Origin of the sequence: Arenibacter echinorum, from assembly GCF_003259375.1 — a bacterium.
Classification (GTDB): domain Bacteria; phylum Bacteroidota; class Bacteroidia; order Flavobacteriales; family Flavobacteriaceae; genus Arenibacter; species Arenibacter echinorum.
This window is the reverse complement of sequence record NZ_QLLN01000005.1, coordinates 230687-288357: the sequence shown is the minus strand read 5'-3', so window position 1 is coordinate 288357 and position 57671 is coordinate 230687. Positions and strand designations below refer to the sequence as shown.

At 39.9% G+C, this 57671-nt stretch carries 44 protein-coding genes and 1 riboswitch (1 of these 45 cut by a window edge); of the genes, 27 read left to right on the top strand and 17 right to left on the bottom strand.

What is annotated here, in order from left to right; all coding sequences use genetic code 11:
• Nucleotides 1–118 precede the first annotated feature (118 nt).
• Nucleotides 119–2968: an aminomethyl-transferring glycine dehydrogenase gene (gene gcvP / locus LV92_RS14530; protein WP_111624358.1), complete on the bottom strand. Its 2850-nt coding sequence runs from the start codon at nucleotides 2966–2968 to the stop codon at nucleotides 119–121.
• Nucleotides 2969–3109: 141 nt separating this feature from the next.
• Between gcvP and LV92_RS14525 the strand changes: the two genes are divergently transcribed.
• Entirely contained in the window at nucleotides 3110–3940 is an 831-nt protein-coding gene (locus tag LV92_RS14525) for a UbiA prenyltransferase family protein (RefSeq protein WP_111624357.1), read from the top strand.
• Between the two features lie 212 nt (nucleotides 3941–4152).
• Here the strand turns inward: LV92_RS14525 and LV92_RS14515 are convergent, their stop codons facing one another.
• A complete protein-coding gene (locus LV92_RS14515; protein ID WP_111624355.1) occupies nucleotides 4153–4713 on the bottom strand; it encodes a sigma-70 family RNA polymerase sigma factor in 561 nt (186 codons plus the stop codon).
• A 74-nt stretch (nucleotides 4714–4787) separates the two neighbouring features.
• Between LV92_RS14515 and LV92_RS14510 the strand changes: the two genes are divergently transcribed.
• Nucleotides 4788–5147, top strand: a complete 360-nt coding sequence (locus LV92_RS14510; RefSeq protein ID WP_111624354.1) for a rhodanese-like domain-containing protein — start codon at nucleotides 4788–4790, stop codon at nucleotides 5145–5147.
• Nucleotides 5148–5219: 72 nt separating this feature from the next.
• Nucleotides 5220–5630, top strand: a complete 411-nt coding sequence (locus LV92_RS14505; RefSeq protein ID WP_170126332.1) for a PH domain-containing protein — start codon at nucleotides 5220–5222, stop codon at nucleotides 5628–5630.
• 390 nt (nucleotides 5631–6020) lie between these two features.
• Here the strand turns inward: LV92_RS14505 and LV92_RS14500 are convergent, their stop codons facing one another.
• The 3 genes from LV92_RS14500 to LV92_RS14490 form a co-directional block, all read right to left on the bottom strand.
• Nucleotides 6021–8051 carry a M3 family metallopeptidase gene (locus LV92_RS14500; RefSeq protein ID WP_111624352.1) on the bottom strand — a complete coding sequence of 677 codons (2031 nt, stop codon included), beginning with the start codon at nucleotides 8049–8051 and terminating at the stop codon, nucleotides 6021–6023.
• A gap of 72 nt (nucleotides 8052–8123) precedes the next feature.
• The gene (gene purE / locus LV92_RS14495; protein ID WP_111624351.1) at nucleotides 8124–8624 is read right to left on the bottom strand and encodes a 5-(carboxyamino)imidazole ribonucleotide mutase; all 501 of its coding nucleotides are present in this window, start codon (nucleotides 8622–8624) and stop codon (nucleotides 8124–8126) included.
• Nucleotides 8625–8638: 14 nt separating this feature from the next.
• Nucleotides 8639–9793 carry a 5-(carboxyamino)imidazole ribonucleotide synthase gene (locus LV92_RS14490; RefSeq protein ID WP_111624350.1) on the bottom strand — a complete coding sequence of 385 codons (1155 nt, stop codon included), beginning with the start codon at nucleotides 9791–9793 and terminating at the stop codon, nucleotides 8639–8641.
• Nucleotides 9794–9937: 144 nt separating this feature from the next.
• Here LV92_RS14490 and LV92_RS14485 point away from each other — a divergent pair, with 144 nt between their 5' ends.
• The 3 genes from LV92_RS14485 (at nucleotide 9938) to LV92_RS14475 (ending at nucleotide 12919) form a co-directional block, all read left to right on the top strand.
• On the top strand, nucleotides 9938–11053 hold the full coding sequence (locus tag LV92_RS14485) for an adenylate kinase (protein ID WP_111624349.1): 1116 nt from the start codon (nucleotides 9938–9940) through the stop codon (nucleotides 11051–11053).
• Between the two features lie 164 nt (nucleotides 11054–11217).
• Nucleotides 11218–12219 (top strand): GTPase ObgE, encoded by a 1002-nt coding sequence (obgE, locus tag LV92_RS14480; protein ID WP_111624348.1) that lies wholly within the window; start codon nucleotides 11218–11220, stop codon nucleotides 12217–12219.
• Nucleotides 12220–12391: 172 nt separating this feature from the next.
• A complete protein-coding gene (locus tag LV92_RS14475) occupies nucleotides 12392–12919 on the top strand; it encodes a DUF4136 domain-containing protein (protein ID WP_111624347.1) in 528 nt (175 codons plus the stop codon).
• Between the two features lie 113 nt (nucleotides 12920–13032).
• On the opposite strand, the gene LV92_RS14470 is transcribed toward LV92_RS14475, so the two are convergent.
• From LV92_RS14470 to LV92_RS14455, 4 genes are all read right to left on the bottom strand, one after another.
• Nucleotides 13033–13407, bottom strand: a complete 375-nt coding sequence (locus tag LV92_RS14470; RefSeq protein ID WP_111624346.1) for a DoxX family membrane protein — start codon at nucleotides 13405–13407, stop codon at nucleotides 13033–13035.
• Between the two features lie 77 nt (nucleotides 13408–13484).
• Entirely contained in the window at nucleotides 13485–19565 is a 6081-nt protein-coding gene (locus LV92_RS14465; protein WP_111624345.1) for an alpha-2-macroglobulin family protein, read from the bottom strand.
• 210 nt (nucleotides 19566–19775) lie between these two features.
• Nucleotides 19776–20561, bottom strand: coding sequence for an SDR family oxidoreductase (locus LV92_RS14460; protein ID WP_111624521.1), 786 nt, complete (start codon nucleotides 20559–20561; stop codon nucleotides 19776–19778).
• A gap of 45 nt (nucleotides 20562–20606) precedes the next feature.
• Entirely contained in the window at nucleotides 20607–20924 is a 318-nt protein-coding gene (locus tag LV92_RS14455; protein ID WP_111624344.1) for a cupin domain-containing protein, read from the bottom strand.
• Between the two features lie 159 nt (nucleotides 20925–21083).
• On the opposite strand from LV92_RS14455, the gene LV92_RS14450 reads away from it, so the two are divergent.
• Complete coding sequence (locus LV92_RS14450; protein ID WP_111624343.1) at nucleotides 21084–22445, top strand: UDP-N-acetylmuramate--L-alanine ligase; 1362 nt, start codon at nucleotides 21084–21086, stop codon at nucleotides 22443–22445.
• Between the two features lie 137 nt (nucleotides 22446–22582).
• Nucleotides 22583–23374 (top strand): glutamate racemase, encoded by a 792-nt coding sequence (gene murI, locus LV92_RS14445; RefSeq protein WP_111624342.1) that lies wholly within the window; start codon nucleotides 22583–22585, stop codon nucleotides 23372–23374.
• A 28-nt stretch (nucleotides 23375–23402) separates the two neighbouring features.
• Here the strand turns inward: murI and LV92_RS14440 are convergent, their stop codons facing one another.
• Together LV92_RS14440 and LV92_RS14435 are read right to left on the bottom strand one after the other, a co-directional pair.
• Nucleotides 23403–23900: a dihydrofolate reductase gene (locus tag LV92_RS14440; protein WP_111624341.1), complete on the bottom strand. Its 498-nt coding sequence runs from the start codon at nucleotides 23898–23900 to the stop codon at nucleotides 23403–23405.
• Nucleotides 23897–24286: a 2TM domain-containing protein gene (locus tag LV92_RS14435; protein ID WP_111624340.1), complete on the bottom strand. Its 390-nt coding sequence runs from the start codon at nucleotides 24284–24286 to the stop codon at nucleotides 23897–23899. The genes LV92_RS14440 and LV92_RS14435 overlap by 4 nt, the downstream gene beginning before the upstream one ends.
• 56 nt (nucleotides 24287–24342) lie before the next feature.
• Here LV92_RS14435 and LV92_RS14430 point away from each other — a divergent pair, with 56 nt between their 5' ends.
• Together LV92_RS14430 and LV92_RS14425 are read left to right on the top strand one after the other, a co-directional pair.
• Nucleotides 24343–25425, top strand: a complete 1083-nt coding sequence (locus LV92_RS14430) for an aminotransferase class V-fold PLP-dependent enzyme (protein WP_111624339.1) — start codon at nucleotides 24343–24345, stop codon at nucleotides 25423–25425.
• A 154-nt stretch (nucleotides 25426–25579) separates the two neighbouring features.
• Nucleotides 25580–25876 carry an isoamylase early set domain-containing protein gene (locus LV92_RS14425; RefSeq protein ID WP_111624338.1) on the top strand — a complete coding sequence of 99 codons (297 nt, stop codon included), beginning with the start codon at nucleotides 25580–25582 and terminating at the stop codon, nucleotides 25874–25876.
• Nucleotides 25877–26073: 197 nt separating this feature from the next.
• Here LV92_RS14425 and LV92_RS14420 read toward each other — a convergent pair whose 3' ends face one another.
• From LV92_RS14420 to LV92_RS14400, 5 genes are all read right to left on the bottom strand, one after another.
• The gene (locus tag LV92_RS14420) at nucleotides 26074–26898 is read right to left on the bottom strand and encodes a thymidylate synthase (protein ID WP_111624337.1); all 825 of its coding nucleotides are present in this window, start codon (nucleotides 26896–26898) and stop codon (nucleotides 26074–26076) included.
• Between the two features lie 195 nt (nucleotides 26899–27093).
• Nucleotides 27094–28554, bottom strand: a complete 1461-nt coding sequence (locus tag LV92_RS14415; protein ID WP_111624336.1) for a NupC/NupG family nucleoside CNT transporter — start codon at nucleotides 28552–28554, stop codon at nucleotides 27094–27096.
• A 24-nt stretch (nucleotides 28555–28578) separates the two neighbouring features.
• Nucleotides 28579–29208, bottom strand: coding sequence for a bifunctional nuclease family protein (locus LV92_RS14410; protein ID WP_103440764.1), 630 nt, complete (start codon nucleotides 29206–29208; stop codon nucleotides 28579–28581).
• 90 nt (nucleotides 29209–29298) lie between these two features.
• Nucleotides 29299–30267, bottom strand: coding sequence for an electron transfer flavoprotein subunit alpha/FixB family protein (locus LV92_RS14405; RefSeq protein WP_111624335.1), 969 nt, complete (start codon nucleotides 30265–30267; stop codon nucleotides 29299–29301).
• A gap of 127 nt (nucleotides 30268–30394) precedes the next feature.
• Nucleotides 30395–31141, bottom strand: a complete 747-nt coding sequence (locus tag LV92_RS14400) for an electron transfer flavoprotein subunit beta/FixA family protein (protein WP_111624334.1) — start codon at nucleotides 31139–31141, stop codon at nucleotides 30395–30397.
• 186 nt (nucleotides 31142–31327) lie between these two features.
• Here LV92_RS14400 and LV92_RS14395 point away from each other — a divergent pair, with 186 nt between their 5' ends.
• From LV92_RS14395 to LV92_RS14375, 5 genes are all read left to right on the top strand, one after another.
• On the top strand, nucleotides 31328–32308 hold the full coding sequence (locus LV92_RS14395; RefSeq protein WP_111624333.1) for a pyruvate dehydrogenase complex E1 component subunit beta: 981 nt from the start codon (nucleotides 31328–31330) through the stop codon (nucleotides 32306–32308).
• Between the two features lie 169 nt (nucleotides 32309–32477).
• Nucleotides 32478–34973 (top strand): DUF5686 family protein, encoded by a 2496-nt coding sequence (locus LV92_RS14390; RefSeq protein WP_111624332.1) that lies wholly within the window; start codon nucleotides 32478–32480, stop codon nucleotides 34971–34973.
• A 69-nt stretch (nucleotides 34974–35042) separates the two neighbouring features.
• Complete coding sequence (locus LV92_RS14385; protein WP_111624331.1) at nucleotides 35043–35573, top strand: inorganic diphosphatase; 531 nt, start codon at nucleotides 35043–35045, stop codon at nucleotides 35571–35573.
• A gap of 114 nt (nucleotides 35574–35687) precedes the next feature.
• Nucleotides 35688–38102 carry a sodium-translocating pyrophosphatase gene (locus LV92_RS14380; RefSeq protein ID WP_111624330.1) on the top strand — a complete coding sequence of 805 codons (2415 nt, stop codon included), beginning with the start codon at nucleotides 35688–35690 and terminating at the stop codon, nucleotides 38100–38102.
• A gap of 86 nt (nucleotides 38103–38188) precedes the next feature.
• On the top strand, nucleotides 38189–39454 hold the full coding sequence (locus LV92_RS14375) for an MgtC/SapB family protein (protein WP_111624329.1): 1266 nt from the start codon (nucleotides 38189–38191) through the stop codon (nucleotides 39452–39454).
• Nucleotides 39455–39560: 106 nt separating this feature from the next.
• On the opposite strand, the gene LV92_RS14370 is transcribed toward LV92_RS14375, so the two are convergent.
• On the bottom strand, nucleotides 39561–40175 hold the full coding sequence (locus LV92_RS14370; protein ID WP_111624520.1) for a deoxynucleoside kinase: 615 nt from the start codon (nucleotides 40173–40175) through the stop codon (nucleotides 39561–39563).
• 197 nt (nucleotides 40176–40372) lie between these two features.
• Here LV92_RS14370 and LV92_RS14365 point away from each other — a divergent pair, with 197 nt between their 5' ends.
• The 12 genes from LV92_RS14365 to LV92_RS14310 all read left to right on the top strand — a co-directional run.
• Nucleotides 40373–41215: a GLPGLI family protein gene (locus LV92_RS14365; protein ID WP_111624328.1), complete on the top strand. Its 843-nt coding sequence runs from the start codon at nucleotides 40373–40375 to the stop codon at nucleotides 41213–41215.
• A 54-nt stretch (nucleotides 41216–41269) separates the two neighbouring features.
• Nucleotides 41270–43957 carry a TonB-dependent receptor gene (locus LV92_RS14360; RefSeq protein WP_111624327.1) on the top strand — a complete coding sequence of 896 codons (2688 nt, stop codon included), beginning with the start codon at nucleotides 41270–41272 and terminating at the stop codon, nucleotides 43955–43957.
• Between the two features lie 245 nt (nucleotides 43958–44202).
• Nucleotides 44203–45459 (top strand): methionine adenosyltransferase, encoded by a 1257-nt coding sequence (gene metK / locus LV92_RS14355; protein ID WP_111624326.1) that lies wholly within the window; start codon nucleotides 44203–44205, stop codon nucleotides 45457–45459.
• A gap of 75 nt (nucleotides 45460–45534) precedes the next feature.
• Nucleotides 45535–45643, top strand: a riboswitch (SAM riboswitch).
• Between the two features lie 157 nt (nucleotides 45644–45800).
• Entirely contained in the window at nucleotides 45801–47093 is a 1293-nt protein-coding gene (locus LV92_RS14350; protein WP_111624519.1) for an O-acetylhomoserine aminocarboxypropyltransferase/cysteine synthase family protein, read from the top strand.
• Between the two features lie 142 nt (nucleotides 47094–47235).
• Nucleotides 47236–50622 carry a bifunctional aspartate kinase/homoserine dehydrogenase I gene (thrA, locus tag LV92_RS14345; RefSeq protein WP_111624325.1) on the top strand — a complete coding sequence of 1129 codons (3387 nt, stop codon included), beginning with the start codon at nucleotides 47236–47238 and terminating at the stop codon, nucleotides 50620–50622.
• Nucleotides 50623–50845: 223 nt separating this feature from the next.
• Complete coding sequence (locus tag LV92_RS14340; RefSeq protein WP_111624324.1) at nucleotides 50846–52015, top strand: trans-sulfuration enzyme family protein; 1170 nt, start codon at nucleotides 50846–50848, stop codon at nucleotides 52013–52015.
• 95 nt (nucleotides 52016–52110) lie between these two features.
• Nucleotides 52111–52521 (top strand): RrF2 family transcriptional regulator, encoded by a 411-nt coding sequence (locus LV92_RS14335; RefSeq protein ID WP_111624323.1) that lies wholly within the window; start codon nucleotides 52111–52113, stop codon nucleotides 52519–52521.
• Nucleotides 52522–52724: 203 nt separating this feature from the next.
• The gene (locus LV92_RS14330) at nucleotides 52725–52994 is read left to right on the top strand and encodes a DUF2061 domain-containing protein (RefSeq protein ID WP_111624322.1); all 270 of its coding nucleotides are present in this window, start codon (nucleotides 52725–52727) and stop codon (nucleotides 52992–52994) included.
• A 37-nt stretch (nucleotides 52995–53031) separates the two neighbouring features.
• Nucleotides 53032–53655, top strand: coding sequence for a phosphoadenosine phosphosulfate reductase domain-containing protein (locus tag LV92_RS14325; RefSeq protein WP_111624518.1), 624 nt, complete (start codon nucleotides 53032–53034; stop codon nucleotides 53653–53655).
• A gap of 121 nt (nucleotides 53656–53776) precedes the next feature.
• On the top strand, nucleotides 53777–54676 hold the full coding sequence (cysD, locus tag LV92_RS14320; protein ID WP_111624517.1) for a sulfate adenylyltransferase subunit CysD: 900 nt from the start codon (nucleotides 53777–53779) through the stop codon (nucleotides 54674–54676).
• A 76-nt stretch (nucleotides 54677–54752) separates the two neighbouring features.
• Nucleotides 54753–56000 (top strand): sulfate adenylyltransferase subunit 1, encoded by a 1248-nt coding sequence (locus LV92_RS14315; protein WP_111624516.1) that lies wholly within the window; start codon nucleotides 54753–54755, stop codon nucleotides 55998–56000.
• 113 nt (nucleotides 56001–56113) lie between these two features.
• Nucleotides 56114–57671: the 5' portion of a HEPN domain-containing protein gene (locus LV92_RS14310; RefSeq protein WP_111624321.1), read on the top strand. 533 nt of this gene lie beyond the right edge of the window; only the first 1558 of its 2091 coding nucleotides appear in the window; the start codon lies at nucleotides 56114–56116; the stop codon falls past the right edge of the window.

The following is a 57671-nucleotide window of genomic DNA, read 5'->3' as shown; positions in this document are numbered from 1 at the left end:
ATTTATGTCCTTTGGATTTGATATGATGTTCAAGATAATTCCGCTTTTGTATTTACCAATAAAAAAGCCTTTCACAATTAAAGGAAAGGCTTTAAAAGGCTTGATTTTGTTGAAGTTATTAGGCCTCTACATAAGCTTCGATAGGAGCGCAGGTACATATTAAATTACGGTCTCCATATGTGTCGTCCACGCGTCTTACGCTAGGCCAAAACTTGTTTTCCAATATATATGGCAATGGGAAGGCCGCCTGTTGTCTACTGTATGGAAATTCCCATTTGTCAGTGGTAATCATTTCCAGGGTGTGTGGTGCATTTTTCAGAGCATTGTTGTTGTCCTCAACAGATGCGGCATCAATTTCTTCACGAATAGATAACATAGCGCTACAGAATCGGTCCAATTCTGCCAAGCTTTCGCTCTCCGTAGGCTCTATCATAAGGGTTCCGGCAACTGGGAAGGAAACCGTAGGTGCATGAAATCCATAATCCATTAATCTTTTTGCGATATCCGTAACTTCTATTCCATTTTCTTTAAAAGGCCTACAGTCTATAATCATTTCATGGGCAGCCCTTCCTCTTTCTCCAGTATAGAGCACATCAAATTTTCCACTAAGCTTATTTTTAATGTAGTTGGCATTTAGGATAGCGGTCTTTGTAGACTGGGTCAATCCGTTTTCCCCCAACATTTTTATATATCCATAAGAAATTAAACATACCAACGAGCTTCCCCAAGGTGCTGCCGATATGGCCGTAATAGCCTTGTCTCCACCCGTTTTAATTACAGGGTTTCCTGGTAGAAATGGCACCAATTGTTCCGCTACGCAAATAGGTCCAACTCCAGGGCCACCACCACCGTGGGGGATGGCGAATGTTTTATGTAGGTTTAGATGGCAGACATCGGCCCCAATGGTAGCTGGATTGGTCAATCCTACCTGTGCATTCATATTGGCCCCGTCCATATAAACTTGACCCCCATTGTCATGGATTAATTTTGTGATTTCTTTTATGGAAGATTCGAATACACCATGGGTAGATGGGTAGGTCACCATTAAGGCCGACAGATTGTCTTTGTACAACTCGGCCTTTTCAGCGAGGTCGGCCACATCTATGTTCCCGTTATCGTCGGTTTTGGTAACTACTACCTTCATGCCGGCCATAACTGCTGAAGCAGGGTTGGTGCCATGTGCAGAGGCAGGTATTAAACAAATATTTCTATGACCTTCCCCTCGGGATTCGTGATATGCCCTTATGACCATTAGGCCGGCAAATTCTCCTTGAGCCCCGGAATTTGGTTGTAAAGACGTTCCTGAAAATCCAGTGATGATATTAAGATCTTTTTCCAATTCCTTAAGGATGATCTGATAGCCTTCCGCTTGGTCAATAGGCACAAAGGGATGTATATTTCCCCAACGCGCCATACTCAATGGCAACATTTCGGAGGCAGCGTTCAATTTCATGGTACATGAGCCCAAGGAAATCATGGAGTGGTTCAAAGCCAAATCTTTTCGTTCCAATTTTTTTATATAACGCATCAATTCGGTTTCTGAGTGATAGGAATTGAATACGCTATTCTCCAAAAAGGTTGAAGTACGCACAAGCTTGTTTTCAAGAAGGGATTGTGGTAAAAGGCCATTGATTAGTATAGGTTTTTTCCCTATGGCTTCGGCGAAAATATTTACTATTAATTGTAGATCTTTCAGGGAAGTGGCTTCGTTTAATGCAATCGATATTGTCTCTGCATCAACGTATAGGAAATTAACCTCATGTTTTTCGGCAATGGGCCGCACTTTTGAGGAATCCGCCTTTATGCTTATGGTGTCAAAATAAGAAGTGTTGGTTTGATACAACCCTAATTTTTCAAGACTATCCACAAGGGTAACCGCTGTGGAATGAACCTTGTTTGCAATATATTTTAATCCTTTTGGGCCGTGATAAACAGCGTACATTCCCGCCATTACGGCCAATAGAACCTGAGCTGTACAGATGTTGGAGGTAGCTTTGTCACGTTTTATGTGTTGCTCCCTCGTCTGTAACGCCATCCTTAAGGCAGGCTTGCCATCGGTATCCTTTGTAACTCCGATTATTCTGCCTGGAATACTTCTTTTGTACTCTTCTTTTGTGGCAAAAAAGGCGGCATGAGGTCCACCGTAGCCCAAGGGAATTCCAAATCGTTGGGTGGTTCCAACCACCACATCGGCTCCAAATTCACCCGGAGGGGTCAATAATGCCAAACTTAAGATATCTGCAGCAACGGCAACTTTTATATTTTTTTCAACTGCTTTGGCCACGAATGGGGCATAATCATGTACTTGGCCATGCTTTCCTGGATATTGCAGTAAGGCACCAAAATAATCATCTCCAAATTCAAAGCTTTCATGGTTGCCGACAATAAGTTCTATTTCCAATGGGGTCGACCTTGTTTTTAGCAGGGACAATGTTTGTGGTAGTATATCTTCGGAAACAAAGAATTTTAAAACGTTGTTTTTCTTTTGATCCCTACTCCTCACATCAAATAGCATGGTCATGGCTTCAGCGGCGGCAGTACTCTCGTCCAAAAGGGAGGCATTGGCCAATTCCATTCCAGTGAGTTCCGCTATTACGGTCTGGAAGTTCAATAAGGCCTCTAGGCGCCCTTGGGCAATTTCAGCTTGGTATGGGGTGTAGGCCGTATACCATCCTGCATTTTCCAAAATATTCCTTTTTATCACTGAAGGGGTTATACTTTCATGATAACCTAGACCGATATAGGACTTAAAAACTTTATTCTTCTCGGATAAAACTTGAATATGGGACAAATACTCGTGCTCACTCATCGGCGTCTCCAAGGCCAAGGGTTTTGCAAGACGAATATCGTCCGGAATAGTTTCATTTATCAACTGGTCAACAGAGTTGACATTGATGGTTCGTAGCATCTGTGGAAGGTCTTCTTCTCTAATGCCGATATGGCGCAAGGCAAATAAGTCTGTCCTCATAAATTCAAGCAATTTTAATCTAAAATATAGGTGAGCAAAATTACTCATTATTTATGTTTAATTTGCAGCTTTTACCTTCAACTCCTTTCAAAGTTTTTAACTAAAATAAGAGGTTATGAACACTTTGGCTATTTTTGATTTATGAACTGGCGTAGTTACTTATTTCATTTTTACTTGGATGCCAGTATACATGTAGCATTATCGGTGTTTGCATTAATTGAAATTTCCTGCGTTTTTTTCGGTCTGTCCAGGGACAATCATATCTCGTATCTTGTTTTTTTCGGTACAATTGCGTGCTACAATTTTGTGAAATATGGGGTGGAGGCAAAGAAGTATTTTTTAGTGGCCAATACTTACCATAAGAATATTCAGGTCGTAAGTTTTATTGCAGGGGCCTTTGCTCTGTACCATTCTTTTTTTGTGTCCTATGAAGCTTGGATCGGCCTTGCTGTTTTGTCGGTTCTGACTAGTTTATATGCTGTTCCGTTGTTGCCCAACGCAAAAAATCTTAGAAGTTTGGGGGGGCTCAAGATTTTTATAGTGGCTTTGGTGTGGGCAGGTACAACGGTAGTATTGCCCATTGTAGCTGCAGATAGGGTTATGGATTGGGATGTTACGGTGGAGTTGGCACAACGATTTCTATTGGTCCTGATCCTAATGTTGCCTTTCGAAATAAGGGATTTGGATTATGATGATCCGGAACTAAGAACTTTGCCCCAAAGATATGGTTACCTAAAAACAAAGTTTTTGGGAGCTGCCGGAGCGATTGTTTTTTTCTTTTTGACTTTTATGAAAGATCACTTGACGTGTTTTGAGGTATTGAGCAAGGGTCTGGCCTTTCTAGTTCTAGGAGTGCTAATGGGGGTGACCAGAAGAAATCAATCCAAATATTTCTCTTCATTTTGGGTCGAGGCCATTCCAATTTTTTGGTGGGCCTGTATTTTGGTATTGGATGCCTTTTTAATTCCTTGATTTTAACTTCGTTTTCATCTTCTCCTTCTCTTCAATAGGAAGCGTCTTAATGTTGGCTTGTGAACAGAGAGAGGTTAATTCGGTGTTTTTTTTAGAAAATGTTTTACAGGTTTTGCAAAACAATACGTGAAGTTTAATCTTGATTTTCTCCAGGAAAGAGGCCTCCTTATACTGAACTTTAGTACAAATTATTTCAACGTCCTTACAGCTTTTCATATCTTGAACCAATTGTTGTTTAGGCAATCCATGAGAACAGTTCTTGCTCTATGGAGAATAACCCAAAGATTAGACGGATTGATATCCAGCTCCTTACATACCTCCTCGGTACTGAGTCCGTTTATAGTCTTTAGAGTAAATGCCAAAGCGTGTTTTTTTGGAAGCTTGGCTATACATTCCTGAATTGCCATGCCCAATTCTTCGTTTTCTATCTGGCTGTTTTCCAATAGGCTCATTGGGTCCGCGACCTGTTCTTCCAAAAAGTTGCTATTGGCCTCACTATTTTGGTTTTGGGTGATGCGGACCATAGATTTCGCCTTTTTGGAATTTATTTTGCGATAATGATCAATCACTTTTCTTTTTAGGATAGAGATCAGCCAAGTGCGTTCAGCAGCTTCCCCTTTAAAATTTTTCGCAGATTTTAATCCGGCAAAAAAAGTCTCCTGTACCAAATCTTTGGCAATTTCAGAATCGCTTACTCGGCTTACCGCATAGTTGAATAGGTAATCGGAATAATTATCGACCCAAATGTCCGGATTTAATTCTTGTTTTGTCATACCTGTTTGTCGTTTCAAAAATAAGTGATTTTTTTCTGAAGAAGAATTCTTATTTTTGATAAAGCAATTAAGTTATGAGAACAATATTTCTTTTTTTGGTAGTACTAGTATTGCAAACGGGCTGTTCCCAAGAAAAAAAGGACAAAATGCCGATAGGCGACTTTAAGCAGGAATTATTGGATAACGCTATTTTGGTAGATGTTAGGACCCCTGAAGAATTTGGTGCCGGGCACTTGGAGAATGCCGATAATATAAATTGGTATGATGCTGATTTCTCGGAACAATTTAAAACAGTGGACAAAAATAAAACCATTTACCTCTATTGTAAGATGGGCGGACGCAGTGCGAAGGCCCAGGAAAAATTAGAATCTTTGGGTTTTACCCACGTAATTAACCTGGAAGGGGGATATGATGCCGTTAAGGCCAACAATTGAACCTGGGGTACAAGCTTGACTATAACGGCCATATGTGGAGTACCGTAAATGGGTCCGGGCAAAATAGTGGTTATGGTAAGATATAAGTCGAAAATTGGTTGGATACTGGTAATTGTAATCTTGCTTTTACTTTTAGCTCCTATTTTACAGTTGTTGAAACACCCTTCAAGTATAGGTCCCATATTTTTGTTGTTGCCTGCACTTTTTATTGGTTACATATTTATATCTACCTATTATGAGATTGGTAATGTGGTTTTAAGGGTTAAAAGTGGATTTCTGCTTAATCGTTCTATTCAGATAAGTTCCATAACAAAAATTGAGGCTACCAAAAATCCCATAAGTGCACCGGCAACTTCCTTTGATAGGTTGGAGGTGTTTTACAATAAATATGAGAGCGTCATTATTTCCCCGAAGGAGAAGCGCGCATTTATAGCCCATTTAAAACAGATAAATCCCGAGATTCAGGATAATACGGGATTGTAACAAGTTTTAAGTTCCAAAAGGCGAATTTAGTATTTAGCAGCCCGAATATAGTTAAAGCCTACGGCAATCCTTGAATTATACTTTATTCTATTTACTACTTCTACCAGTTAACTGAACACACCCCTAACCCCTCTCAACAGGGGAATTTCATAGGTGCCAATATAAGATTAGGTCACCTGAATAGGTTGTTTAGGATAATGGCAAGAGAAATTATTTCGGCCTAAGACCATATCCGGGGTTCCAAATACTTATTGAGAGGGAAGTTCCATTCCTAGGGACGATTTGTTTTCGTTGTTTTCCACTTTTAAGTGGTCGACCAATATCATAGACGATTAACCTTGAATCTTAATCCTTGAACTTACAATTGCCCCGTGAATACTGTCAATTTCCTTAATTCACCGTCTCAGACAACAAACCTGCCCTTTTTAACAAAGCCTCTATCTTAGGTTCGCTCCCTCTAAAACGTTTGTACAATTCCATGGGCTTTTCAGTTCCGCCTTTAGACAATACATTGTCCTTAAATTTTGTGGCCACTTCTTGGTTAAAAATACCTTTCTCCTTAAAAAAGGCAAAGGCATCAGCATCCAATACTTCTGCCCATTTGTAGCTGTAATAACCAGAAGAATATCCGCCTTGAAAAATATGGGAAAATGAAGTGCTCATACAGGTTTCGGGACATTCTGGGTATAAATCTGTTTGCTCAAAAGCCTTTACCTCCTGTTCCTTTACGTTGCTGATGCCGGATGGATCCGTGCCGTGCCAGGACATGTCCAACAGTCCAAAACTGATTTGTCTTAAGGTGGCCATTCCTTCTTGGAAGGTGGCCGAGTCTTTTATTTTTTGCACCAATTCCATTGGTATTACTTCGCCCGTTTGGTAATGTGTGGCAAATAGTTCCAAAGCTTCCTTTTCATAGCACCAGTTTTCCATTATTTGGCTGGGCAGTTCCACAAAATCCCAATATACAGAGGTACCGGACAAGCCAGGAAAAACCGTATCTGCCAACATACCGTGCAATCCGTGGCCAAACTCATGGAACAAGGTGGTAACCTCATTAAAAGTAAGTAAGGAGGGTTTGCTGGCAGTGGGTTTGGTAAAATTGCAGACATTGGAAATATGTGGACGCACGTTAATTCCATTTTGTACATATTGGGCTTTATAGGATGTCATCCAAGCTCCCCCGCGTTTTCCGGACCTAGGATGGAAATCTGCATAGAATATGGATACTAGATTCTTGTCCTTATCGTAAATGCGATACGTCTTTACATCCGGATGATATTTGTCGATATCAAAAACTTCTTCAAATTGCAGGCCGAATAATTTTGTGGCTACTTTAAATACTCCGGCAATTACATTTTCCAGTTTAAAATAGGGTTTAAGCTTTTCATCGTCCAGATCGAACAGTTTTTGCTTCAATTTTTCAGAATAATAGGCTCCGTCCCATTTTTCCAATCGGTCTATTTTGTCCAGTTGCTTTGCAAAATTTTCCAACTCTGTAAATTCCCTCTCAGCCGCCGGTTTTGCTTTTTCCAGTAATTCCTGAAGAAAGTGGTGGACCTTTTCTGGAGTTTCTGCCATGCGCTCCTCCAATACATAGTGGGCATGTGTCTTGTAGCCTAATAAATTGGCTCTTTCATGCCGGAGGTTGGCAATGTTGATTATATTCTTCTGATTGTCCAATTCATCATTATGAAAGCCTTTGCTGCCAAATGCGATGGAAAGTTCCTTCCGTAATTTTCTATTACTGGAATATTTCATAAAAGGAATATAGCTAGGGTAATCCAAGGTAATTAACCAGCCCTCCTTGTCCTTTGATATTGCCAATTGTGCAGCTGCCTCTTTCTCCCCTTCAGGAAGACCATCCAAATCTTCCTCATTGGTAAGGTGCATTTCGTACTTGTTGGTCTCGGCCAAAACATTTTCCCCGAATTGAAGTTTAAGTTTGGATAGTTCGGCATCTATTTCGCGTAGACGCTTCTTTTTATCCGTGGACAAATTGGCGCCGTTCCTACTGAAACTTTTGTATTTTTTATCCAGAAGGGTCTGTTCCTCAGTGGTCAATGTCAGTTCTTTCCTTTGGTTGTATACCGCTTTGACCCTCTTAAATAAATCCTCGTTCAGGGTAATGTCATTGCTGAATTCCGACAAGAGGGGAGATACCTCTTGGGCTATTTTTTGAATTTCTGGATTGGTTTCTGCAGAATTCAAATTAAAAAAGACGCTGGATACCCTATCCAATTGCTGTCCAGCAAAATCCAAGGCAGCTATGGTATTTTCAAAAGTAGGAAGCTCTTTAGAGTTTGCAATAGCATCGATTTCTAATCTGGCATCCTCAATGGCCTGCAAAAAAGCGGGTTTAAAATGTTCATTTTTTATTTTGGAGAATGGTGCTGTATCAAATGGGGTCAATAATGGATTCATATTGGGGTATTGTGTTTTTTAAATGGGTATTCTGTTTTTAAGTTTAGTGGTAGACTTGATTTAGGGAATCAATTAAAACTTAAGATTTCTTTTTTTCATTTCCTCTGCTCCGTCTATGACCTTTTGTTTTAGGCCTTCTTTGTAAAAAATGATCTTGTCCAGGACACATTTATCCGAGCTTCCAATAATCTGGGCCGCTAAAATTCCGGCATTTTTTGCGCCATTAAGTGCTACTGTCGCAACGGGAACACCGCCCGGCATTTGGAGAATGGATAGGATAGAGTCCCACCCATCAATGGAATTGCTGCTTTTTACGGGAACACCTATTACGGGCAGAGGGGACATGGATGCCACCATTCCTGGTAAATGTGCTGCACCGCCTGCACCGGCAATGATTACGGAATATCCATTTTTATGGGCATTCTTGCTAAAATCGAACAATTTTTCCGGGGTACGGTGGGCAGAGACAATATCAACATCTACCTCAATATCAAAACCTTTTAATATATCAATGGCTTCTTGCATAACAGGGAGGTCGCTGGTGCTTCCCATAACTACGGCTACTTTACTCATATCATTGAAAATTTTTATTCGCTAATCACTTTTATAGTATTCTTGACTTGTTCGGCTATTTTTCTAGCCTCCTTAATGTCGTTGTTCACAATGGTGACGTGGCCCATTTTTCTGAAAGGTCGGGTCTGTTTTTTACCGTAAATATGGGGCGTAACACCGTCCAGGCTTAAGATTTCCTCCATATTTTTATAGACCACATTTCCAGTATGGCCTTCTTCACCAACCAAATTCACCATTATACCGGCTACTTTACTGCCGGTATTTCCCAAAGGAAGGTCCAAAATGGCACGGATATGTTGTTCAAATTGGTTGGTATAACTTGCTTCAATACTGTAATGTCCGCTGTTATGGGGTCTTGGTGCCACCTCGTTCACCAGAATTTTATCGTCCTGGGTCTGGAACATTTCCACGGCCAAAAGCCCAACATGTCTAATTTTATTGGAGATTTGTAGCGCAATTTCCTGGGCTTTTTCAGCTACTTTGGCATCTATCCGCGCGGGACAGATAACATATTCCACCTGATTGGCTTCGGGGTGGAATTCCATTTCCACTACGGGGTAGGTTCTTACTTCCCCACTGGCACTCCGAGCTACGATTACAGCGAGTTCATTCTTAAAATTTATCATTTCTTCGGTAATGCATTCCCCAGCAGGCAGACCGTTTAGATCTTCCAGTTTACGAACTACCTTAACGCCTTGACCGTCGTATCCAAATTGTGTGGCTTTCCAGATAAAAGGAAATTTTAGACCTCCGTTGGCAACACTGTCTTCTATTTCGCTTTTATAGGCGAAACGCTGAAAATCTGCAGTGGGGATATTATTGTCCACATAAAACAATTTTTGTTTAGCCTTATTCTGTATAATACGCAGTGCACGGGTGGGCGGAAATACCTTCAAACCTTCGTCCTCCAATTTTTCCAAGGCATCCAGGTTTACGTTTTCGATTTCTATGGTAAGCACATCTACTATTTTGCCGAGGGCGTAAACGGCATCAAAATTCATTAAATCGCCCTTAATAAATTCATTGCAGGCTATTTTGCAAGGAGCTTCGTCAGACGGGTCCAATACCTTGGTATGGATATCAAATTTTCTTGTTTCGTACAAAAGCATTTTACCTAATTGACCGCCTCCTAGTATTCCTAATTTAAATTCAGAAGAAAAATAGTTCATTGGAAATGATTCGCTTGTATTAAAGTAGATTGTATATTAGGAACAAAAATACAGCTAAATCTTAGAAACTAGGCCTGGACCTTTAAAAAAGAGAAATCAAAGTGCTATATTTGGCATCTTGAATTTATTATAAAAACATTAGTCTTGATTAAGCTACACGACAAATATTTTAAGCCTTTTATTAGTGAAGGCGAGATTATGGCCGCGATAAAAAAGATTGCGGACCAGGTCGCTGTGGATTACAAGAAGGAAACCCCCATTTTTGTGGGTGTCCTAAACGGCGCATTTATGTTCGTTTCCGATTTCCTTAAAGCCTATCCATACCCTTGTGAGGTTTCCTTTGTGCGTTTAAGCTCCTATCAGGGACTTACTTCTACGGGAATTGTGGAAACGCTATTGGATGTTCCGGAAAATATTGAGGGCAGAAGTGTAATTATCCTAGAAGATATTATTGATACAGGTAGGACCGTTAAAAAATTAATCGACCTATTTTCCAATACCAAGGTAAAGGAATTTAAAGTTGCAACCTTGTTTTACAAATCCGAAGTGTATAACGGAGAGTATGATATAGACTATTTTGGTATAAAAATCGAAGATAAGTTTATAGTAGGTTATGGATTGGATTATAATGAATTGGGAAGAAATTTAAGAGCAGTATATCAACTAAACCAAAAGCATATGATAAACCTAGTTTTGTTTGGAAAACCTGGTGCAGGAAAGGGCACGCAGGCTTCATTTTTAAAGGAAAAATATAATTTAAAGCATATTTCAACCGGAGATGTCTTTCGTTATAATATTAAGAATGGTACCGAACTGGGAACATTGGCTAAGTCATATATAGACAAAGGAGAATTGGTGCCGGATGAGGTTACCATTAAAATGTTGCAGGATGAGGTGGAGAAAAACCCTGATGCCAGCGGATTTATCTTTGATGGTTTTCCAAGGACAACGGCACAGGCCAAGGCATTGGATGATTTTTTGATAAGCAAGGAGATGAGGATCGATGCTACCATAGCTCTGGAAGCCAATGATGAAGTATTGATACAAAGATTATTGGAACGTGGTAAAGTTAGCGGTAGGAGCGACGACCAGGACGAAAATATGATTCGTAACCGTTTTGATGAATACAATGAGAAAACAGCTCCCTTAAAGGATTACTATGATGATCAGGGGAAATTTCATAGTGTTAACGGAATAGGTTCTATAGAAGATATTACGAGCCGCTTGGCAAAAGTAATAGAGGAGTTACAGGCAGTCTGAGATTGGGATGTACTGTAATAAATGCACCTAGTTAAGAGGAATTAACTTTAAATACGCCTCAGTGGTTCTTTTAATTGGCCACTCATAATTTCTTGGTCTATAAGTTGATCTAAAAGAATTTTGGGGTCCTACTTTGATAGAACTTGGAACAATAAACTAAAAAAATGACGGAAGGAAATTTTGTGGATTATGTAAAAGTGCATCTTGAATCCGGTAACGGAGGAAAAGGTTCCGTGCACTTGCATAGGGAAAAGTTTATAACAAAAGGTGGGCCAGATGGTGGTGATGGGGGTCGCGGTGGACACATAATTGTCCGTGGCAACAAAAATTTATGGACCCTGTTGGGCTTTAAGTTTACCAGAACTTTTAGGGCCGGTCATGGGGAGCATGGCAGTAAGAACAGAAGCAGTGGTGCAGACGGACAGGATGTGTATTTGGAGGTGCCCTTGGGGACCGTTATCAAAGACGCTGAAACTCTGGAAGTTTTAATGGAAATTACCGAGGATCAGGAGGAAAAAATTCTTTTGGAAGGTGGTATGGGAGGTCGTGGTAACTGGCATTTTAGAACAGCTACTAATCAGACGCCAAGATACGCCCAACCCGGTATAAGTGGCCAGGAATTGGACCTTGTTATGGAGTTGAAAGTGTTGGCCGACGTAGGCCTGGTAGGTTTTCCAAATGCTGGTAAATCTACCCTTCTATCCGTGCTTACTTCTGCACAGCCCAAGATAGCGGATTACGAATTTACGACCCTAAAACCCAATTTGGGGATAGTGGAATACAGGGATTTTAAAAGTTTTGTTATTGCGGATATTCCCGGTATCATAGAAGGGGCAGCCGAAGGTAAGGGACTTGGACATTATTTTTTAAGGCATATAGAGCGTAATTCCACTTTGCTGTTTTTGATTCCTGCGGACAGCAAGGACATTTCCAAGGAGTATGAAATTCTGTTGGACGAGCTGCGCAGATATAACCCAGAACTATTGGACAAGGACCGATTGATAGCCATCTCCAAAACCGATATGTTGGACGAGGAGCTTATTGCGGAAATGAGAATTGAACTGGACAAAGATTTCAAGGATGTGCCTTATATGTTCATATCTTCCGTGGCCCAAATTGGGCTGGTGGAACTTAAGGACAGATTGTGGGCTATGTTGAACAAATAGCCCCAATTATATATTGAATATACATATGCCCGTTTTATTGGTTATAATGCCCTGCGTTTTAACGAATACTTACCCTCATAAAAAACGGCAATAATAATTTTCACTATTTTAGAGTCTATTTAGGAAATTCCTATCACAATTTCTTAAACAGGCCCTTATAAAAATTGGAATAATGAAAAGTATAATCCCATTCTTGCTCTTGCTCTTTTTAACTTCCTGTAGTTCCGTTCGTGTAAATTATGACTATGATAGGGACACTGATTATTCTAAATATACCACCTATAATTACTTTTCGGACATGGATACTGGTTTAAGCGAATTGGATACTCGGCGATTATTGAGGGCCATTGATTCCACCATGCGGGGTAAAGGCTTTTTGTTATCCGAAGAGCCCGAATTTTTAATAAATATTTTAAGCAATTCTTTTCAGGCGCCTAGAAATAATACCGTAGGGGTGGGTATAGGTGGTACTGGGAGAAACGTTGGTGGCGGAATGACAATTGGTATTCCTGTGGGAGCAGCAAATGTGGAACGGGAGATTCAATTCGATTTTGTTGACAGTCAGAAGGATGAACTTTTTTGGCAGGCAATAGCAGTAAGTAGTCTAAGGGAAAATAGTTCTCCTATTGAAAGGGAGGATAAGATAAAGGCATTGGTGACCAAAACTCTTGAAAAATATCCACCTAAAAGTAGAAAGTAATCCGTTAACGAAGACAATGATAAAGGTATAGAGCAAATGGTGAAATATTATAAATAAGAAACGGGAGCCAAAAGTGGTCCCGCTTCTTATTTTCTATGATAAATTATATAGGATTATGGTCTCAGGATATCTTTATATCTTTCTTTGTAAGCGTACAGCATTACTATATTAAGAACAAGCAATACCAAAGTTAGGCCAATGGAACCTGGTTCCAAAAATGCATTGAACAATAATGCATTCACAGAGACGGTCATCAGTATAATCATCATTAAAGCTCCAAATTTGTTGGTCAATAAGGAAAGTCCTGAAAGAATTTCCACTATGGCTACCACATAAAGGGTATTGGTGCTCAATAAGGCTGAAAAATAGTTCATGGCCGCTTCGGACATTTGTCCGGCCGGCATAAAATGCAAGAATTTATTCGTCCCGAAAACGATAAGAAAAATCCCAAATACAAAGCGTAATGCGATAAAAAAGGTAGAGTTCATAATTCGTTGATTTTATGTTAGTTATTTATGAATTTATGAAAAAAAGCAATACCTTTTTAACAATATTTTATTTTTTGTTATTCGATAAGCACTCTCACTCCTTCGCTATGACTACTAAATTCGGGAGCGTACATACTCTGAATGGTGGAAATTCCGTTGCTGAAATCCCCGACATTGTTGACCCTTAAGTCGTATTCAAAGACATATATCCCCTTGGGCAGATAGTCGAAAAAGAAATTGGTACTGGCATCTTTAGTACTTTCGTAATATCCCAGACCGTCTTGCCATTTATAGCTGGACAACACATTTATGGGTTCCATCCCAGCTGCCCTCATATCCTTCATGTGCACATATTCCATTGGTCTATCTGCCCTTAATTCAATTCTTATACGAACCAGATCGCCTACATTTAAAGGTGTTTTGCGATTAATTTCGGATAATACTTCCCCTGTATCCGTATTTTTTTTCAAGAAAACTTTCTTTTTTAATTTCAAAGGTGTATCGGCAGGGCTTATCTTGTCCAAATCTTCAAAATATTGCCAGTACAAAGCTCCCCAAGCAATGCCATCCCCTTTTTTGTTCAGCTGTACCTCTGCCATTTTAGGACTTATTTCGTTTTTGGTCCAAGAGGTTTTGTAATATCCGGTTCCAGCTTCCACTTGTACATTTTCGAGTTTGGAGGGTTCAATTTTTTCACCTCCGACCAATACGTCTACAGCTTCGGTAACAGACAACCAATCACTTCCCCTTATGAGCAAGGCATATACTGCATCGGTGGTGGCTTTTGTGGTTTTCCATTGATTGGTCTGTTTGTTCTTCAACAACCAAATTTTAAGATTGTCTACGGTTTTAATATCATCTTTAATTTCGGAAAAGGCTTCTATTAACAGGGATTGGGTTTCAATGGGTGCCTGGTACCAATACCAGGAATTGTTGTTTTCTTTCCAATACATACCCAATTCATCACTCAAAATACTATTTTCCTCCAAGGACTTTATTATTTTATTGGCAGTTGCTGTACTTCCGTTTCTAAAGAGAATTAAGGAAAGAAGCCCTTTTGAATACAGATCTCTTTTTACCCAATATTTTTGTGCCTGGATATTGTAGTAATCCATAATTTCGGCTACTTTTTTGGAAACCTTAATTTCTGGATAATAACTGCGCATGTACAGATAATGTATTTGGGTATGGCTCAAATGGTCATCATTAAGATCCGTGGCGTATTTTTTCATTTGCTCGTATTCTTTCACAAACTTATCGTCCAAATAGGCAACTGCATTTTTTATTACTTGCTGTTCCTTGGTATTACCGCTATTTCCAATCTCTGATTTTTCCTCACTTTCGCTGGGGGATGTTATTTTCTTAAGATGTCCTAGACCGGTAACAATATGTTGGGTGATAAATCGGTTTTCGGGGCCTCCCTTGAACCAGGCCCAAGCCCCGGACGACATTTGGTTCTGAACAAGTTTATTGAAGGCATTGTCTTGATCGTTTTTTAATTTGTTAAGATCGAAGAGCAGTGCTATACGTTTCTTTTGTTCGGTTTCGGATTGTGCATCGCGCAACCATGGTGTTTCCTGAATTAAAATCGATTTTAATTCTTCATTTTTCTCAAGATTGCCTAGCAACGCATCTGAGTTGGCCCATTGGTCAAAAACCTGTTGTATTCTAGGATTGGAATTGGCAATATATCCTCCCAAAGTGTTGGCATAATATCTCGAAAATATTTGCTCGTTACAGTCATAGGGATATTCCATTAAGTAAGGCAGGGCTTGAATTGCATACCATGCCGGATTGGAAGTTATCTCCAGGCTAAGTTGATGATGCTTTAAGGTGGTTGAGGCAGTGTTCTTTAATTTGTCCAAGGTAAAGGTCTTGGTTTCATTGCCGCGCACCCACATTGGTAGGGTTTCGGTAACCAACATTCGGTTTGTAAGTACCGGAAGTATATTTTGTTCCCCATCACTAAAATCACCCGCCTTGGCCATTATCTTGTACTGTACAGCTCCAATTCCTTCAGGAATTTTTAAGTTCCATGATACCTGGGTATTTCCCATGGCGTCTACCGTAAAAGTATTTTCGGGCTTAACAGTTCCGTAAAGTGGATCACTGATCAACAGTTCTGGGGTTATATCCCTTCCGCTAAAGGCATCCACCAATTCCAACCTGGCATTGCCGCTGAGCAATTTGTTGGTTAGATTCGCTATTTTGGTGCTGATCACAATTTTATCTCCCTCACGCAAGAAACGCGGTGCATTTGGGGTAACCATCAATTCCTTTTGTGTAACGGTTTGCATGGTGGATTTGGCGCTTTCCATGGTCTTGGTGTGTGCCAGAAGCTGCAGTTTCCATTTGGTCAAAGCTTCAGGGGTAGTGAAGCTAAAGGATACATTTCCGTCCTTATCGGTTAGAAGCTGGGGAAAGAAAAAGGCAGTTTCCTGTAGGTTTTTCCGAATCTGAATATCATCAAATCCATCCTTTTTACCATTTTTGTCCTGTGGAGCTTGGTTGCTGCCGGCTTTGTTTTCAGGAGATGGTGTTCCATATCCTACGGTGATCACTTCATCCGAGACTTCACTTTCTGCCATTATTTCCATAGGGGCACCGGGGGCACTACTTTTCATCATCATTCTTTCCCTCAGTGCATAACCATATCCAAAATGGAGACCGAACCAGTCAAAGGAGTCATAGTATTGAGGGGTATAAGTAAACCTGTCGCCAAAATTTAGATAGGTATTAAAAGAGGCAATCCCGTAACTTTTATAGGCATTGAGATTTCTGTTGGAATAATACTGCCCTTTATAATTTGGAGAAAAATTCCAATGATGTCCTTTAAAGGCATCCAATGAGGCATCATACATACTGGCCAACAGTTCTGCGGTTACCTTATCCCCTTTGGGGCCTTTAATATTAAAGGACCATGTTTCCTCTTTTCCAGGCTGAAGCTTATCTCGGAAGGTAATGGTTTCAATTTTTAGGTCAGCACTGGGATAGGGGACAGCAATGGAAAGGCTGCTAGATTGAAAGGCATTGTATGCGGAGAAACTATAGTTTATGGCAAATCCACCCTGGTCTTGCGCAGTAACAGGAATTTCAATGGTCTTTGAGTTATTGTGCAATTCAATTAGGTGTGTTGCCACAATTTTCCGATCCTTTTCAATAAATAAAGATATAGTAAGGTTTTCCGCAGCAGTGCGCAAAGTGAGTTTAACTTTGTCTCCAATGACATAGGAGTTTTTATCGGTCTTTATTTGAAAAAGCTGATTGTCCGCCGATATCTTGTCCTTATCACTGTAAAAAGTAGTTTGTGCAATGTCCTTTACCAGTTGACCGAATTTGTCCTTTGCTTCCAATTCAATGACATACTTTCCGGACAACCACTTTTTTACGTTGCCCAAGTCAATTTCCGTGGATTTTCCTGTGTCAAAGCTGGATTCCCATACCAGTTCCCCTTTTTCCCAAAAGGCAGGGTTATCTTCCTTGCCAAAGGCATCATGGGGGAAAAGTTCCTTAAACTTGGTTTTTCCAAAGCCATCATAATCCGGAGCTGCCCAAGGTCTTGGCCTAAGGACATTATTTGGGGCCTTTAGTTTATACATTTTTAGGCTTCCTTGCGCTGCAACAAACTCACCGTTAAGGTTATAGGTGGAGATGGTTATCTTAGGATTTTTGCCATCCTTGTTCAAAGGATCATCAATTTGAATATCGGCCGTTAGCGCATGATACCCCACGTTGACCATAGTGGTTGCACTGTGGGTTTCGCCATTAAGGTCCGTGACATCTGCTGTAACCTCATAGTTGAAGGTTGGCATATTTTCCTTGGCAATACTTAGATCTGGTATGGCTTTGAAGTTAATCTCGTATTTACCGTTGCCATCGGTAACCGTTTCGCCATGGGCAATCTCTTGAGGGGTCCCATCAAAATAGGGCAGGTGCCAATAATACCATTTAGGGTAGTACACCACTCGCCTAACGGTATAGCTTACCTTGGCGCCTGTAATAAGGCTTCCTGCGTAGGCCTTGGCCGTTCCCTTAACGGAGATGGTATCGTTTACCCTATATGTCTCTGTAATGGATTCCAGTGAAATTTCAAATTTGGGACGCTTGTATTCTTCCACTGAAAAATAACTATTGCCGCTAATGTCAACTTCTTCGGAATCCAATTTCAAATAATAATTCCCTGTAAGCCCATTATTGGGTAAAACGAATGTGCCTGAAATGGAGCCATAATCATTGGTTCTAAATTCTTGTTGGGCAACTTCTTGATGATTAACATCCATAAGGCTTACCGTTATTTTGGTATTGGTAAGCACGGAGGATTTATCGTCTTTTTGAACCATTGCCAACCCTTTAAAATATAGGGGTTGGCCAGGCCTGTAAATACTTCGGTCCGTAAATAAAAAACAGGAGTATAGGTTGTCTTCCTCCCCTTGGTCATATTTGGCATTAACATAAAAATCTTCAAAAAAGGCCTCCTCATGTTTCGTGCTGATCAGGATATCCACGTTGTTCCAGCGCTCGCTGGTTAAAGGAAGGTTTACCATCCCTTTCTCGTCGGAAATCAAGGTCTTGGTCATGATTGGTCTTTCGTAGTTCCGTTGATAGGAGAACTTTAGGGTAGCCCCGGATATAGGTTTTCCGTTGTTACGGTCAATTACTTGAAAGTTATGTTCGGTACTGGTTTGTCCTTCCACCAATGCCAAATTGGTAACTTGGATAGGGCTATAGGCAAAGGTGCTGCCGGAATCGGAAAGAGGGGTGGCCAATATAATGTAGGAACCGTTGCTTAGTTCGGGCAATAAGATTTCTATTTTGTGGGATTGATAATCATTTTCGTTGATAAGCTTGGCGTCCCAACTTTTAACTTCCGTGAGTTTTTTAATAAAAGCCAATACTTTTTCCTCAGGATAAAGACTGTTGAGCTCCTTTATCTCCTTTTGGGAAATCTTACGGGCCGATAATTGAAGATTATGGAGATTTTTGTATTCTACGAGTAAGCGGGAAGGTAGGTTGACTGGTATATGTCGTTCCCCGGTCAATTGAAGGTCTTTGGACAATATCTCCGATTTTAGTGCTTTACATTTTTCAGCGCCCCTGCTGTTTGGAAACTGATTTATTACAGATTCACATACAGCCATAGCCTCTTTCTGCTTCCATCTGTAATCGTCCTTGATGTTAGGTTGATAACTGTTGCCCCATTCGCGGTATAACATGGCAATTTCATATAGGTATAAAGCCGAGTTCTTGTTGTTTTTGATAGATTCGGCGGTATTTTGCAAAACCTCCAGGTATTGTTGGTCCTTGTTCGGAAATACTGCATTTTCCTTAATATACCTTAGACGTTCAATATCAACATCTACATATGCTTCCTCCATAGGGTCATGGAAATCCAAGAGTTGCTGATAAAGTATTATGGCCTTACTCTGTAGGGAAGTCTTGTCCTTGGTGCTAATCTGTTGTTCAACAAATTGTTTTCCCTCGCATAAGATTTCCGGGTTGTCCAATTCAAATTTATCTGCCGGACGGTCAATGCTATTTTCACTGGTTTTATAAAAATCCAATGCCGAATGGGCCAAAAGATCAAATAGGCTGGGCCGATAAGTCTCGGAGCCTTTTTGTTCATTGAGGATCTCTTTAAAAGCATCCACTTTTAGTTGCTGTAACTTTAAAGGCTTATGCAATGAGGCATCAAAATGTACACTTATTTCATGAAAAATAGTGCTAAGATCCCAGGTTCTAAAATCAATGCTGTCCACTTTTTCCTCTGTTGTCGTCCTGTCGTAGAATCGATATCTATTTTGTTGAAAATATTGCCAATACATATTTGCCAAATAGCCTTCCAAGATATTTTTGGTCGGGAATTGGCTTTGGTCTATTTCTTCTTTAAAATCGCGTATAATTTTTAATTGGGCATCCTCCTCCAAGGTTAGTGCATATTTGGAGGTGTAGATAAGTGATCTTATAATCTGAACGGAATTCTGCTCTTTATTGGCCTTTTTTGAGATTAAAGCTACTAGGTCCAATGCGGATTTGGTCATGGCCTCGTTCTCCAATTTTTGTACCTTTTGCCATAAGGAGGAATAGGAATCGTTGGGAGATTGGGATTGTGCCATTTGAGAGAATAGGATTAAGGTAAATATTGTTGCTATTTTTTTCATCTGTATAAGTATATATAACAAAATTGGCGTTTATTTCATGGGGTTACAATCCAAAATGAGTGAAACACACTTTTAAGTGAGTGAACATGCCATGAAGAGACTAGATGCAAAAAGAATACCAACGTTGCTTTATTAGAGCAGGGATTTTTTTAGCATCCTCTGAAGGCTTGGCACCTATGGGTTGTTCTTTATATTTCTTTTGCTGGCCATTTAAAGCGATTTTAGCAAACCACCATCAATGGGAATATTGGTCCCTGTTATAAAAGAGGCGTGCTCAGAGGCCAAAAACGTAACCAAATACCCATATTCCGTTGGGTCTCCAAATCGTCCCACAGGTACATGGGAGAGCATTTGATTCTCAACTTCAGAAAGAGGAATACCCAAGGATTTGGCCTTGGCGCCGTTCAGATTCTTTAGTCTTTCCGTGTTAAAATATCCGGTTAGGGTACAGTTTGCAGTAATGTTGTATTTGCCTACATCGGAAGCCAGGGTTTTGGACCAGGTAACAACAGCGGCGCGTATGCTATTGGAAAGGGTCAAATAGGGTAGGGGTTCCTTTACGGAAACTGAGGCAACATTGATGATACGACCGTATTTCTGGGATATCATTCCCTTAAGCGCCTGTTCTGTGGTAAATACCGCGGTCTTAAAAAGAAGGTCAAAAGCTACCTGATAATCATCGATCTTTTTCTCCAAGGCACCTCCTGCAGAGGGTCCCTGGGTATTGTTCACCAAAATATCTACCGTGTTCGTTTTAAAGAAGGTGGATATACTTTTCTTATAGGCATCAAAATTGGAATAATCCACCACCAAATACTGGTGTTGCTGTCCGTTATCCGTAGGTAAATCGGATATCAGGGTTTTTAACTGTTCCTCACTGCGGGCCATGACGGTAACGCTCGCACCACTGGCTGCCAATTGTTGGGCAATGGCCCTGCCGATCCCACGGCTACTGCCTCCGATCAATGCTTTTTTGTTCTTGAGTAATATCTTCATCTTGGTAATATGTTTTAACATTATCCTAGTGGGACAATAGTAGGTTTATCTATATTCTTCCCTTGTGGGACTAAAAACATCCATCAATTTACAGGGGGTAAGTGCCAATCCGCTATGTGGAACGTGGGGCGGAATTATTACCAGATCGCCCGGTTCATAGGTTTTGGTATTGCCGCCAAGGGTAAATTCAAATTTTCCCTCCAATACCTGCATTACCTGTTCATTCATGTGTGCATGTTCGGGAACTTTTGCTCCTGCTTCCACCTCCCAAAAAGCTAAACTCATATTTTGGGTATGAATAAGTTTGCCGTGGTAGCCAGGCATAATTTCCTTGGAGACAATTTCAGCAAGTTTTATTTTCATGGATTGTGTTCTTTGGTACTAAATTAAAAAATATTGAGGTTTAAGTTATTGTTTTAATACTATTTCCGGTATTTGTTCTTGGAATAACTGAAACCATTCAATAACTTTTTTGATAGCCTTGAACAATGTTTATCTTTACCCCCTTAAACCGATCTTTTCATGCACATTCATTTTATTGCCATCGGGGGCAGTGCTATGCACAATTTGGCTTTGGCATTACATCATAAAGGATATACTGTTTCAGGGAGTGATGACGTAATTTTTGAACCTTCCAAAACCAGGTTGGCAGCCAAAGGGCTATTGCCGGAACAATTTGGCTGGTTTCCAGAGAAATTGAACTCCAATTTGGATGCGATAATTTTGGGTATGCACGCCAAGGCCGACAATCCTGAGCTTCTAAAGGCCCAGGAATTGGGATTAAAGATATTTTCCTATCCCGAGTTCCTGTACGAGCAATCCAAGAATAAGACAAGAGTGGTCATAGGAGGAAGTCATGGCAAGACTACCATTACTTCCATGATATTGCATGTCTTAAATTATCATGACAGAGCTGTAGATTTTATGGTAGGTGCCCAATTGGAAGGGTTTGACCGTATGGTACATCTTACCGAGGAGAACGATTTTATAGTACTGGAGGGTGATGAATATTTGTCTTCCCCCATAGATAGGCGGCCGAAATTTCATCTTTATAAACCCAATATTGCCCTTTTGAGCGGAATAGCCTGGGATCACATTAATGTATTCCCTACCTATGACAATTATGTGGAGCAATTCCGGATTTTCGTGGATAGTATTGTAAAAGGAGGAAGTATTACTTACAATGAGGAAGACCCAGAGGTGGATGGGGTGGTAAAAGCCTCTGAAAATGCTATACGTAAGCTACCCTATAACACTCCTGAATATACGGTTGAAAATGGGCAGACTATATTGGAAACCCCAGAGGGCGCAATGCCTATCGAAGTTTTTGGAAGGCATAACCTTAGTAATCTTGCCGGGGCAAAATGGATATGTCAAAATATGGGAGTAGATGAAGACGACTTCTACGAGGCCATAGCATCCTTTAAAGGCGCTTCCAAAAGATTGGAAAAAATAGCTGAAGGTGATACATGTGTCGCCTTTAAGGATTTTGCGCATTCACCCAGTAAAGTAATGGCTACCACCAATGCTGTTAAAGAGCAGTATCCCACCAGAAAATTAATTGCATGTCTGGAACTGCACACCTATAGCAGTTTTAACCCAGAATTTTTAAAGGAGTATAAAGGTGCATTGGAGGCTGCAGATGTAGCGGCAGTTTTCTATTTGCCGGAATCAGTTAGGATTAAGAAGCTTGAGGAGGTTACCGAGGAACAAATATCCGAAGCCTTTGAACGTGACGATTTGCAGATTTTTACCGACTCCGAAGATTTCAAAAATTTTGTGTTTGGTCAGGAATATGATAATTACGTACTGCTTTTAATGAGCTCTGGGAATTATGGCGGATTGAATTTGGAGGAGGTAAAAGCGCTGATGGAGAAGTATTAGGCAGATGATCTTTTGGTTGTATTGAATCAAGGAAAATAAATAAACCATAGGGAAAGGGGTGTTTTATTTCCCAAAAAGAACTGCTCCAAAAAGCAATATTAATGTAACTTTATGGATGTATAATCTTTTTATTTTAAATGAATAAAGGTCCCATAGGTATTTTTGATTCCGGCATTGGAGGTACCTCAATATGGAGGGAGATCAACAAGGTGCTTCCCTATGAATCCACCATTTATCTCGCAGACAGTAAGAATGCCCCCTATGGAGAAAAATCAAAGGAACAGATACTTCAACTTAGTGTAAAAAACGTTGAACTACTTTTGCAAAAGGGATGTAAACTTATAGTGGTTGCCTGTAACACGGCTACCACCAACGCCATTAAGGAGCTTAGGGATAGTTACCATGTGCCAATGATCGGGATTGAACCGGCCATTAAGCCTGCCGCCTTAAATTCCAAAACCAAAACAGTAGGTGTTTTGGCTACCAAGGGAACTTTATCCAGTGCTCTATTCAATAATACTGCGGAAATACATGCCAACGGCATAAAGATCCTTGATCAAGTTGGTACTGGTCTGGTTGAGCAGATCGAAAAAGGGGAGATCAATACTTCCAAAACTAGGGAGTTATTACAAAAATATTTGGAACCCATGCTGAGTCAAGGTATGGATCAATTGGTTTTGGGCTGTACACATTATCCCTATTTAATTCCTTTGATAAAGGAAATTTTACCTGAAAATATTACGATTATCGATTCTGGTGAAGGAGTGGCCAGACATACCAAAAATGTATTGCAATTAAATAATTTATCGGCAGTAGCAGATGGTGAAAGTAGTTCGCACCAGTTTTTTACCAATGGGGACATTGACGTATTAAAATTCTTTTTAAGGGATGTTAGTGTACCTTATAAGGCACAATTTCTGAATTTTTAGCTTTTAACTTTTTGCGGTCTCTTACTCCTTATTGGTTTTTTGTGTAGGTTAAATACGTAAAATCATATTTATGGCGCTTATCCTTGGGGTGGTATTCCTCTTTTGTCAATTGCCATTTATCATTGTCGAATTCTGGAAAAAAGGTATCCCCTTCAAAGGTTCCGTGCACCCTGGTCAATTCTATTTGGTTGGCAAATTCCAATCCCAGTTTGTATATTTCACCCCCGCCTATAATAAAGGATAAGGGGTCCCCTTTTACAAGATTCAATGCCTCTTCCAAGGAATGTACTACTATACAATCTTCATGTTTTACCTTATAGTTTTTATCTCGGGTTATTATGATATGGGTTCTGTTGGGCAAAGGTTTGGGGAAGCTTTCAAAGGTTTTGCGCCCCATGATTATTTTATGCCCGGAGGTAAGGCTTTTGAAGCGTTTAAAATCATCGGGTAGATGCCATAGCAGGTCATTGTCTTTTCCTAAGGCGTTATTCTCCGCAGCCGCGGCTATAATGGATAGAATGTTCACTCTTCTTTTTTTTTATTGATGTTGGACAATGGAAATTCCGTTTCAATCTCCTTCTGCAATTCGGATATTTTTTGTTTCTGTTTCAGGACCAATTTTTCTCTTTGCGCCCTTTCCCAATTAAGACCCATAAATGTGGTGGTGACAAATACGTTGAAGACATGAATTGCGAACAAAAAGGCCCAGAAGGTAATGGCCCAGACAAACCAGTTGTATTCCACACCATACTTTAATATTTTATTGATGATGATCATAAATACGCTGCCGATCAAAAACACAACAAAATGATTATAAAGTCGCTTCTTTTGCTTTATTCTCGTTTGGGCATGTTCTAAAAGTTCATGCTGTTCAATTTCTATGAGTGATTTTTTTTTATTCTTGGAGAACATCCTAATTCCTATCTTTAGACAAAGATACCATAAATACAAATTTTACCTCTTTGGATATGCAAAAGATTATCAAGCAATTCCCAGTTTTAAGTCAATATATTTATGCAAATACCGCCACTTCCGGCCTTCTTTATGACGGTCTTCTGGATTGGCGGCAAGAACATGACCTTGATTTTCTTATTGGAGGAAGCACAATGAAGATGAAAGGTCACCAGCTTATCTCGGAAACTAGAAATTCTGTTAGAAAATTCTTTGGCTGCAAAACCGATAATGTGGCCTTGGTGCCCAATTTTTCCATTGGACTTAATTTATTGTTGGAAGGCATGCCAGCTAAAAGGAACGTTTTACTGTTGGAAGGGGATTACCCTTCCCTGAACTGGCCATTTGAAAGTAGGGGGCATGCCACCTATTATCTAAAAGTAACGGATTCTTTGGAGGAAAATATTTACGATAGGATAAAATTTGATAACATAAATGTCCTTGCTCTTAGTTTGGTGCAGTGGTTAAATGGAATCAAGGTGGATTTGGAGTTCTTGAAAAATTTGAAAAAAGATTTCCCCGATCTGTTGATCATTGCTGACGGCACACAATTTTTGGGCACGGAGATTTTTAATTTTGAGGATTCTGGTATAGATGTACTGGGTGCCAGTTCCTATAAATGGTTACTTGGTGGTTATGGCAACGGTTTTATGCTGTTTGCGGATGAAACACCGGCCAAGTTCAAGTGCAGGTCTACCGGTTTTAATGCCGCCGATGGGGACATGGAAGGTAGGGAGAAAGTTTCCTTCACAAAACAATTTGAACCAGGACATTTGGATACCTTCAATTTCGGGAGTCTAAACTATTCGTTGGGGTTTCTGTCCGATATTGGCATGGACACAATTTCAGAGCAGATCAAAAAGCTCTCCCTAAAGGCAAAGGGCGAACTGGAGAATTTGGGTTTGTTGGAAGAGTCCGTGGTCAAAAGAAAAGCACATAGTTCAATATTCAATATCCAGGGGGATAAGGATTTGTATGCCAAGTTTATGGAGCAGGATGTGGTATGTGCACAACGTGGAAATGGCATTCGATTAAGTTTTCATTTCTACAATACGGAAAATGAGATAGATAAGATTATTGGAATCTTAAAAAGTAGTTAAGCAATGTTAATTACTTAGGATTTTTATCTATTAAAATTATCAAAGAAGGTCAATTGTTAAACTTATTTTAAGAAAATGATAAAAATGATATTGGTCATTGGTAATGAGGCGTTTAATGATGTAATTTTGCGCTTTAATCTAAAATATAGAGGTTATGGGAATTACAAAACAATATTTAAAGAGTAAGCCAATATGCAAGGTGACTTTTTCTGTGCCTGCTGAGGATGCTAAGAAGGTGGCTGTAGTTGGAGATTTTAATAATTGGAGCCCTAAAGGTAGCGCATTGAAAAAATTGAAAAACGGAACCTTCAAGGGGACTTTCGATTTGCCAAAGGAAAGTACATACGAGTTTAAATATATAGTAGACGGCAATTACGTAAACGAAGCTGAGGCTGATCGTTTTCAGTGGAACGAATTTGCCGGAACTGAGAATTCAGTATTGGAACTTTAACTAATCAACATCCGATACCATTGGAGCCATACTTTCAATGGTGTCGGATTCATTTGGGTATTTTATCCTCCTTTAAAACAAAATACCAAAAGTAAAGGTGGATTTATAGCCATGTTTCAGGTCTATTTATTGCCGTCGTTTTCAGGGCAATTATATTCTGAAATGCTTGCTTCCTCTTTCAGGTTTGGCGCACTTTGCTAAACTGCTACAATCCCCTTTATATGTGGGTGCGGATCATAGTCCAGTAAACTAAAATCTTCGAAAGTAAAGTCGAATATATCTTTTACCTCTGGATTTAAAACCATTTTTGGCAGGGGCCTTGGTTGTCTACTTAATTGCAATTCTACTTGTTCAAAATGGTTGTTGTAGATATGTGCGTCCCCAAAGGTGTGAATAAATTCGCCCGGTTGCAAGCCGCAAACCTGTGCCATCATAAGGGTAAATAGGGCATAGGATGCTATATTGAACGGAACCCCTAGAAATATATCGGCACTTCTTTGATATAATTGACAGGACAACTTACCATCGGCAACATAGAACTGAAAAAAGGCATGGCAAGGAGGCAACGCTGCTTTTCCATTGGCTACATTTTCCGAAAATGACAATGAGGTGTCTGGCAGTACACTGGGGTTCCAAGCAGAAACCAGCATGCGGCGACTGTTGGGATTAGTTTTGAGAGCGTCTACAATTTCATTTATCTGGTCGATCTCATCACCGTTCCAATTGCGCCACTGATATCCATAAACAGGACCTAGATCCCCATTCTCATCGGCCCATTCGTTCCAAATGCGCACCCCATTTTCCTGCAAATAGCCAATATTGGTATCACCCTTTAAAAACCAGAGCAATTCATGGACAATGGATTTTAAATGGAGTTTTTTCGTAGTCACCATTGGGAAGCCCTCCGCTAGGTCAAAACGCATTTGATAACCAAAAACACTTTTGGTACCTGTACCGGTCCTGTCGCCCTTCTGGGTTCCATTTTCCAATACATGTTTTAGTAAATCGTGGTACTGTTTCATAAGCTTTAGCCGGTAAGCTCTCCAAAATGTGGTGAACCTATTTTAGAATTATATCCAAGAAAAATTGTGTAGCGAAATTAGGCAAAACTACCTTCGGTAGGATTGGCAATCGTTTTAAGTTATTAAATTTTATTAACGGGGATCAAAGGAGAATGCTTCTGGTAGGAGCAATTTTTTTGAAATATATAGGAGTGGTTATCCTAAAATCATGCCAGCAATAGTAGCTGAAAGTAAAGAGGCGATAGATCCGCCCAAAACGGCCTTCATTCCAAATTCCGATAATGTTTTTCTTTGTCCTGGTGCCAGGGAACCTATGCCCCCGATCTGAATGCCGATAGAAGCAAAATTAGCAAAACCGCATAACATATAAGTGGCCATTATCACAGATTTGTTATAAGTAAAATGGGTGCTGCTTGCAATATTTTTTAGTTCGGCCAATTGTATGTATCCTATAAATTCACTGGCGGCCAATTTAATGCCCAAAAGCTGCCCCATGAGCATTATATCTACAGAATCCACTCCTATTAGCCACATGAGGGGTGCAAAAATAGTTCCTAGAATTGCTTCCAGGGAAAAATTCTCGTAAGGTGAATTCAGTGCAATCCATGAATTTAGATTCGTAATATCGCCTGTCCAATTTAAAATGCCATTTATCATGGCAATAAAGGCCACAAATACTAGTAGCATGGCGCCAACGTTTACGGCCAATTTTAAGCCTTCGGTAGTTCCATTGGAAATGGAATCCAGAATATTGGAACCAATTTTTTCGTTGGAAACATGTACATCGGTATTGATTGCTTCGGTTTGCGGGTATAAAATTTTGGAGATAACAATGGCTCCCGGAGCTGCCATTACTGATGCTGCCAAGAGGTGTTTTGCGAACTGCAACCTGAGGATTGGGTCGTCTCCACCCAAAAAACCAATATAGGCCGCTAAAACGGCCCCGGCAACGGTTGCCATGCCTCCGATCATCACCAAAAGCATTTCCGATCGGGTCATTTTTTCCAAATAGGCCTTTATTAACAAAGGGGCTTCAGTTTGGCCTAAAAAGATATTCCCGGTTACGCTTAAACTTTCAGCGCCCGAAATCCCCAATGATTTGGTCAGTAACCAAGCTAATGCTTGGACTACTTTTTGGATGATGCCTAAATAGAACAAGACAGATGTCAATGCCGAAAAGAAGATAATGGTAGGCAGCACCTGAAATGCAAAAATAAAGCCGAAGGTATCCATGTCCACTACCAGACCTTCAAACAGGAACTTGCTTCCAGCCCTTGTGAAATCCAGAATACTGACAAAAATTTTCCCTCCAATTTCAAAGATCTTGGAAACAAAGCTGAGGTCGAATCTATATCCAAAGGCATTAAATCCTATTTTTTCACCAATTAGAATGCAAATGGCCAAAAGCAGTTGGATAATGAGTCCGATCCCCGCGGTTTTCCAATTAATGGCTTTTTTGTTATTGCTAAAGAGATAGGCAATAATAATCAACGATACCATTCCAAGAATTCCTCTCCATAGACTTTGAAATGATGCCCCTTGATTGGCGATGATCTCTGTAGAATTCTCCGGTAAGTTCGGGTTGCTTATTTCTTGGGCCAGGGATGGAAACGCTATAAAGCAGAAAATAAATAAAACCCAAAGCTTATTTCTCATCCAGTAATCTTATTTATTCCTAAACTATTTGCGTTTGGAGATTTCGTCCCTCAGTTTTGCTGCCTTTTCATAGTCTTCGCTGGCAACGGCCTTGTCCAACTCGGCATACAACTCCTCTATACTGAGTTCTTTGTAACCTTCGGAAGCACCTGGATTTATTTCTACTGTTTCCCCTTCCTGAAGAATTTCATCGACCATAATACTATCGTCAGAATCTTCCTTGTCCTTCTCTTTTGAAGAAAATTTAAGGAATATACCCGCTTTGTCCAAAATGGTCTTGTAGGTGAAAATAGGGGCATTGAACCTTAGGGCCAGGGCAATGGCATCACTGGTCCTGGCATCTATGATTTCCTCTATTTTATCGCGTTCGCAAATAATACTGGAATAAAAAACCCCATCAACCAATTTGTGGATGATTACTTGTTTGATTACGATATCGAAGCGATCGGCAAAATTTTTAAAAAGATCATGGGTCAGGGGTCTTGGAGGTTTAATTTCCTTCTCCAGGGCAATAGCTATGGACTGGGCTTCAAACGCTCCTATAACTATAGGTAGTTTGCGGTCACCATCAACTTCATTCAATATAAGGGCATATGCGCCATTTTGCGTTTGGCTATAGGAAATTCCCTTTATTTTTAATCTAACTAAACTCATAGAAATTTATCAACTAAAAAAGGCTGTTCAAAATACAGGACAGGCCAAGTATGTTTGAGCAGCCCTTTAAGGGGCACAATTTAACAAAAATTAAGCGTTTTGCGCCTTAAATTCCTTTAATTTTTCTATTAGCTTGGGGACCACTTCAAAAGCATCGCCAACTATGCCATAGTCGGCAGCTTTGAAAAACGGGGCTTCCGGGTCTGTATTGATCACTACTTTTACCTTGGAGGAGCTAACTCCTGCCAAATGTTGAATTGCCCCGGAGATGCCTATGGCTATGTATAGATTACTGGCTACAGGTTTTCCGGTTTGTCCAACGTGCTCTCCATGAGGTCTCCAGCCAAGATCGGAGACAGGTTTGGAGCAAGCTGTTGCCGCTCCCAGTACTTCTGCCAATTCTTCTATCATTCCCCAGTTTTCAGGTCCTTTTAGTCCACGTCCTCCAGATACTACAATATCGGCATCGGCAATGGTGGCTTTCCCAACTACCTTATCTATTTCTATAGATTTGGTGGTAAAGGAATCGTCCTTAAGGCTGGGTTCAAAACTCTCAACAGTGGTAGCAGTTTTGTTTTCCGCATTCCCGAAAGCATTATTGGAAACGCCAACAATTTTAATTTCAGAACTAATTTCGGTTATGGCAAAACCCTTATTGCTAAAGACAGTTCTTTTTACCTTGAACGGGCTGGTACTTTCAGGCGCCGATACTACATTGGGAACATAGCCGGCCTCTAATTGTGCCGTTAAAATTGGTGCTAAGAATTTAGTGTCCGCACTGGAACTAAGAATAATGACCTTGGCGGCTTCCTTTTCTGCAGCCTGGCCAATTACGTTGGCAAAAGCTTTTGCGTTAAAGGTTTTTAGCTGGTCATTGGAAACATTCAACACTTTGGAAATTCCAAAGTCGCCCAGTTCTTCAGCCTTACTGGCATTGATGGAAATGGCCGTGGCCGTAGTTCCCAATTGCTTTGCTACCTCATATGCATAGGAGGCAACCTCGTGGGCATTCTTTTTAAATTTCCCGTTTTCGGATTCTGTATATACTAAAACTGACATAGAGTTAATGTTTTTTAATTAGTGCCATGTTCCAAAAATATATGGTAATTGGCGCTATAAATTATTTTCTTTTAGATTGATAAAAACATTGCTTATATAGGTTGATTTTCTAAGGCAAGAAGCTTTTTTAGATAACCTTCGCCTCATTGTGCAATAAATTGATCAATTCGTCAATATTATCGGCATCCACCAATGTAACCTTGCCTTTTGGCGCTGGTTTTTCAAACTTAACATCGGCTGTTACGCTATTGGATGAAGTGGGTTCAACTACATTTAATTTCTTCTGGCGCGCCATCATAATTCCCCTCATGTTCGGAATTCTTAGGTCGCTTTCCGCCACAAGTCCTTTTTGTCCCCCGATTACCAATGGCAATGTGGTGGCTAATTTTTCCTTTCCACCATCTATCTCTCTTGTAGCGGTAGCATTGTTGCCATCAATTTCCAAACTTATACAGGTGTTAACGAAGTTCATGCCCAATAAAGTTGCTAAAATACCAGGGACCATGCCACCGTTGTAATCAATGGATTCCCGCCCGGCGATTACTAGGTCATATTCTCCGTTTTTAACAATTTCAGCTAACTGCTCGGCCACAAAAAAGCCATCTGTGGGAACTGCGTTTACACGTATTGCTTCATCCGCACCAATGGCGAGCGCTTTTCTAATGGTCGGTTCGGTGCTGGCCTCGCCAACAGTCGCTACATGTACAGTGGCGCCTTGTTTTTCTTTGAACCACATGGCACGTGTCAGGCCAAATTCATCATTGGGGTTAATTACAAATTGAACCCCATTGGTGTCAAATTTGGTGTCACCGTCCGTGAAGTTTATTTTTGAAGTAGTGTCCGGGACATTACTTAGACATACTAAAATTTTCATATATTAATTTTTTGTTGACCGTTAATTAAGAAATGGTGGCTAAGATACTCAATAATTTTTTAAAATACTATGCATGCATAGTATTATTTTGAGGTATTTTTAATTATTAACTTCTTAGTTTTGATATATTATTTCCTACTTTTGCTAGCGCTTTAAGTATTTTAACATAAAGATTCCATTTTAAAGATGAAAACACTACAGTTTAGGGAAGCTATACAGCAGGCAATGTCCGAGGAGATGAGGAGGGACGAGACCATTTATTTAATGGGTGAAGAGGTTGCTGAATACAATGGGGCCTATAAGGCTTCCAAAGGAATGTTGGATGAATTTGGCCCGGAAAGGGTAATAGATACCCCTATATCCGAGCTTGGTTTTTCCGGTATTGGTGTGGGTTCGGCTATGATTGGCAATAGGCCTATTATAGAGTTTATGACTTTTAATTTTGCTTTGGTAGGGATTGACCAAATCATCAATAACGCGGCTAAGATCAGGCAAATGTCCGGAGGTCAGTTTAATTGTCCTATTGTTTTCCGTGGTCCAACTGCCTCTGCAGGTCAATTGGCAGCTACCCATTCGCAAGCTTTTGAAAGTTGGTATGCCAACTGTCCCGGGTTAAAAGTGGTGGTTCCTTCCAATCCAAAAGATGCCAAGGGACTTTTAAAATCGGCCATACGGGATAATGATCCGGTTATATTTATGGAGTCGGAGCAAATGTACGGCGATAAAGGCGAAGTGCCTGAAGGAGATTTTACTATCCCATTGGGTGTTGCTGATATAAGGAGGGAAGGTACGGATGTCACCATTGTTTCTTTTGGTAAAATAATTAAGGAAGCGGATAAAGCAGCCGACGAATTGGCCAAGGAAAATATTAGTGTAGAAATTATTGATTTACGTACGGTTAAGCCATTGGATTACGAGGCGGTTTTAAAATCGGTAAAGAAAACCAATAGATTGGTTATTTTGGAAGAAGCTTGGCCTTTTGGCAATGTGGCCACTGAGATTACCTATCATGTTCAGTCCAATGCATTCGATTATTTGGATGCTCCGATTGTAAAGATCAATACGGCCGATACCCCGGCACCATATTCCCCAGTGCTTTTGGCAGAATGGTTGCCTAACTATGAGGATGTTGTAAAGGCGGTAAAGAAAGTATTGTACAAATTATAATACAAATCTTTAAATGATGTTATGGCTTCGTTGACTTTGGGTTGACGGAGCTTTTATATTATAAATCTAATTAAAAGGGTAAGTATGGACTATTGGTTACGTCTATACGCTCGGTTCCTTGCTATAATGGAGAGGTGCTTTTTTATTAGTAGTCTTTTTAAATAAAAAAATGACAAGAATCCTTTTAATCTTATTTTTATTTATCGTTCAATACTCTGTTTCCCAGACCAAGGTTGGGGGTATTCTAGTGGATGAGTCGGGTGAACCCGTTTCATTTGCCAATGTTCTGTTCAAGGATTCTTCAGAAGGTACCATAACCAATGACAATGGTAGGTTTTATATGGAATCCGAGAATACCTATTCTACTTTATTGGTATCTTTTATTGGATACGAAACCAAGGAAATAACTCTTACCGCTAAGGTTAGCTATAACATGAATGTTGTACTCATTGAGTCCAGCGAACAGTTGGATGAGGTAGTGGTTTATTTTGGCAAAACTGATAAAAAAAATAATCCCGCGATAGATATACTCAAAAAAATATGGGCCAAAAAACGTAAGAACGGGGTTCATATGTTTAAACAATATCAGTATGACAAGTATGAGAAAGTAGAGTTCGATCTAAATACTATAGATAGTGCCCTTATGAAGAGTAGGGTTTTTAGGGGGTTGGAATTTGTTTTCAACGATTTGGATACTTCACGGATAACAGGGAAGACCTATTTGCCCATTTTTTTGAACGAAACCTTTTCCAAGGTTTATGGGAATAATGAGACGGCCGTAGTAAAGGAAGATGTTTTGGGGAGCAAGAATTCTGGCTTCAGCAATAATCAGGCTATAATTGCCTTTATTGCCGATCTTTATTCCGATTACGATATTTACAATAACTATTTAAAATTTTTCGATAAGAGTTTTACCAGTCCATTGTCCAAGACAGGTGTGGATACCTATAATTACGTCTTGGCAGATAGTGCCTTTATAGATAATAAATGGTGTTATAATATTATTTATTATCCGAGACGAAAGAATGAACTTACGTTTAAAGGGGATTTTTGGGTGAACGATTCTACCTATGCGGTGAAGAATATAAATTTAGCCGTCACCAAAAGTGCCAATATCAACTGGGTAAAGGAAATTTATATTGAACAGGAGTTCGATGTAGTCAACGATTCGGTTTTTCTTCTGACCCGGGATTATATGTTATCCGATTTCAGCTTTAATAAAAAGGAAAATTCAAGGGGGGTATATGGCAAGAGGACTACGGTCTACGGGGATTATAAATTTGATCAGCCCAAACCCAATGAATTTTATAAGGCCAAAACCGACCCATTTGATCCTATGGTCTTGAATAAGGAAGATGACTTTTGGGAAGCTAATAGGTTGGAGTCGTTAAATGCTGATGAAAAAGGGATTTATAAATTATTGGATACCTTAAAGACAGTTCCCAAATTTAAAAGCTACTATAACATTGTGAGTATCCTGGGATCCGGATATGTGGAAATTGATAAATGGAATTTGGACTTAGGAGATGTGTACAGTATTTTTGGTTATAATCAAGCTGAGGGGGTTCGACTAAGGGCAGGGGCCCGGACATATTTTGGGCAAAATGATCCATGGCGACTGCAGGCCTATCTGGCGTATGGGTTTGGAGACGATAAGTTTAAATACGGGATTTCAGGAAAATGGCTGGTGGACAAGAAATCGAGGTTTATAATTTCAGGTGGTAAAAGAAGGGATATAGAACAATTGGGGATTAGCCTTACGGCCACCACGGATGTCCTTGGAAGAAGTATAGCCTCTTCTTCAGTGTTTACCGTTGGTTCCAATGACCGACTTACCAATATTGATCTTAGCACTTTTAATCTGGAGCTGGAACCTGTAACCAATTTTAGGATAGGAATAGGTGGGTCTTATAGGTCGCTTAGTTCTGCCCTGCCCAATGCCTTTAGCCTGGATTACATAGATCCTACCGTGCCTTCAGGCATATCTTCGGAAATTAATCAATTTGATCTTACTACTATTCTTATATATACTCCGGGAAAGAAAACTATTGGAAACGGAGTGGAAAGGCGCGATGTCAACGATAACTACAGCACCTTGTTTTTGTCCTATACCAATGGAGTTAAAAACTTCTTGGATAGTGATTTCGATTATAAAAAAGTTCAGTTCAGTTATACACAGCCTTGGCAGGTGGGTGGTCTTGGCAGGTTACTAAGTACTGTTGAGACAGGGAAGACTTTTGGAGAGGTTCCATTGGGATTGCTTAACGCCATTCCTGGAAATCAAACATTTTTCTCTGTTTACAATACTTTCTCTAATCTCGATTTTTATGAATTTGTTACCGATACTTATGTTTCGGCACATTTGGAACATAATTTTAATGGAAGGTTTTTTTCCAGGATTCCGTTTATGAGAAAATGGAACCTAAGGGAAATAATAGGACTAAGAGGAGTATGGGGAGAACTTTCGGATGAAAACAGAGCCTTGAGTGCTCCGGCAAATATTCCTTTAATAGCTCCAAATGATAAGATATATTGGGAGTATTCGGTAGGAGTAGGGAATATTTTAAAGATTTTAAGGATAGATTTTAACTTTAGGGGAAATTATTTGGAAAACCCTGGGGCAAGGTCTTTTGGGGTAACTGGGTCTTTCGGATTTCACTTCTGATATACTTTTTTGACCGCTAACTGATATTAATTTGTTACTTTAGAAAATTATAAGATTAAACATAACCATATGAGCAGTGAAGATATTACGTCGTTCGATGTATTGATCGAAATACCAAAGGGCAGTAGGAACAAATATGAATACGATTTTGCCCTTAAGAAGATAAGGTACGATAGGATGATTTTTTCATCCATGATGTATCCGGCCGACTATGGGTTTGTCCCAGAAACCTTGGCACTGGATGGCGATCCATTGGATGTCCTTGTGTTGGTGACCGAAGCAACATTTCCCGGTTGTGTAATGGAGGTAAAACCCATTGGCGTATTTCATATGACCGATGAGAAAGGACCCGATGAAAAGGTGATATGTGTGCCTGTATCCGATCCGGTCTGGAATAAGATCAATGATCTAAACGAATTAAATCCTCATTTAATAAAAGAAATTGAACATTTCTTTAAAGTCTACAAGGATCTTGAAAAGAAAAAGGTTGATGTTGGCGGATGGGGAGAGCAACAGGAAGCTAGGGAAATTGTTGCAAAATGTATACAAAGGTTTAAGGATAGTGACGTTCCAAAACAGGATGTAAGTATAAAGTATTAATCCTTAATTTTTTAAAAAGTTAAAAAGCAATATTGCGGAAGTAATATTGCTTTTTTTATTCAGCCATATTTTACTACTTTTGCCCCTCAAAATATATAACAAATAATCAAACAAATGGAATCAATAATTATTTACTTGCCAATTATTATGGCATTGGTAGGTCTTGCTTTTATGGCTGTAAAAAGGTCTTGGGTATTAAAACAAAATGCTGGAGACGGTAAAATGAAAGAAATTTCAGATTATATCTATGAAGGGGCCTTGGCTTTTCTTAAAGCAGAATATAAATTATTGACGATCTTCGTTATAGGGGCCAGTGTTGCATTGGCCGCAATTTCTTTTATAGTACCTACTACCCATATTCTTATTGTAGTAGCTTTTATTTTCGGCGCATTCTTTTCTGCATTGGCAGGTAACATGGGTATGAAGATTGCCACCAAGACAAATGTTAGAACCACGCAGGCTGCACGTACCAGTTTGCCACAGGCATTAAAGGTGTCTTTTGGAGGTGGCACAGTAATGGGGCTTGGTGTTGCAGGTCTGGCAGTATTGGGTCTTACAACGGCCTTTATTCTGTTATTTCAATTTTTTATGAACGGTGCATGGACTACTACAGAGGACATGACCATTGTACTTGAGACATTGGCAGGTTTTTCCCTTGGTGCTGAATCTATTGCTTTGTTTGCAAGAGTTGGTGGAGGTATCTACACTAAGGCAGCAGATGTTGGGGCGGATTTGGTTGGAAAGGTAGAGGCAGGTATTCCGGAAGATGATCCCCGTAACCCGGCCACAATTGCCGACAACGTAGGAGATAATGTGGGTGATGTTGCAGGTATGGGAGCCGATTTATTCGGATCATATGTAGCTACCGTATTGGCTGCCATGGTTCTTGGAAATTATGTTATTAAGGATATGGGCGGTGCCATTCAGGATGCCTTTGGTGGGATAGGACCAATTTTATTGCCCATGGCCATTGCCGGTTTCGGAATAATATTTTCAATTATTGGTACTATGTTGGTGAAAATAAAAAACAACGAGGCTAAGGAAAAAGAAGTACAAGGTGCCTTGAATATAGGAAACTGGGTTTCTATAGGATTAACCTTGGTTGCCTGTTTTGCTTTGGTAAAATACATGTTGCCGGAAACTATGCAAATGGAGTTTTTTGGTGAAGGTTTAAAGGATATATCATCCATAAGAGTGTTTTATGCCACGGTTGTAGGTTTGGTTGTTGGAGGAGTTATCTCCTCGGTGACCGAATATTATACAGGTTTGGGTACTAAGCCTGTATTGGCCATTGTTCAAAAATCGAGTACTGGGGCAGGAACCAATGTAATTGCTGGTTTGGCAACAGGGATGATCTCTACTTTTCCAACAGTACTTTTGTTTGCCGCTGCAATCTGGTCTTCCTATGCCTTTGCAGGTTTTTATGGGGTGGCATTGGCTGCTTCGGCAATGATGGCAACTACAGCTATGCAGTTGGCAATAGACGCGTTCGGACCTATTTCCGATAACGCTGGGGGTATTGCAGAAATGAGTGAGCAAGATCCTATTGTAAGGGAGCGTACAGATATATTGGATTCGGTAGGGAATACTACGGCGGCTACAGGAAAAGGATTTGCGATTGCTTCTGCAGCATTGACTTCCTTAGCATTATTTGCGGCCTATGTGACTTTTACAGGTATCGACGGAATTAACATTTTTAAGGCCCCGGTGTTGGCTATGCTTTTTGTTGGTGGTATGGTTCCAGTTGTTTTTTCTGCCTTGGCCATGAATTCGGTTGGTAAAGCGGCTATGGATATGGTTTATGAAGTGCGTAGACAATTCAAGGAAATTCCAGGTATAATGGAAGGAACTGGAAAGCCGGATTATGCAAAGTGTGTGGATATTTCTACCAAGGCTGCCCTACGTGAAATGATGTTGCCTGGTATCCTGACCATCGGGTTTCCTATTGCTATTGTGCTGTTAGGGAAATTGGTTTATGGAAGTGATAATCAATTGATCGCTGAAATGTTGGGAGGTTATATGGCCGGTGTTACGGTTTCTGGAGTGCTTTGGGCCATATTCCAAAACAATGCCGGTGGTGCTTGGGATAACGCTAAAAAATCTTTTGAAGCAGGTGTTGAAATTAATGGTGAAATGACCTACAAGGGGTCAGATGCCCACAAAGCGGCAGTAACAGGGGATACTGTAGGAGATCCATTTAAGGATACTTCCGGACCTTCAATGAATATTCTTATAAAACTTACCTGTTTAATTGGATTGGTGATCGCCCCAATTTTGGGTGGACATTTGGAAACAGGGGTTGCGGAGCAAGAAGTTCAGATTGAAATGAATGTGGAAACCACAGATTTGGCACAGGCTGTAATAACTTATAGCACTACGGTGAATGGTGAAACCACCACAGAGGAAAAAACCTTTAAGGGAACCAATGAGGAAGTAAAAGCCCAATTGGAAGCATTTGAAAAAACTACTCAAGTATCGGATAAAAATGATAAAAAAGTGGTTATAGAGAAAATAGATATTAAAAAGTAAGTTGCAAAACTTATATTTTGGCATTATATTAAAAACCCCGTTCAAACGGGGTTTTTACTTTTTAAGTTGTTAATACTTAACGGCAAATGGATTATCACGATTTAACTACATTGGGCATTGCCTTTGGATTAGGCCTTTTGGTTGGTCTTCAGCGTGAAAAGGCAAATAGTGAGCTGGCGGGGGTAAGGACCTTTACCCTGATTGCAATTTTAGGGGTTTTGGCGGGGTTCTTAAGTAGGGACTATCAAAATCCTTTTATTTTGCCTGTTCTCGGTATTGCCCTAACCTCACTTCTAGTGGCCGCCAATTTTATAAAGATAAAGGTATTTACTAATCCGGACGTTGGGCAGACAACAGAGGTGGCAGCCTTAATGATGTTTGCTATTGGTGCTTATTTGGTGATGGGGGATAGGGTGTTGGGCATTATAATAGGGGTGTCTATGTCAGTACTTCTGTATGTAAAGGAAAGGCTTCATGGTTTTATAAATAGACTACAGGAAAAGGATCTTTCAGCTATTATGACCTTTGCGGGAATTTCATTGGTAGTGCTGCCCATTCTGCCCAATAAAACCTATGGGCCGTACAACGTTCTTAATCCCCAAAACATTTGGTTAATGATTACGCTAATAGTAGGGCTGAGTGTCTTAGGGTATTTTATTTACAAGTTTGTCGGGAAAAAGTTGGGGATTATTTCCAATGGTGTTTTGGGGGGATTGATCAGTAGTACGGCAACCACGGTCAGTTATGCCCGTAAAACGGTCGATACGGCTTCTATAAGCAAAATGGCGGCCTTCGTGATCACTGTGGCTTCTGCAATTTCCCTGGCTAGGGTAATGGTGGAGGTTGGGGTGGTAATACCAGAAAAATTACCTGTAATTCTACTGCCATTAATGGTGGAATTCGTGGTCATGGCACTTATTTGTCTGGGTATGTTCTATAGTATAAACAAGGATTCCGAGGATGATACAATGCCGGAACCGGATAATCCTGCAGATTTTAAAAGTGCCTTGGTGTTTGGTCTTCTTTATGGGGCCATATTGTTGGCGGTAGCCTTTGCCAATGAGGAGTTTGGAGATGACGCCCTCTATGTAGTAGCTATAATAAGCGGATTAACAGATGTGGATGCCATAACCCTATCTTTATCACAACTAATTAAAAGCGATGCCTTAAGCGCCGTTACGGGGTGGAAACTTATTCTGTTGGCCAGCTTGTCTAATTTGGTCTTTAAGGGTGTTATGGCAGGAATTTTGGGCACCAAGCAGTTGGTAAAATGGATTGCGCTCACCTTTGGAATAGCTATAACTGTGGGCATATTTTTAATATGGTTATGGCCATCTTCCTGGCATTTCTGACCAAGGTGGTTTTGAAAAATGGTAACAATTGGTTTTAGCGACAATAAAATAAGAACCACTGCAGGTGTATTTTTTCTATTGCCTTAAAGGTTGCTTAGGTTCATGTTCAAAAAAGGCCATGGATCTCGGCGTCAATTTTATTGATGACCAGGCCCAAATCCTCCGGCTCGTCCACAAAATTTAATTTGTCTACGTCAATTACCAAGAGATTGCCCTTTTCATAGCTTTGCGCCCATGCTTCATAGCGTTCGTTCAATCGGCTTAAGTAGTCGATAGAAATGCTATTTTCATATTCACGTCCGCGCTTGTGGATTTGATTCACCAAATTTGGGATGGAACTTCTTAAATAAATTAATAGATCTGGAGGCTGTACCAACGTTTCCATTAATTCGAATAAACTGGTGTAATTGCTAAAATCCCTATTGGTCATTAAACCCATGGCATGGAGGTTAGGGGCAAAAATGTGGGCATCCTCGTAAATGGTCCGGTCTTGAATAGTGTCTTTGCCACCCTTCCTTATCTGTAAAATTTGTCTGTACCTATTGTTTAAAAAGTATATCTGGAGATTAAAGCTCCATCTTTCCATTTGATTGTAAAAGTCGTCCAAATAGGGGTTGTCAACCACATCTTCAAATTGGGCCTCCCATTGGTAGTGTTTGGATAGTAATCTTGTCAAGGTTGTTTTGCCAGCCCCAATATTTCCTGCAACGGCGATATGCATAGGTTTGTAATTATGGTTAGTGTTTTTTGCACTTGTAATAAAGAGGTACAATATACAAGATATCGGGTGCATGTTAAAATCTTTGGATGATAATCCGATAAAAAACTTATAGGAAAGGATATTTACATTTTTTATTGATTTTGGATTAAACCAAATCAAATTGTAGTAGTCTTAAACTTAATATAAAATGAATAATAATGAAAAGTTTCTATTTTTTCTTTTTGATGCTATTGGCATCCCATTTCGGAATTTATGCCCAGGATTTTCAAGGAGAGGCCACTTATTTTAGTAAGACTACGGTTGATATGGATTTTGGCGGAAGACAAATACCGGAGGATAGAAAGAAGGAAATAATGCAAAGGATGAAGGAAGCCAATGAACGGACCTATATTTTAACCTTTGACAAATCCACATCAATCTATAAGGAGGAGGAAAGATTGGAGCAGCCTGGCAACCAAAGGGGCGGTGGGCGATTTGGAATGATGAGCGGAGCAGGAGGTGATTATTACAAAGATGTGAGGGATGGTAGATATTTAGTTAAAAATGAACTTTTCGGAAAGATTTTTTTGGTAGATGATAAATTGCCAACCTTGGAATGGAAACTCGGAGGAGAATCCAAACAGATTGGAAATTACACGGCCTTTAAGGCTACTGCAACCAAAACTATTAAGAGGCCTAACATGCGGGCAATCTTTCGTAGGGGAGGGGACAACGATGAAAATAAGGAGGAGGAATTTACAGAAAAGGAAATTGAGATAACCGCTTGGTATGCTCCAGATGTTCCGGTAAATCAAGGTCCAGGAGAGTATTGGGGACTTCCAGGACTTATTTTGGAGGTCAAGGATGATATTACGGTTATACTTTGTACAAAATTGGTGCTCAACCCAACGGAAAAGAAAGAGATAAAGGCTCCAAATAAGGGCAAGACGGTTACCCAAGAGGAATATGATAAAATTTCCAAGGATAAGATGGCAGAAATGAGGGAGAATTTCCGTCGTGGTGGCGGAGGAAATAGAGGCGGTGGCGGCGGCAGACCATAATTTTAACTGCTTTTTGTCATAATCAATCATTTAGGTATTTTAATTTTTTTATAGATGTACAATAAGAATGTTTATTCTGTACTGGTAGCTATTTTCGCTTTTACTACAGCTTTTGGTCAAGAAATTACCCTTACGGGAATAGTTAAGGATTCCACCGGAGTGGGGGTCGATATGGCAAATGTCATCGCCATAAATACAGAAACCAAGGCCTTGGAATCTTACGGTATTACAAACCATAGTGGACTCTATAAATTAAATTTGAAAGCGGGTTCAAATTTTAACGTTCGCGTAAGCTATTTGGGTTTTAAAACGGAAGAATTCTCTTTTACTGCACTTACGGCCGATGTAAATAAGGACATTGTTCTTTATGAGCAGACCAATCAATTGGACGAGGTTGAGGTTACCTATGAGATGCCTATTTCAGTAAAGGGAGATACCATAGTATATGATACGGATTCCTTTGTTACGGGGACGGAAAAGAAGCTTAAGGATGTGCTTGCCAATTTGCCCGGTGTAGAAATAAATGATGATGGGCAAATAGAGGTGGAAGGAAAAAAAGTCACCAAAGTAATGGTAGAGGGGAAGGATTTTTTCGACGGGGACTCCAAGTTGGCGGCAGATAATATTCCAGCCAATGCATTGGATAAGATAGAGGTGTTGAGAAATTTTAACGAAGTAACCCAAATGAAAGGTCTTACCAATGATACGGATAATGTAGCGCTTAATATTAAGTTGAAGCAAGGAAAAAAGAGATTTTGGTTTGGGGAAATAACGGCTGGCTATGGTACCAATGATAGTTATCTGGCACATCCTAAACTCTTTTTTTACAGCCCTGATTATAGTATCAATATTATTACCGATCTCAATAATATTGGGGAAGCTCCCTTTAATAGAAGGGATTACCAGAGTTTTACCGGCGGATTTAGAAATCTGGGCAGCTCAAGTGGGAGTTCTATAGATATTGGTGGGGATGGCTTGGGACTTTCCAGCCTTCAGAACAATAGGGCCAAAAACATAGACACCAAGTTTGCTGCCGTGAATTTTAGTTATTCTCCAAAAGAAAATTGGGATTTGAGCGGATTTGGTATTTATTCCTATACCGGGACCTTAATGGAAAACCAAACGAGAAGGGTTTATATCTCCTCCAACGAAACGGAGGATGCCACTACCTCAACAGATCAAACCGCTCATCTTGGGTTGGCGAAATTTAGTTCCATGTACAAGCCCAATGAGAGATTCCAATTTGATTACGACATACTTTTGAAACGGTCGGACGATGATGAAATTCAGAATGTATTATCAGTTTCTACGATTACGGATGAAATTACGGAAACGAAGAAACAAAAGCCTGTTTCCGTAAACCAAAATGCCAATATTTATTATACTTCTTTAAATTCAAAAAATATCATTGCTTTTGAGGCACAGCATATTTACCAGGACGAAGATCCATTTTACAATGCCATAAGGGATAATTTTGCTTTTATCGATATTTTTCCTGTAGATGAGGATCAGAGTGTCTATAACCTTAATCAAGGTAAAAATACAATAACCAATAAAGTGGATGCGAAGTTGGATTATTATTGGGTTACGGGCCAAAAAAGTAATTTAAACTTTACGCTGGGCACAACACAGAGTCATCAGAATTTCAATTCCGATATTTTTCAAATATTGGATGGAGGGGCACCATTGAATTTTATAGACAGCGAATTTAACAACGATGTAACCTATAATGTTTCGGATTTGTACTTAGGTTTTCATTATAAAGTAATAGCTGGGATTTTCACCTTTAACCCTGGTGTTACCTTACATCAATACGGTACTAAAAACGATCAGTTAGGGACTACTGTTGAAGATAATCTTACAGCTTTGTTGCCAGATCTGTATATTAATGCGCAACTTAAAAAATCGGAAAACATTCGCTTCAATTACAGGGTATCAAGATCTTTCACGGATGTCAATAATTTTGCAGAGGCCTATGTACTCAATAACTATAATTCCGTTTATTCCGGGAACAGGGATTTGGAGAGTGCTTTGAGCCATAACCTATCATTGAACTTCTTCAGCTTTAATATGTTCAATTTCACGAATATTTTTGGAAATATTACCTATACAAAACGAATAGACGCGCTTAAAAGTTCTTCTGAAATTATTGGAATAAATAGGATAGGCACCACTATAAATTCAAATTTGGAAGATGAATCCATAAGTGCCAATGGTAGGTATCAACGGACTTTTGGAAAAATAAAGGCTTCTGTGGGAGCAAATGTTTCTTGGTCTGCCACCAACAATATTATAGACCTTGAGCCAAGGAGATCGGAATCCTTTACCCAGAATTACACCTCCTCCCTGGCTACCAATTTTAGGAATGCCCCCAATTTGGAGATAGGTTATAGGTATAACGTAAATAACTACGATAATGGAGGTAGGACTTCTACCTTCTATACAAACCAACCCTATGCCAAATTTGACGCTAACTTTCTAAAAAGTTTCATTTTTACCTTGGACTACGATTACTATAAGTATATGGACAAAGAAAATACCATCGACAATACTTATAGTTTTTTGGAAGGTAACCTCAGTTACCAAAAAAAGGATAGTCCATGGGAATTTGGGATAAAGGGGACCAACCTACTTGGAACGGATACCTTGAATAGGGATAGCACCAACGAATTGTATTTTACGACCTCATCATATTTCATACAGCCCAGGTATATCTTGTTTACCGTTAAATACGATTTATAGTTTTTTAGGGTTAATTTTAAAATTGTTGTTAAACATTTTTAGTTACGTCAAGAATTCTTGTACTTTTGTACGCGAAAAAATATCGAGGAAGGATTTGACTGATTGCAACCTCATGTGCTGAATTAGTTTCGGCATAACTAAATGCTAAAGCAGTTTAAGTTGTTCTGTTCCATTGGAACTGTAACATCCACTCTTCTTTAGTGTGCTTGGTCAAATCCCTATTAATTTTTATTTAGAAAGGATTTATGGCATATTTATTTACTTCAGAATCGGTTAGTGAAGGGCATCCAGATAAAATAGCGGATCAAATTAGTGATGCGTTATTGGATCATTTTTTGGCTTTTGACTCGGAAAGTAAGGTGGCTTGTGAGACCTTGGTAACTACTGGTCAGGTGGTATTGGCCGGAGAAGTAAAGAGCCATACCTATCTTGACGTACAGCAAATAGCGAGGGATGTAATCAATAAAATTGGGTACACCAATGGTGATTACAAGTTTAGCGGAGATTCCTGTGGTGTTATTTCCTTGATCCATGAACAGTCCAAAGAGATTAACCAAGGGGTGGATCGTGGTGCAAAAGAAGATCAGGGGGCGGGCGATCAAGGTATGATGTTTGGCTACGCCACTAAGGAAACAGAAAACTATATGCCCCTAGCCTTGGATATTTCCCATAAAATATTGCAGGTTTTGGCAGATTTGAGAAGGGTAGGAGATGCAATTTCCTATCTAAGGCCAGATGCCAAGGCACAAGTAACAATTGAATATTCTGATGATAATGTTCCGCAACGAATAGATACTATTGTTGTTTCTACCCAACATGACGAGTTTGATAAGGATGATGATGTGATGTTGGCCAAAATTAAGAAGGATATTATCTCTATTCTTATTCCAAGGGTCAAGGAACAATTGCCAGTGGCAATTCAAAAGCTTTTTAACGATACCATAAAGTACCATATTAACCCAACTGGGAAATTTGTAATTGGAGGTCCCCACGGTGATACCGGTTTAACCGGAAGAAAGATTATTGTAGATACCTACGGTGGCAAAGGTGCCCATGGTGGCGGTGCTTTTAGTGGAAAAGACCCCAGTAAAGTAGATCGCAGTGCCGCTTATGCTGCAAGGCATGCAGCCAAAAATCTTGTTGCTGCCGGGGTTGCCGATGAAATTTTGGTTCAGGTTAGTTACGCTATTGGAGTTGTGGAACCTACTTCTATTTTTGTGGATACATATGGCTCCTCTAAAGTAGCCTTGAGCGATGGCGAGATTGCCAAGAAAGTTGCCCAATTGTTCGATATGCGTCCTTTTGCCATAGAAGAAAGGTTAAAACTTAGAAATCCCATTTATTTGGAAACGGCGGCCTATGGACATATGGGCAAAGAACCTAAAAAAATAACCAAGGTTTTTGAATCGCCATACAACGGACGGGTAGAAAAAGAAGTGGAATTGTTTACATGGGAGAAATTGGATGCCGTTGATTTGGTGAAAGAAGCCTTCGATTTATAATTTTTTTGAAAAGATTAGGAAAAAAGAATTTTCCATACCTATATTTGCAAACCTAAAGTTCAAACACTTATTGAATCGTTATCAAGAAAGGTGGAGGGAATAGACCCTTTGAAGCCTTAGCAACCCTTTGATCATTAATTAAAGAAGGTGCTAAATTCTACCTAAATACTGGGCCAAATTATTTTGGTTTCTTTTACAGTATCCATGGCAGATAACACTAACGGTTACTTCTGTAACTGATTTTCTTTTTAACTTTTTGATTTTATAATATTGCACTGTCCGCATTATTTGTTTTGGCTTTTTATTTTATCTATTTTAATAATATAAAAAAACAAGAAATCATGAGTACTCAAAAATTTTCAACAAACGCTTTGCATGCCGGACATGACACAAAATTAACAGCTGGCACCAGGGCCGTACCTATTTATCAGAATACCGCTTATGTATTTAATAATACGGACCATGCGGCCAATCTTTTTAATTTATCAGAACCTGGCTTTATTTATACCAGGCTGAACAATCCTACCAATGACATTTTAGAGCAGCGTTTGGCGGCTTTGGAAGGTGGTCTTGCCAGTGTGGTTACCGCATCCGGTACGGCAGCCATTTCTACTGCTTTGTTGGTTTTGCTTAGAACGGGGGATCATATTGTGGCTTCCAGTAGCCTTTATGGAGGCACCTATAATCTGTTGGCAGTGACTTTGCCTAGATTGGGAATTACCACCACCTTTGTTGAGCCAGGGGACGAGGAGAATTTTGCCAATGCTATTCAGGAAAATACCAGAGCAATTTTTGTAGAATCCCTTGGGAATCCAAAATTGGACGTACTGGATTTGAAGGCAATATCCGAAGTGGCCAAAAAAGCCAAAATTCCTTTTATAGTCGATAATACGGTTGCCACAAGTGCTTTGATAAAACCAATTGAACACGGAGCAAACATCGTAATACATTCCCTTACAAAATATATCAATGGTAATGGTACTTCTATGGGAGGTGTCATAATAGATGCTGGTACTTTCGATTGGAGCAGTGGTAAATTCCCTGAGTTTACAGAGCCATCTGCTGGATACCACGGTTTGGTTTATCACGATGTCTTGGGTGCAGCGGCCTTTATTGCAAAAGTGAGAATTGAAGGTTTAAGGGATCTTGGTGCTGCCTTGAGCCCATTTAATGCCTTTCAGATTATTCAAGGTTTGGAAACATTGGAACTTCGTATCAAGAAACACAGTGAAAATGCTTTGGAATTGGCTAAATGGTTAGAGGGTAGAAAGGAAGTGGCATGGGTAAACTATCCTGGCCTTTCATCCAGCCCCTATTATTCCTTGGCTAAGAAGTACCTTCCAAACGGACAAAGTGGAATAGTTACTTTCGGGGTTAAAGGAGGCTACGAATCGGCCAAAAAGGTGGTAGATGAAACCAAGCTATTTTCCTTATTGGCAAATATTGGGGATACCAAGTCTTTAATTATTCACCCTGCGAGTACTACACACCAACAATTGGATGACGAAGCACAACAGACTACCGGTGTAACAAAAGACCTAATACGTTTATGTGTAGGTTTGGAGGACATTGAAGATATAAAAGCCGATTTGGTGCAGGCATTTTCAGTCATTGATAAATCTGTTTTAGCGTAACAATTATATTATTTCCTTTTAAAGTCAATAATAAAGTGATAGGGGAGTGCAGCAATTAATTTGTGAAATATCAATGCACTCCCTTGTCATTATATAATCAATGACCAAGTTCTTTCAAGAAATTTACTAGTTCAAACAACCTATGTTACATCATCTTTCAATAAATAAATACATTACCTATAGTGGCAAAACTTTGGATATTAATTTGTCCTACGAGATCTTTGGCCAACCCTTGCATACCGCGCCAATTATAATGGTGAACCATGCCCTTACAGGTAATTCCAATGTAGCGGGCGAACATGGTTGGTGGACAACATTGATAGGAGAGGGCAAATGTATTGACACCAAGAAGTACACCATTCTTTGCTTTAATATACCAGGAAACGGGTATGACGGGTTTGTGATAGATAATTATAAGGATTTTGTTGCAAAGGACATTGCCAAAATTTTCCTTCTGGGATTGGAGGCCTTAAAAATAAGTAAGTTATATGCGCTTATAGGGGGTTCTTTAGGTGGAGGTATCGCTTGGGAAATGGCGGCCATCGATCCTCATTTAACGGAACATCTTATTCCGGTAGCATCTGATTGGAAGTCTACGGACTGGCTTATTGCCAATTGCCAGATTCAGGAACAGTTTTTAATAAACTCCAAGCAGCCAGTGCATGATGCACGTATGCATGCCATGCTCTGTTATAGGACACCGGAATCCTTTAAGGAGCGCTTTAAAAGAAGCACCAATGAGGAGCTGAAAGTCTTTAATGTGGAGAGTTGGCTAACGCACCACGGTAAAAAATTACAGGAGCGATTTCAATTGTCTGCCTACAAACTAATGAATCAGCTGCTTAAGACAATTGATATCAATAGAAATGGGGAAGAGGCATTTATTAATCTTCAGAATAGTGATACCAATATCCATATTATTGGGGTAGATTCCGACCTTTTTTTTACGGCCCAGGAAAACAAAGATACTTTTAAGAAATTGGCCCAGGCCAACAGTAATGTAACCTATGGGGAAATTCATTCCTTGCATGGGCATGATGCCTTCTTGATAGAATTCAATCAAATGGAGGAGTTGCTAAAGGGAGTTTTTGAGCGTAATGGAAGATCTAAAAAAGTCAAGGTCCTAAAATTTGGTGGCAAGTCATTGGCCAATGGAGAGGGGTTGGATACGGTACTTCAGATAATTACAGACAAGGTTGCCGATGGTGAAAATATTGCCGTAGTGGTTTCGGCCAGGAACAAGGCTACGGACGAATTGGAAGCGATGCTGGACAAAGCGGCCAAGGGGTTGGATTATGTAAAGGATTTTGAAGAATTTGAAAAATATCAACAACACGCTTATGGTAATGTAAATCTCTCGGAGGAATTTAAGGGATTGGTAAAGCTGTTTGAAGGTGTAGCGCTTTTGGGAGATTATAGCCCTAAAATAAAGGACCAAGTTTTGGCTTATGGAGAATTGCTCTCTGCAAAATTGGTAACCAAATTACTTATAGGGAAAGGTGTCAATGCCAAGTTTATTGATTCCAGACAGCTCATTAAAACAGATTCCAACTTTGGGGATGCAAAGGTCTTGGAGACCTTGTCCAAGGAAAATGTAAAAGGTGAATTTGGGAAATTGGATCTGGATGCCGTAGCGGTAACCACCGGTTTTATTGCCTCCAATGAACTTAACGAAACTACCACTTTGGGTAGAAATGGGAGCAATTATTCCGCTGCCTTATTGGCCAACTACCTCAATGCCGAGGAATTGCAGAACTATACCCATGTGGACGGTATTTTTACGGCCAATCCTGATTTGGTCACGGAGGCCAAAAGAATCTCGGAACTTTCCTATAGTGAAGCGAACGAGTTGGCGAATTTTGGCACCAATATTTTGCACGCAAAAACAATTATCCCCCTAATAGAAAAGAATATTCCACTGCGCATCCTAAATACCTTCAACAACGATAATGAAGGAACTTTAATCAGTGCCAAGACCAGTAAGGAAGGTATAAAATCCTTATCCGTTATTGAAAACATGGCCCTGATCAATTTGGAAGGTCGTGGTTTATTGGGCAAGGTGGGGGTAGATGCCCGTATCTTTAGGACAATGGGCAATAATAACATAAGTGTAAGTATAATTTCCCAGGGGTCATCGGAAAGAGGCATTGGTTTGGTGGTCGACGCCAAAAATGCGGCTTTGGCAAAATCTTCTTTGGAAGAGGAATTTCAAACCGATTTTAAATTGCAGGACATCAATAATATTACGGTGGTGGACCAAGTATCGGTTATTTCCATTGTTGGACAGGATTTGAGTACCTTCCATAAGCCTTTTAATGCTCTTATAAAGAACCAGGTAGTTCCTTTGTTGTTCAACAATACTATTTCGGGCAAGAATGTGAGTTTGGTCGTTAAAAAATCCGATCTGCACAAGGCCCTTAATGTAGTGCATGGTCAGATTTTCGGGATAAGTAAAAAAGTAAATTTGGCTATTTTTGGTCATGGAAATGTGGGGGGTACCCTCATTGATCAAATTCTTAAATCCAATAAGACCATAGAGAAAAGGAAGGGCATCAATATCAATGTTTTTGCAGTTGCCAATTCTAAAAAGGTGCTTTTGAATAAAAATGGTATTTCCAAAAATTGGAAAAGTTCCATGGAGACCAAGGCAGTACCCTATAAATTAAACGATATATTTAAATATGCCAAGGATAATCATTTGGAGAACCTTATTGCGGTAGACAATACTGCCAATGAGGAATTTGTGGCCTCCTATTTTGATTTTGTGGATAACGGTTTTGATTTGGTGTCGTCCAATAAGATTGCCAATACCTTGCGCTTCGATTATTACCAGTTGCTTAGGGAGGAACTTGCCAAACATCAAAAACAATATTTATATGAAACCAATGTTGGTGCGGGTTTACCGTTGATAGACACCATTAAATTGTTACATCTTTCAGGAGAGAATATTACAAGGATAAAAGGAGTGTTCTCTGGATCCTTAAGCTATATTTTCAACACTTTTTCGGAAAAGGATGCCTTATTCTCCGTAATTCTAAAAGAAGCTATGGAATTGGGGTATACAGAACCGGATCCCCGCGAAGATCTTTCCGGTAATGATGTAGGGAGAAAATTGCTGATTTTGGCCAGGGAACTGGATTTAAGCAATGAGTTTTCGGATATTTTAATTGAAAACTTAATCCCCGAGTCGCTGCAAGATGGTGACGTAAAGAGCTTTTTGGAGCGATTGGATATCTTGGATGATAAGTTTAGTAAGATAAAGAAAGCCCAAAAACCAGGTCATGTACTGCGTTACGTAGGAGATCTATCAGGAGACCTGCAAAAGGAAAAAGGAAAATTAGAGGTAAAATTGATCTCGGTTCCCAAAGAAAGTGCACTAGGACAGATAAAAGGTTCCGATTCCATAATAGAAATATATACGGAGTCTTATGGGCAACATCCTTTGGTTATCCAAGGTGCAGGTGCCGGAGCGGCAGTAACGGCCAGGGGTGTGTTTGGGGATATATTACGTATTGCGGAAAAAGGGTAAATTTTGGGGTTTCGGCTCCGCTAAGCCAACGATGGGATTTGGAGATTGAGTTTGCCTATCGGTAGATAGGCGTAGTCGAAATCAGATAAATTTGAATAGAAATAAGTTTATATGTGGCTTCGGCTCGGCTCAGCCACCGGGAATGCTGTAGATAGGCGTAGTCGAAATCGAAATTATACATTTTTGGGAAGAGATAACAGAAGAATTAGATAGATCAGAAATAATGAAGAAGAAATTTAAATTTGAAACGGAAGCAATACGCACCCAAACGGAACGCACCCAATTTTTGGAGCATTCCACACCTTTGTATTTAACCTCTAGTTTTATTTTCGAGGATGCTGAAGATATGCGAGCCTCCTTCGCGGAAGAAAAGGAAAGAAATATATATTCAAGGTATAGCAATCCCAATTCAAGCGAGTTTATAGAAAAGGTTTGCAAGATGGAAGGGGCCGAGGATGGTTTTGCCTTTGCATCAGGTATGGCGGCCGTGTTTTCAACTTTTGCTGCTCTGTTGGACAGTGGGGATCACATTATTTCTTCTAGAAGTATATTCGGGTCTACCCATAGTTTGTTTACTCAGTTTTTTCCAAAATGGAATGTTTCAACCAGCTATTTTAAGATAGATGAGCTGGATAAATTGGAGGAACTGCTCACTCCAAAAACTAAAATTATCTATGCGGAAACTCCTACCAATCCGGGAGTTGATGTTTTGGACCTGGAGGTATTGGGCAAGTTTGCCAAAAAACACAATTTAATTTATATTATAGATAATTGTTTTGCTTCCCCCTATTTGCAGCAGCCTATTAAGTATGGGGCCGATTTGGTCATCCATTCTGGAACAAAATTAATGGACGGTCAAGGAAGGGTGTTGGCAGGTATTACAGTGGGTAGCAAGGCTTTGATAGATAAAGTATATCGTTTTTCCCGGATTACAGGACCTTCTTTATCGCCTTTCAATGCTTGGGTACTATCCAAAAGTTTGGAAACTTTATCGCTCAGAGTAGATAAGCATTGTGACAACGCACTAAAACTGGCCGAATTCCTGGAAAGTCACCCTCAGGTGAATTGGGTGAAGTATCCATTTTTAAAATCGCATCCCAAATACGAAGTGGCTAAGAAACAGATGAAGGCAGGGGGCTGCGTTGTGGCTTTTGAAGTAAAGGGAGGGGTTGAAGCCGGACAAAAATTCTTCAACGCTATAAAAATGTTGTCATTGTCCGCTAATTTGGGGGACTCAAGAAGTATAGTCACACACCCGGCGTCTACCACGCACAGTAAATTGTCCGTGGAGGAAAGATTGGCATCCGGAATTACAGATGGTATGGTACGGGTTTCTGTGGGCTTGGAGCATATAGATGATATCATAGCAGATATTGAACAAGCACTGGGATAAGCGGTCTTTTAGCCTGCTTTTGGTTGTGCCAGACCTGTTTTTGTAAAATTGTGCCGGGCCTTATTGGGAATGTTAATTTTCCTTATCTTCGCTGCATGCTTTCCAAAAAAACAAAATACGGACTAAAGGCACTAACCTTCTTGGCAGCTCAAAAAGGACGCGCTCCTGTTCAGATTTCTGAAATAGCCAAACATGAGAACATTTCCCAAAAGTTTCTGGAGAGTATACTTCTCACGTTGAGAAAAACAGGACTTCTGGGTTCCAAAAAAGGAAAGGGTGGAGGCTATTACCTTATTAAAGAACCCAAGGATATACCGATGACCACTGTCATGAGGGTGTTGGAAGGTCCAATAGCTATGGTGCCCTGTGTAAGTTTAAACTTCTACGAGAAATGTGAGGATTGTCCCGACGAGGCCAGTTGTTCTGTGCATAAATTAATGCTACAGGTCAGGGACAGTACCCTGGAGGTCTTCCGAAACAATACCCTGGCCGATCTAGTGCCCTAAGGGTTTAAGGCTACCATTATAACTGTTAATTCTATTCCAAAGCATTAATTATCTTTAAATTTTAAGGAGATTTTTTATTAATCTACTAAATTTATAGGGTAAGTTGAATTTTAACTTTATTTTTTTATTGTAGTTTGCAAATTATTTCTATTTTTGCTTACTCTATTAAATCGATAGGGTAATAAATTTAAGTTTTTTGTCATATGATTGCTGAACAATTAATTGCAAATAATAATTCAAGTACTGTAACTAAAAGCTATAAGGCGGATAAGTCTTCCGAAAATCCTAAAAGGAGTATTGCTAAATCTATTAGTTGGAGAATTATTGGAACCTTGGACACCATTCTTATTTCTTGGATCGTTACAGGGACATTGTCAGTTGCATTTTCAATAGGAGTAGTAGAGTTGTTTACTAAGATGGTGTTGTATTTCTTTCATGAAAGAATCTGGAACAAGATTAATTGGGGAAAATAAAAAGGCAAAATTCAAAGTAATTATAGAATTGAGGACAATGGCATATACAGATGAACAAATACACAAATTAAACCAACAATTTAAAGGTATACCACCAGAAGAAATAATTTCTTGGGCAATACAGTCAGCAGAGAAGCCTTTGGTAACCACAAATTTTCGTCCATATGAAGTGGCTATTTTACATGCAGTGACGGATGTTTCCCCTCATATTCCTGTTGTTTGGTGCGATACGGGTTATAATACCCCTAATACCTACAAACATGCGGAAGAGCTAATTGCAAGATTACATTTGAATGTAAAATTATATGTTCCCAAACAAACTTCCTCACATAGGGATGCTATCATGGGAATTCCGGGGATAGATGATCCCAGGCATCAGCTTTTTACGGAGCAGGTAAAGTTGGAGCCGTTTAGAAGGGCCATGGAGGAGCATAAGCCAGATGTTTGGTTTACAAACCTAAGACAAGGTCAAACAGCGTTAAGGGATTCTTTGGATATTTTAAGTTTAAGTAGGGACGGGGTTTTGAAGGTGAGTCCTTTTTACCATTATAATGATAGTCAGTTGGATGCTTATCTCAAGGATAGGAATTTGCCCAATGAACATAAATATTTTGATCCCACCAAGGTTTTGGAAAACCGGGAATGTGGATTGCATACCTAAGAAAAGAATATTAACAATTGGTGAATGATTCCTTTATGGGAAGCCAGTTAAATACAGAATTATCGTGAGCATTGTAGAATCAGAATTGGAAACATTAGTAGGCGTGAACGAATCGAATGAATTGGAAGTATTGAACAATAATGCTTTGGAGAACGAAGCTATTTATATTTTAAGGGAAGTTGCGGCGCAGTTTGAAAAGCCAGTGTTGCTGTTTTCAGGAGGTAAAGATTCCATTACTTTGGTGAGATTGGCGCAGAAGGCCTTTTTTCCGGCTAAGATACCTTTCCCTTTAATGCATATAGATACTGGGCATAATTTTCCGGAGACCATTGCCTTTAGGGATAAGTTGGTCAAGGAATTGGGAGTGGAGTTAATTGTTCGTAATGTTCAGGATTCCATAGATCAAGGTAAAGTTATTGAGGAAACGGGCAAATACTCCAGTAGGAATATGCTGCAGACTACCACATTGTTGGATGCCATAGAGGAATTTAAGTTTGATGCCTGTATTGGTGGAGCAAGAAGGGATGAGGAAAAGGCACGTGCCAAAGAACGTATCTTCTCCGTTCGTGACGATTTTGGTCAGTGGGACGAAAAAAACCAGCGTCCAGAGTTGTTCGACATGTTGAATGGTCAGATTGAGTTAGGACAGAACGTAAGGGTTTTTCCAATAAGTAACTGGACGGAATTGGATGTTTGGAGCTATATCCAAAAAGAGGACATAGAAATACCTTCCATCTATTTTGCCCACAAGAGAAAGATATTCCTTAGGGACGGATTTATATGGTCTGCAGAAGATGATGTGGTTTTCCGTGCTGAAGATGAAAAAGTGGAGGAGCGTATGGTTCGTTTTAGAACTGTAGGGGATATGAGTTGTACTTCCGCGGTACTTTCCCATGCAGATACCATTGAAAAGGTAGTTGGTGAAATTAGGGAATCCAAGATTTCCGAAAGGGGAGCAAGGATAGATGATAAGCGTTCCGAAGCCGCAATGGAGAAAAGAAAACAACAAGGATACTTTTAAAGCCGGCATTTGAAGCAGGTTGACAATTAAAATAAATGTCAACATAATCCAAAGCCCAATACAAAATACAAAAGAAATGGAAGTACTAAAAATAGCAACAGCAGGAAGTGTAGATGACGGTAAAAGTACCTTGATCGGAAGATTGCTGTATGATACCAAATCGCTGACCGATGATAAGTTGGAAGCCATTGAAAAAACGTCTAAACAAAAAGGATATGACTATCTTGATTTCTCTTTGGCCACTGATGGTTTAGTTGCGGAAAGGGAACAAGGCATTACAATAGATGTAGCTCATATCTATTTCTCTACCCCCAATAAGAGTTATATCATTGCGGATACTCCTGGTCATGTAGAATATACCCGTAACATGGTTACCGGTGCGTCTACCTCCCAAGCAGCTATTATTTTGATCGACGCAAGAAAAGGAGTGATAGAGCAGACCAATAGGCACTTTTTTATCAATAATTTATTGAGGATCAAAGATGTTATCGTAGCCATTAATAAAATGGACTTGGTTGATTATTCAGAGGAAAGATACAATGAAATCAAAGCTGATTTTGAGGAGCTGATGAGTAAACGGGATTACCAAGACCAAAAAATAACCTTTATTCCCGTAAGTGCACTTAAGGGTGACAATGTGGTAAACAGGTCGGAGAAAATGGCTTGGTATAAAGGACAAACTCTTTTGGAACATTTTGAGGCATTGGATAGAAAGGATATTTATAACGTAGGTACCCCAAGATTCCCGGTTCAGTATGTGATACGTCCCAAAACAGATGAATTCCATGATTTTAGGGGATTTGCGGGAAAAGTATATGGTGGTGAGCTAAGTGTTGGGGATGAAGTAGTGGTATTGCCATCTATGACCAGATCCAAGATCAAGGATATCTATTTTTACGATAAGAAGTATAAAACAGCAACCAGACGTTCTTCAGTGACCATTACCTTGGAAGATGAGATCAATGTGAGTAGGGGAGATATGTTGGTGAAGGCAGGTGATTTGCCTACTATTGACAAGCAATTTACTGCCACCGTTTCATGGATGGATTCGCAAAATTTAACCGTGGGAAGCAAATATGTGGTACAGCACGGCGTGAACAAGGTTTTGGCCAAGGTCGAGAACATTCACCATAAGATTAATCCGGATTACTCTGGCATCGATACGACTATCAATGCCTTGGGAATGAACGATATTGCACAGGTTACTTTTAGACTGAACAAGCCTATTTTTTATGATTCCTTCAAGAATCATAGAACCAATGGCTCATTTATCCTAATAGATAATCAATCCAATACAACAGCCGGGGTCGGATTTATAAATTAATCCACCTTCCAACCTCTAGGGGATGGAGTTGTTGTCAATTTAACCTATTAATCCTATGGGATAAAGGTTTTAAAAGAATTTAATAATCAATTTGAATAAAAAATATAAGTAGCATGCGGACTTTCAGAACAGAAGTGGAAAACCCGGTTGTAGAACAGGACATCATAGCATTGGAAGCTAAGATCCGTGAATTTCAAGGCGGTAGTTTGGACGAGGAGAAATTCCGTAGTCTAAGATTGGCCAGGGGAATTTATGGTCAAAGACAACCCGGAGTTCAAATGATACGTATTAAGTTGCCTTATGGGAAGGTTAGCTCCCAACAACTTAGGAGGATTTGTGATGTTTCGGAAGAATACTCTACGGGTCGACTTCACATTACTACTCGTCAGGATATTCAGATCCATTATGTGGATATTAATCGTACTCCGGAATTATGGGCGCAGTTGGAACAGGACGATATTACGATCAGGGAAGCATGTGGAAATACGGTTCGTAACGTAACGGCTAGTGAAACTGCCGGAATAGATGTAAACGAACCTTTTGATGTTTCCCCATATGCACATGCCTTATTTCAATATTTTTTGAGAAACCCTATTAGTCAGGAAATGGGAAGGAAGTTTAAAGTTTCCTTTTCTGCCTCGGACGAGGATACTGGTCTTTCATACATGCACGACCTTGGCTTTATTGCCAAGATTGAAAATGGAGTAAGAGGCTTTAAGGTGCTATTGGGAGGTGGATTGGGATCGCAGCCCCGCCACGCGGATGTAATCTACTCTTTTCTTCCTACAGACAAGATCATTCCTCTAATGGAAGGAGTAGTTCGTGTTTTTGATCGTTTTGGGGAAAGAAAAAGTAGGGCAAAGGCAAGAATGAAATTCTTGTTGAAGGATATTGGTTTGGACGGATTTAAGCAATTGTTGGAAGAAGAGCAATTGGCAATACCTGTCCAAACATACGAAATAGATGCGGATGCTTATCCAAAGGTAAATATTGCAAAGAATAATGCTCCTGAAGTCACTATTAAGGATCAAAAGGCTTTTGAAAAATGGAAATCGACCAACTTGGCTCCTCAAAAACAACAGGGATATGTTGCCATTGGGGTAAAAGTGCTATTAGGGGATTTTTATATAGAGAAAGCCAGACAATTGGCAGATTTAGTGGAAAAATATGCGGCAAGTGAAATTAGATTGAGCTTGAGACAAAATATATTGATTCCTTATGTTAAGGAATCCTTGGTGCCCTTCTTTTATCAAGAATTGGAGAAATTGGGATTCGCCGAAGTTGGATACAATACGGCATTGGACATTACCGCCTGTCCAGGAACGGATACCTGTAATTTGGGTATTGCCAGTAGTACGGGGATCGCTGATGAATTGGAAAGGGTTATCAAGGCAGAATACCCACATTATATAGATAACCCGGATGTGGTTATAAAAATAAGTGGCTGTATGAACGCCTGTGGCCAGCACAATATGGCCAATATTGGTTTTCAGGGAATGTCCGTGAGAACAAAGGATAAATTGGTAGCCCCAGCACTTCAAGTGCTCTTGGGAGGAGGTAATTTAGGAGATGGAAATGGCCGCTTTGCAGATAAAGTTATTAAGATACCTAGTAAGAGGGGACCAGAATCTTTGAGACTTATTTTAAATGATTATGATGCGAACGGCAATG

Excerpts from the sequence above, each read along its gene's own strand:
- gcvP (WP_111624358.1), bottom strand. The coding sequence starts at position 2,968 with ATGAGGACAGACTTATTTGCCTTGCGCCATATCGGCATTAGAGAAGAA.
- LV92_RS14525 (WP_111624357.1), top strand. The coding sequence starts at position 3,110 with ATGAACTGGCGTAGTTACTTATTTCATTTTTACTTGGATGCCAGTATA.
- LV92_RS14515 (WP_111624355.1), bottom strand. The coding sequence starts at position 4,713 with ATGACAAAACAAGAATTAAATCCGGACATTTGGGTCGATAATTATTCC.
- LV92_RS14510 (WP_111624354.1), top strand. The coding sequence starts at position 4,788 with ATGAGAACAATATTTCTTTTTTTGGTAGTACTAGTATTGCAAACGGGC.
- LV92_RS14505 (WP_170126332.1), top strand. The coding sequence starts at position 5,220 with ATGGTAAGATATAAGTCGAAAATTGGTTGGATACTGGTAATTGTAATC.
- LV92_RS14500 (WP_111624352.1), bottom strand. The coding sequence starts at position 8,051 with ATGAATCCATTATTGACCCCATTTGATACAGCACCATTCTCCAAAATA.
- purE (WP_111624351.1), bottom strand. The coding sequence starts at position 8,624 with ATGAGTAAAGTAGCCGTAGTTATGGGAAGCACCAGCGACCTCCCTGTT.
- LV92_RS14490 (WP_111624350.1), bottom strand. The coding sequence starts at position 9,793 with ATGAACTATTTTTCTTCTGAATTTAAATTAGGAATACTAGGAGGCGGT.
- obgE (WP_111624348.1), top strand. The coding sequence starts at position 11,218 with ATGACGGAAGGAAATTTTGTGGATTATGTAAAAGTGCATCTTGAATCC.
- LV92_RS14475 (WP_111624347.1), top strand. The coding sequence starts at position 12,392 with ATGAAAAGTATAATCCCATTCTTGCTCTTGCTCTTTTTAACTTCCTGT.
- LV92_RS14470 (WP_111624346.1), bottom strand. The coding sequence starts at position 13,407 with ATGAACTCTACCTTTTTTATCGCATTACGCTTTGTATTTGGGATTTTT.
- LV92_RS14465 (WP_111624345.1), bottom strand. The coding sequence starts at position 19,565 with ATGAAAAAAATAGCAACAATATTTACCTTAATCCTATTCTCTCAAATG.
- LV92_RS14460 (WP_111624521.1), bottom strand. The coding sequence starts at position 20,561 with ATGAAGATATTACTCAAGAACAAAAAAGCATTGATCGGAGGCAGTAGC.
- LV92_RS14455 (WP_111624344.1), bottom strand. The coding sequence starts at position 20,924 with ATGAAAATAAAACTTGCTGAAATTGTCTCCAAGGAAATTATGCCTGGC.
- LV92_RS14450 (WP_111624343.1), top strand. The coding sequence starts at position 21,084 with ATGCACATTCATTTTATTGCCATCGGGGGCAGTGCTATGCACAATTTG.
- murI (WP_111624342.1), top strand. The coding sequence starts at position 22,583 with ATGAATAAAGGTCCCATAGGTATTTTTGATTCCGGCATTGGAGGTACC.
- LV92_RS14435 (WP_111624340.1), bottom strand. The coding sequence starts at position 24,286 with ATGTTCTCCAAGAATAAAAAAAAATCACTCATAGAAATTGAACAGCAT.
- LV92_RS14430 (WP_111624339.1), top strand. The coding sequence starts at position 24,343 with ATGCAAAAGATTATCAAGCAATTCCCAGTTTTAAGTCAATATATTTAT.
- LV92_RS14425 (WP_111624338.1), top strand. The coding sequence starts at position 25,580 with ATGGGAATTACAAAACAATATTTAAAGAGTAAGCCAATATGCAAGGTG.
- LV92_RS14420 (WP_111624337.1), bottom strand. The coding sequence starts at position 26,898 with ATGAAACAGTACCACGATTTACTAAAACATGTATTGGAAAATGGAACC.
- LV92_RS14415 (WP_111624336.1), bottom strand. The coding sequence starts at position 28,554 with ATGAGAAATAAGCTTTGGGTTTTATTTATTTTCTGCTTTATAGCGTTT.
- LV92_RS14410 (WP_103440764.1), bottom strand. The coding sequence starts at position 29,208 with ATGAGTTTAGTTAGATTAAAAATAAAGGGAATTTCCTATAGCCAAACG.
- LV92_RS14405 (WP_111624335.1), bottom strand. The coding sequence starts at position 30,267 with ATGTCAGTTTTAGTATATACAGAATCCGAAAACGGGAAATTTAAAAAG.
- LV92_RS14400 (WP_111624334.1), bottom strand. The coding sequence starts at position 31,141 with ATGAAAATTTTAGTATGTCTAAGTAATGTCCCGGACACTACTTCAAAA.
- LV92_RS14395 (WP_111624333.1), top strand. The coding sequence starts at position 31,328 with ATGAAAACACTACAGTTTAGGGAAGCTATACAGCAGGCAATGTCCGAG.
- LV92_RS14390 (WP_111624332.1), top strand. The coding sequence starts at position 32,478 with ATGACAAGAATCCTTTTAATCTTATTTTTATTTATCGTTCAATACTCT.
- LV92_RS14385 (WP_111624331.1), top strand. The coding sequence starts at position 35,043 with ATGAGCAGTGAAGATATTACGTCGTTCGATGTATTGATCGAAATACCA.
- LV92_RS14380 (WP_111624330.1), top strand. The coding sequence starts at position 35,688 with ATGGAATCAATAATTATTTACTTGCCAATTATTATGGCATTGGTAGGT.
- LV92_RS14375 (WP_111624329.1), top strand. The coding sequence starts at position 38,189 with ATGGATTATCACGATTTAACTACATTGGGCATTGCCTTTGGATTAGGC.
- LV92_RS14370 (WP_111624520.1), bottom strand. The coding sequence starts at position 40,175 with ATGCATATCGCCGTTGCAGGAAATATTGGGGCTGGCAAAACAACCTTG.
- LV92_RS14365 (WP_111624328.1), top strand. The coding sequence starts at position 40,373 with ATGAAAAGTTTCTATTTTTTCTTTTTGATGCTATTGGCATCCCATTTC.
- LV92_RS14360 (WP_111624327.1), top strand. The coding sequence starts at position 41,270 with ATGTACAATAAGAATGTTTATTCTGTACTGGTAGCTATTTTCGCTTTT.
- metK (WP_111624326.1), top strand. The coding sequence starts at position 44,203 with ATGGCATATTTATTTACTTCAGAATCGGTTAGTGAAGGGCATCCAGAT.
- LV92_RS14350 (WP_111624519.1), top strand. The coding sequence starts at position 45,801 with ATGAGTACTCAAAAATTTTCAACAAACGCTTTGCATGCCGGACATGAC.
- thrA (WP_111624325.1), top strand. The coding sequence starts at position 47,236 with ATGTTACATCATCTTTCAATAAATAAATACATTACCTATAGTGGCAAA.
- LV92_RS14340 (WP_111624324.1), top strand. The coding sequence starts at position 50,846 with ATGAAGAAGAAATTTAAATTTGAAACGGAAGCAATACGCACCCAAACG.
- LV92_RS14335 (WP_111624323.1), top strand. The coding sequence starts at position 52,111 with ATGCTTTCCAAAAAAACAAAATACGGACTAAAGGCACTAACCTTCTTG.
- LV92_RS14330 (WP_111624322.1), top strand. The coding sequence starts at position 52,725 with ATGATTGCTGAACAATTAATTGCAAATAATAATTCAAGTACTGTAACT.
- LV92_RS14325 (WP_111624518.1), top strand. The coding sequence starts at position 53,032 with ATGGCATATACAGATGAACAAATACACAAATTAAACCAACAATTTAAA.
- LV92_RS14315 (WP_111624516.1), top strand. The coding sequence starts at position 54,753 with ATGGAAGTACTAAAAATAGCAACAGCAGGAAGTGTAGATGACGGTAAA.